Here is a 57,237-nt window from a genome sequence, read left to right as displayed (position 1 = left end):
CCTGGTCAGCCGCCCCCATCGGCAGCCCCTCGCCGCCATGTTCCCGGCATCCGGCGGCAGCGTGCCCGCCGATGTCGAGGAGACCGACGACGCCTTCATCATCGACCTCGACCTGCCGGGCGCGAACGCCGACGACCTGAACATCGAGCTGCGGGACAACGAGATCCGGGTGACCGGCGTGTTCCGTGAGCGGCGGCGCACCGGCCTGCTGCGGCACCAGTCCCGCAAGCAGGGCGAGTTCGAGTACCTCGTCGCCCTCCCGGGCGAGATCGACGCGGACGGCGTCGAGGCCGACCTCGACAGCGGCGTGCTGGCGATCCGGGCGCCGAAGGCGCGCGGCGCCCGGGCCCGGCGGATCGAGGTGCAGACCCGCAAGGCGATCGCGCGCGAACCCAGGCAGGAGCCGCCGGCCGGGGAGACCCCGGCGGCGCAGGCGAAGCAGATGAAGGAGGGGCAGTCCCGCCCCGGCCCGGCCAGCCAGCGGGCCGCCGGCACCACCGGCACCGGTAGCACGGGCCAGGTGGGCCGCAGCTCGATGACCTGACCACACACCTGAACACGCACGGACGAGAGGACGGCACATGCCAAGGGCTGTCGGCATCGATCTCGGCACGACGAACTCGGTGATCGCCGCGTTCGAGGGCGGCCACCCGACGGTCGTGCCCAACGCGGAGGGGTCGCGGACCACCCCGTCGGTGGTCGCGTACACGGAGACCGGCGAGCGCCTCGTCGGCCAGCTCGCCCGTCGCCAGGCGGTGCTCAACCCGAAGGGCACCATCTACTCGGCGAAGCGGTTCATGGGCCGCCGGTTCGGCGAGGTCGAGGAGGAGAACCGCACCGTCACCTACAACGTCGTCGAGGGCCCCGACGGGATGGTGCGCTTCGAGGTACGCGGGAAGCACCTGTCGCCCGAGGAGGTGTCGGCGCAGGTGCTGCGGAAGTTGGCGGACGACGCGTCGAAGTACCTCGGCGAGAAGGTCACCGAGGCGGTCATCACCGTCCCGGCGTACTTCAACGACGCCCAGCGGCAGGCGACCAAGGACGCCGGCCGGATCGCCGGCCTGGAGGTCCTGCGGATCATCAACGAGCCGACCGCGGCGGCGCTGGCCTACGGGCTGGACAAGAAGGGGCACGAGACGGTGCTCGTCTTCGACCTCGGCGGCGGCACGTTCGACGTGAGCATCCTCGACGTCGGCGACGGCGTCGTGGAGGTGCGCGCCACGGCCGGCGACACCCACCTCGGCGGCGACAACTTCGACCACCGGCTCGTCGACTTCCTGGCCGACGAGTTCAAGCGGGAGCAGGGTATTGACCTGCGCAGCGACCCGCAGGCCCTGCAGCGGCTCACCGAGGCCGCCGAGCGGGCCAAGATCGAGCTGTCGTCGGTCAGCCAGACCCAGGTGAACCTGCCGTTCATCACCGCCGACGCGAACGGGCCGAAGCACCTCACGGCGACCGTGACCCGGGCCCAGTTCGAGGAGCTGACGCACGACCTGCTGGAGCGGACCAACGGCCCGGTCCGGCAGGCGATGTCCGACGCCGGGGTCAAGGACGCCGACCTCGACGAGGTCATCCTGGTCGGCGGGGCGACCCGCATGCCGGCGGTGCAGGCGCTCGTGCGGCGGCTCACCGGCGGCAAGGAGCCGAACATGACCGTCAACCCCGACGAGGTGGTCGCGCTCGGCGCGGCGATCCAGGCCGGAGTGCTCAAGGGCGACGTGCAGGACGTGGTCCTGCTCGACGTCACGCCGCTGTCGCTCGGCGTGGAGACGCTCGGCGGCCTCATGACGAAGGTGATCGAGCGCAACACGACGATCCCGACCCGGCGCAGCGAGGTGTTCTCCACCGCCGAGGACAACCAGCCCGCCGTCGACGTGGTGGTGCTCCAGGGCGAGCGGGAGAAGGCCGCGGACAACCGGGTGCTCGGCCGGATGCGGCTGGAGAACATCCGCCCGGCGCCGCGGGGGACGCCGCAGATCGAGGTCACGTACGACATCGACGCCAACGGCATCCTCAACGTCTCGGCGAAGGACAAGGACACCAACGCCGAGCAGAAGATCACCATCACGGAGAGCGGCACGCTCGACACGAGCGAGGTCGACCGGCTGGTCCGGGAGGCCGAGCAGTACCGCACGCAGGACGCCGAGGCGCGCCGCGCCATCGACGCCCGCAACGAGCTGGACAGCGCCGCCTACCAGGTCGAGCGGCGCCTCGGCGAGCTCGGCGAGCAGGTCCAGGAGCACCAGCGGGCCCGCGCCCAGATGCTCGTCGAGGAGGCCCGGCAGGCGCTGAAGGAGCAGGCGCCGCTGGAACGGGTGCGGCAGCTCACCGAGGACCTGCGGCAGCAGCTCTACGCCCTGAGTCCCGCTGCCGCCTCCACCGAGTCCACCTCTGCCGCTGAGGACGTCATCGACGCCGACTTCAGCACCGGTTGACACCCGCCCGGGGCGCTGCGGCGCCCCGGGCGTCAGCCTCAGGAGGTCCGTCCATGCCGGTTGACATCCGTGACCACTACGCGGTGCTCGGCGTGCCGCGCACCGCCGGCCCGGCCGAGATCCAGCACGCCTACCGCACCCTCGCCCGCCGCCACCACCCGGACGTGAACCGGGAACCCGGGGCGGAGGACCGGTTCAAGGAGATCACCGAGGCGTACCACGTGCTGTCGGACCCGGCGCACCGCCGCCGGTACGACCGGGAGACCCGGCCCGTGCCCCCGGCCACCGTGGACCTCGACCTGGACAACCTCGTCGGCAGCCTCTTCGGCGGCGGGTTCACCGGCTTCGGCGGCAGCCCCGGCGTCGACACCGAGGCGGAGCTCACGATCAGCGTCGAGCAGGCCTACCTCGGCGGGCGCCGCCGGATCACGCTGCCGGGGCCGGCCGGGCGGCCGCGCCAGTACGGCGTGAACATCCCGCCCGGCGTCGTCGACGGCCAGCGCATCCGGCTGGCCGGCCAGGGCGCCGCCGGGTCGCGGGGCGGGCCGCCCGGCGACCTGTACCTCGTGGCGCGGCTCGCGCCTCACCCGCGCTACAAGGTGGAGGGCCGCGACGTGATGGTCGATCTGCCGGTGAGCCCGTGGGAGGCCGCGCTCGGTGCGGCCGTCCCGGTCGGCACGCCCGCCGGCGACGTCCAGGTGGACGTGCCGCCCGGGTCGTCGTCGGGGCGGCGGCTGCGGCTGCGCGGGAAGGGCCTGCCGCATCCGCGGGGGGTCGCCGGCGACCTGTTCGCCGAGGTACGCATCGTGGCACCGGCGCGGCTGTCGAAGCGCGAACGGCGCCTGTTCGAGGAGCTGGCCGCGGCGTCGACGTTCGACCCCCGCGGCACGAGGGACACGCCATGACGACCTACGCGCTGGTACGCCCGACGTACCTCACCCTCGACAGCTTCGCGACCGCGGCCGGCCTGCACCCCGAGCTCGTCGACCGGCTGGTCACGCTCGGCCTCATCGAACCCGTCGTCGACGCCCGCGGCAACCGCTGGTTCCCGGCCCGGGAGCTGCACACGGTCGCCCGCATCCGGCGGCTGCACGACGGGCTGCCCCTGAACTACGCCGCCGTCGGCGTGGTCCTCGACCTGCTCGACCGCATCGACGAGCTGGAGGACCGCCTGCGGCGAGCGTGAAGCCGATGCACTTTCCAGAGGAGGACTTCGATGCTCAAGAGAGAAGCGTGGCTGCTGGGCATCCGCGGGGTGCTCGCCATCGTGTTCGGCATCCTCGCGGTGATCTGGCCCGGCGTCACGGTGATCGCCCTGGCCCTGCTGTTCGGCATCTTCGCGATCGTCACCGGTATCGAGCAGCTCGTGCACGCGATCCGGCCGGCGCCCGGCCCGTCCAACCCGGTGACCGGCTTCGCCGACGGCGGCGGGCCGCGGGCCGCCCGCGCGGTGGCCGGCGTGGTCGGCCTGGTGGTCGGCATCATGGCCATCGTGTGGCCGGGCATCACCGCGGTCGTGCTGGCGATCATGGTCGGCGTCTGGGCGGTGCTCACCGGCCTGGCCGACCTGTGGCTGGCGACCCGCCAGCACGGGGGCTGGTCCCTGGCCCTCATCGGCGCGCTCGCCATCGTCGCCGGGCTGTTCGTGATGGTGCGCCCGGAGGCGGGTGCGCTGGTCATCGCGTGGGCGATCGGCCTGTACGCGATCGTGAGCGGCATCCTGCTCCTGGTCGCCGCCTACCAACTGGGGCACCAGGGCTCGGGCCGCGGCCGCATGGCGGCGGCACACTGAGCGAACCCGGCGGGCCCGCTCACTGCGAGGGCTCGGCTCGCGGGCACGGCCGGCTCGCGGGTTGCGGCCGGCTCGCGGGTTGCGGCCGGCTCGCGGGCGACTGACCCGCGTGTGCACGCCCGCCGGCACGGGCGTCCCACCACGTTTGATGCATCAAGGTTGATACATCAAGACTGATGCATCAGGCGACGGGGCACCCAGGCCGGCGGAGAGCGCTGGCCGCGAGGCCGCCTTGGGCTCGCACGGACGCCCCCCCGGGCGCGACGCCCCGTTGGGCGAAAGCACGACGCACCTGATGCATCACGCACGATACATCAAGATTGATGCATCAGATCCGATGCATCAAGAACGATGCATCAGGAGCGATGCAGCGCGCCGGCGAGGGCGCCCGCGCCGGGAGGACACGCTCGCCGTGGGGCCAACTCAGGTCTCGCGCAGACGCCACTTCCCCGGGCCGGGGCGCAACGCGCCGGCCCGGGGAAGCGCATCGCGCCTGATGCATCACGCACGATACATCAAGACTGATGTATCAAATCTGATGCATCAAGGATGATGCATCAGGAGCGATGCAGCGCGCGGCGGCGAGGGCGCCCCTGCCGGTGGGCGCCCTCGCCGGCGGGCTGGAAGCGGTCAGGATTCGTGCGAGACGTGGGCGTGCACGATGCGCCAGCCCGAGGGCAGCCGGACCCACGTCTGCGACTGCCGGCCCGGCCGCGCCGAGGAGCCCGGGTAGTCGAACAGCGTGGTCACCGTGGCCAGGTCAGCGCCGAACGTGGTCACCACCGTCTCGAAGAGCCGGCGGCCCGGGGGCAGCGGCGGCTGGGCCGCCCGCCAGGCGGCCAGCGCCGCCGCCCCCGCCTGCCGGTCCGCGATGCCGAAGCGGCTCACCTCGGGCGACGACCAGAACGCCTCAGTGAGGGCCGGTACGTCGTTGACCGTCAGCGCCTTCTCGTAGTCGAGGAAGCACTGGATGACCTCGGCGACGACCTCCGGCCGGTTGATCTCCACGGACGGTCACGCCGCCGGGGCCGGCGTGGGGGCCGGGGACGTGGGCGCTTCCGCCATGCCCTCCATGCGGTCCAGTTCGAGCTCGTCGGCCTCCTTCGGGCGGGGCTCGGGGCGGGTCAGCGCGAACAGGCCGCAGACCACCGCGATGAACAGGTAGCCCAGGGCGACCGGGCCGTTGGCGTTCCAGTCGACCTTCTCGCCGTGGATGAGGCCCACGAAGGCCAGCAGCGCGCCCGAGGCCGCGAAGATCGCCGCGTGGATGAAGCGTTTGTCGATGATGAACGCCACGATCGAGCCGAACACCAGGCCGGCCAGGATGGCGCCCTGGCCCAGGACCAGCAGGCCGTTGTAGACGACGCCGTTGCCCTCCAGGGCCGCGTTGCCCACCGTCGCCGCTGTCGTGCCCGCCGCGGCCAGTGAGTTGTCGATCTGGCTTGTCGCCCACTGGGCGATGTTTGGTACGAGGGCCGCGATGACCGCGGCGGCGTGGGCCTTCGGGCTGAACTGGAACGCCTGGGCGCCGATGAGCAGTCCGATGTACAGCAGGATCGGCACGATCGCCGGTAGCGGGAAGATGGCCCCGAGCAGCCCGAACATTCCGAGGAAGCAGAGCACCGCGATGACCACGCCGGTCGCCATCGAGTAGCCGCTGCCGCCGCCGGCCTTCTTCCAGCCGGGATGCCCGACGTAGACGGCCGGCGGGAACGGCGAGCCGAGGGCGGCGCCGATGATCGCGCCGGCGCCGTCGGCCAGCAGCACCGAGCGCAGGTTGTAGTTGTCGCCGGCCGCGGCCGCGCTCTCCACGTTGGACATGCCCTCGGTGAAGTTGTAGACGCCGAGCGGGATCGCGGTCGCGAGCAGCGGCGCCACGTCGGACAGGCCGGAGAACAGCAGGTCCAGGTGGAGGCCGGGCAGGGCGAACCCGATCTCGCCGGCGGCGGCGCTCACCGCGTTGCCGTCCATGGCGCCGCCGATCCAGCCGATCGCGGTGCCGAGCAGCAGCGCGGCCAGGCCGATCGGGAAGTTGCCGGGCAGCTTGGTGTCGGTGAGCAGGCCGATGAGCAGCAGCGCGAACACGGGCAGGGCGACCCAGGCCAGGTTCCACATGCGGGCCGCGGGCAGCATCGAGATGAACGTGATCGAGATGCCGGCGAGCGTGCCCAGCAGGGCGGCGCGCGGCGCGTACCGGCGGATCCAGGGGCCGACGAAGGCGCCGATGAGCACGATGACGCCGATGATGAAGGCCCACGCCAGGCCGGCCTTCCAGGCGAGCGTGGCGTCGTTCGTCTTGAGGTACACCGGCAGCATGATCACGAAGATCACGATGAACATGTGCGGGACGCTCGGCCCGTAGGGAAGGGCAGTGACGTCGGTCCGGTTCTCGCGGCGGGCCAGGCGGCGGGCGAGGAAGGTGTAGTAGACGTTGCCGGCGACGAGGGCGATGCCGAGTGCCGGCAGGATCGCGTGGAACACGTCCCGCTCGCTGAGCTTCACCACGAACAGGCACAGGGAGGTCAGCGTCAGCACGTTGACGAGGACGTTGACGCCGAAGCCGAAGAACGCGTTGGTGTCGCCGCGGACCCACCACGGGACCTTCAGGGCGGTGGTCGAAGAAGCCATGTCGTCACGTCCTCTGTAACGAAGCCTGGAGAGCGGTGATGAACGCGGTGGACGATGCGACCCAGCCGAAGATGCCGCCCTGCGCGGCGATCATCTTCAGGCCGGTCTCCTGGAACTCCGGGAAGTACGAGCCGACGCAGTCCGACAGCACGAGGCACTCGTAGCCGCGGTCGTTGGCCTCCCGGACGGTGGTGTGGACGCAGACCTCGGTCGTGACGCCGGTGACGACGAGGCTCACGATGCCCCGAGCGGTCAGCAGCTCGCCGAGCTCGGTGGCGTAGAACGCGCCCTTGCCGGGCTTGTCGATGACCGGCTCGCCGGGGGCGGGCGCCAGCTCGTCGATGATGTCGTGCCCGTGCTCCCCGCGGATCAGGATCCGCCCCATCGGCCCGGGCGCGCCGATGCGCATGCTGGGGTCGCCGCGGTTGAGCTTCGCGGGCGGGCAGTCGGACAGGTCGGGCAGGTGCCCCTCGCGGGTGTGGATGACCGGCAGGCCGGCCGCGCGGCACGCCACGAGCAGGGCCGCGGTCGGCTCGATCGTCCGGCGCAGCTGCCCGACGTCGTTGCCGAGGGTCTCGCCGAAGCCGCCGGGTTCGAGGAAGTCGCGCTGCATGTCGATGACGAGCAGCGCCGTGGTCGCGGGGTCGAAGGTGTAGGGGCCGGGTAGCGCGTCGAGAGTGGCCACAGTGGACGCTCCTAGGAAGCCGTGGCGGCGATCACGTCCGCGGACGTGGCGACGCAGCCGAAGACCCCGCCCTGCATGGTGACCATGTGCAGGGCGGCGGCGTGGTTGGCGGGGTCGGTGGCACCGGTGCAGTCCGAGAGGATCAGGCACTCGTAACCCCGGTCGTTCGCCTCGCGCATCGTGGTGTGCACGCAGACGTCGGTGGTGATGCCGGTGAGGATCAGGTGCGTGATGCCGTGCGTGCGCAGCACCAGGTCGAGGTTGGTGGCGTAGAAGGCGCCCTTGCCGGGCTTGTCGACGATCGGCTCGCCGTCGGCGGGCGCGACCTCGGGGACGATCTCCCAGCCGGGCTCGCCCCGGATGAGGATCCGCCCGCACGGGCCGGCTGAGCCGATCTCGGCGCCGATCTGTGCCGAGCGCCAGCGCTTGTTCGGCGGCAGGTCGGACAGGCCGGGGTCGTGGCCCTCGCGGGTGTGGACGACCAGCATGCCGAGGCCCCGGACGTGGTCGAGCAGCTTCGCGGTGGCCGGCAGGCCGGCCCGGGTCAGTTCGATGTCGTAACCCATGCTGTCGACGTAGCCGCCCGGCCCGCAGAAGTCGGTCTGCCAGTCGATGCACAGCAGCGCCGTACGGTCCACCGGCACGGAGCCGTCGTAGGGCCAGGCGTACGGTCGTGCGCCGACAACCGGGCCGATCGTTGCAGTCATCGCGCCTCCAAAGCACGAAATGCCCGCCAGCCCCCGCTGGCGCTGATGTCCAGGCCGTCCGCGGTCGCGTAGGCCTCGCACAGGAACCCGGTCACCCGCTCGCCGCCCGCGAGCGACACGTGCCCGAGCGACAGCGGCGGCGGGACGCTGCCGAGCAGCGCACCGACGGCGGCCGGCGGCACGCTCCACACCTCGACCTCGATGGCGACCCCGCCGTCGGCCACGCGGACCAGTCCGGGCACGCCGGTCGCGAGGTAGAAGAGCCGGAAGCAGGGCGCGGTCCGGGTGGCGCGCACGAACCGGCCGCCCAGGGCGACCAGCTCGCCGTTGCGGGCCTCGCCGCGCAGGTGGTGGCCGACGACGGCGATCTCCGTGCCGGTCGCGGCGACCGGAGCGCCGGCCAGGCCCAGCAGCGTCGGCTCCGTGAACGCCGGGCCGATCAGCGACAGGCTGGCCGGGCGGCCGTCCGGGGTGTGGCCGTTCGGGACCGTCACGACGGCCAGGTCGAGCAGGTTGGCGAACTGCGTGAACCGCCCGAGGACCGCGTTGCGCCGCAGCGGCTCGGCGGCGATCTCGTCGAGCGTGAACGTGGTCGGGATCGTCGGCAGCGCCAGCACGTCGATCCGCTCGAACAGCCGCGCGGCCGCCGCCCGCAGCTCCTGGAGCCGGTGCTGGGCCCGGAACGCGTCGGCCGCGCTGAACCGGCGGCCGCCCTCGATGATCCCGCGGGTCAGCGGCAGCACGTCGGCGCCGTGGTCGCGCAGGAAGTCCTCCAGGTCGGCGAGGCGCTCGGCGACCCAGGGCCCGTCGTACAGCAGCCCGCCCGCCTCCAGCAGCGGCCCGACGTCGACGGGGTCGGCGCTCGCCGTGCGCCGGGCCAGGGCCAGGCAGCCCTCGACGTAGCGCTCGGCCTGCCCGCGGTCGCCGTCGAAGTCCAGGGTCTCCGGGCGGGCCACACCGAGGCGCACGGCTTCCGGCGGTACCGCTGCCGCCTCATGCACCCGGCTCCACGGATCGTCGGCCGCGGGCCCGCTCGCCACGGACAGCACCGCGGCGGCGTCGGCCGCGTCCAGCGCGAAGATCGAGACGCAGTCGAGCGAGCGGCAGGCCGGCACCACGCCGGCGGTGCTGAGCAGGCCGCGGGTGGGCTTGAGCCCGACGATGCCGTTGAGCGCGGCGGGCACCCGGCCCGAGCCGGCGGTGTCGGTGCCGAGGGCGAACGCGACCAGGCCGGCCGCCACCGCGACGGCCGAGCCGGAGCTCGACCCACCGGCGATCAGGCCGCCGCCGAAGACGCTCTCGACCGCGCCGTACGGCGAGCGGGAGCCCGTCAGGCCCGTGGCGAACTGGTCGAGGTTGGTCTTGCCGACGAGCAGGGCGCCGGCCGCGAGCAGCCGGTCGACCACCGGCGCGGAGCGGGACGGGGTGTAGGCGAACGCCGGGCAGGCGGCCGTGGTGGGCAGGCCGGCGACGTCGATGTTGTCCTTCACCGCGAAGGGGATGCCGTACAGCGGGAGCTCCCGCGGATCCCGCCGGCCCAGCTCGGCCGCGCGGTCCCGCAGCGCCCCCTCCGGCACCCGGCTGATCCACACGGCCGGCGGCGCGGGCGCCGCGAGGACCCGGTCGGCGACCTCGGCGGGCGTCAGGTCACCGCGCAGGTACGCCGCGCGGAGGGCGGCGATGCCGGTGGAGGTGGCCGTCGAAGTCATGCTGTCGATTGTCGACAGTTCAGTTACGCGAACAGACTCGTCTTGTAACGCATTGATGTCGTAGCCCTCTCCTCTGGCAGACTCGGGGCGTGCTGACGCTCCCCGACCCGTGCGTGGTGGTGCTGGTCGGCCCGGGCGCGTCCGGGAAGTCGACCTGGGCCGCCGCCCACTTCACCGCCGACCGGGTGGTGAGCAGCGACCGGCTGCGCGCGCTGGTCGGCGCCGGAGAGGACGACGTCACCGCCGGTGCCGACGCGTTCGCGCTGCTCGACACGGTCGTCGAGCAGCGGGTCGGGCGCCGGCTGACCACCGTGATCGACACGCTGGGGCTCGACGCCGACCGCCGGGCGCGCTGGCGCCGGCTGGCCGCGGCGCACGGGCTGCCGTGCGTGGCCGTCGCCTTCGACACCCCGCCGGAGGAGTGCCGGGCCCGCAACCGGGCCCGCGCGACGAAGCGGATCCCGGCCGCCGCCCTGACCGCCCAGCTGCGCTCCTGGGCCCGGACCCGTCCGGTCCTCGATGCCGAGGGATTCACGGCGGTACACCTGGAAACCCCGGTCCGGGTCGTCCCCGAGGCCTTCGTGGAGGCCCCCGCGGCGGCGCGGCGGCAGGCCGACGACCCCACCAGGCTGCGCTTCGGGCTGCACCTCGGCGAGTTCAACGGCGTCGACGTGCGGGCGACCGCCGCGCAGGCCGAGGAGGCCGGGTTCGACGCGATCTACGTGATGGACCACTTCCGGCAGATCCCGCAGCTCGGCCGGGCCTGGGACGACTTCCTGGAGAGCTGGACGACGCTCGCCTACATCGCCGCCTGCACCTCGCGGGTCCGGCTGGGCACGCTGGTCACCGGCGTCACGTACCGCAACGTCGCCCACCTCGGCAAGATCGTGGCGACGCTCGACGTGCTCAGCGGCGGGCGGGCCGTCTGCGGGCTCGGCCTGGGCTGGTTCAAGGAGGAGCACGTCGCGTACGGCTGGCCGTTCCCGAGCGTCGCCGAGCGGTACGCGCTGCTGGAGGACGCCCTGCGGGTGCTGCCGCTGCTGTGGGGCAAGTTCAGCCCGCGCTTCGAGGGCAGGGCGATCACCGTGCCGGAGGCGATGTGCTACCCGCGGCCGGTGCAGGAGCACGTGCCGATCATCGTCGGCGGCAACGGCGAGCGGCGCACGCTGCGGCTGGCCGCCTCGTACGCCGACGCGGCCAACGTGCTGGGCGACCTGGCCACGGTCCGGCGCAAGGCCGAGGTGCTGCGCGGCTACAACCCGCGGACCGGGCTCACCCACCTGACGTCGGCGCTCGTGGGGTTCGACGATCGCCACCTCGACGAACTGGTCGAGCTGGGCCGCGGCCGGCGCAGCCGGTCGGCCTACCTGACCACGGTGAACGCCGGCACGGTCGCCGACCACGTCGGGCGGTTCCGGCAGCTCACCGAGGCCGGGGTGAGCGAGGTGATGGTCCGGCTGGCCGGCCCGGCGTCTGTCGAGCCGATGACGAAGGTGCTGGCCGCGTTCCGGTGACGGATACCATGGGCGCCGTGATTGATGCCGACGCGCTGCGCTTCCCCGGCCGGGAGTTCGACCCCACGACCGGTGTCGCGCGCTTCCACTACGCGCTCGGTGACCTGGTGCTCACGGAGACGGTCGACTTCGGCCCGCCGGGCGTGCTCCACCCGGCGCTCGACCGCGTGCTCGACCTGCTCTACGTGGCCGCCTCGACGTCGTACTACAAGCTCGCCGCGCCCAAGCGCGTGGAGCTGGGCACCCCGCTGGCCGAGGGCGCGCTGCCCTGGGTGAACGCGCTGTTCCACGAGGGGCTCGGCGAGTTCGCGTACCGCAACGACCTCCCCTATGTGCTCGACCTGGCGATCGAGCCTTCGCTGCCGCACGCCGCTCCGCTCTCCGCGGTGCATGTCCCGGCCGGGCCGCCGCTCACCGCGGTCGGCGGCGGCAAGGACTCCATCGTCAGCATGGAGGCGCTGCAGTACGGCGGCCTCGACCCCGTCCTCTTCGCGGTCAACCCCAACGCGATCATCCGGTCGGTGATGGCCGTCTCCCCGCAGCCGGTGCGGGCCGTCAAGCGGTCCCTCGACCCGCGGATGCGCGAGCTCAACGCCGCCGGGGCGTACAACGGGCACATCCCCGTCACCGCGATCAACTCGCTGATCGCGGTCGCCACCTCGCTCATGCACGGCCTGGGCCCGGTCGTGATGTCGAACGAGAGCTCGGCCTCGGTGCCCAACCTGAGCTGGCTCGGCCGCGACATCAACCACCAGTGGTCCAAGGGCCTGCCGGCCGAGGCCCACCTGCGCGACGCGCTGCTCGCCCACGCCGGGCTCCAGGACGCGTACTTCTCGCTCCTGCGCGGGCTGTCCGAGCTGCACATCGCCGCGCTGTTCGCGAAGTTCACCACCTACGACGCGGTGGTCACCAGCTGCAACCAGGCGTTCAAGCAGCGCGACGCCAGCGACCGGTGGTGCGGCCACTGCCCCAAGTGCCGGTTCGTGTTCCTGGCGCTGGCCCCGTTCACCGGCCGCGAGCGCCTGGTCGGGATCTTCGGCACCGACATCTTCACCGACCTCTCCCAGCTCGAGGGGTACCGCGAGCTGATGGGCCTGACCGCGCACAAGCCCTTCGAGTGCGTCGGGGAGATCGAGGAGTCGCTGGTCGCGCTGCGCCTGCTGGCCGAGCACCCGGACTGGCGCGGCGCGCCGATCGTCCAGGCGCTCGTCGCCGAGGTGACGGCGTCGGCCGGCGGGCTGGCCGGCGATGCCGAGATCGACGCGGCATTCCGGGGCGACGCGCCGACGCTGGCGCCGCCGCGCTACCTGGAGGCGCTGCGCGCCCTGGGCTAGTTCTTCCCCGAGATCAGCTCCTTGACCACGGCGACGATCTTCGGGATCTCGGCGCGCTCCAACTGGGTCCAGCTGTCGCCGTAGGCGGCGTCGCGCACCAGCTTGGCGACGCCCTCCGAGACGCGGCAGCGGGCCACCGCCCGGGCGACCATCGAGACCGGGTAGCCGCCGGTCGGGTGGGCGAGCAGGCCGGTGGTCCAGTCCCGGGTCTCCGGGATCTCCTGCATCTCGGTCCAGGCGAACTTCCCGAGCACCCAGAGCGCGCCGACCTCGACCTCGTGGATCTCCTCGCGGCGGCGCCCCAGGCGCGACGGCACGAAGCGGGAGCGATGCTCGACGATCGGCACGGGCGCGACGCCCGCCGCGTACAGGTCGAGTGCCGCCTGCCCCGAGGACAGCCACCGGCGGTCGCGGTCGGCCTGCGACTCGGTGGTGGCGCGGGGGCGCTGGCGGCGGCCCAGGCAGGGCAGGCACAGCGCCGCGTACCCCTCGCCGGTGACCTCGTTGTGGGCCTGGTGCGACATGCAGAAGGCACGGCCACACTCGCGGCACCGCCCGATCGCCAGCACGCCACAGTCGTCGATCGCACACTCGGCCGGCATGGCCCGACCCTAACATCGACGGTCGTGCGGGCATGCCGCCCTGGCCACGGTTGCGGTACCCCGGGCAATTGCGTCGGATGTTTGACATTCCGGTAGGGTCATGGCGCATGACGGGCCCGTATCCGCCGCCGCAGTACCAGGCTCCGCATCAAGAGCCCAATCAGGGGCCTTATCAGGGGCCGCCGGTCGGGCCGCCACCGGCGCCGGCGGGCGGCGGTGACCGGCGCGTCGTGATCGCGGTCGCCACCGTGGCCGGCGTGCTGGCGCTCATGTGCGTGGCCGGGATCGCCGGCGTGTTCTGGTTCCTCCGCGACGACGGCCCGATCCTGCCCGGGTCGGGCGACGACGCCATCCCCGGCGTCATCGACTACCGCACCGAGCACCCGGAGTGGCTCTCCCAGGACCACCGGCCGCAGGAAGAGCAGATCGACTACCCGATGACCCCGCCCGCCGGCGGCCCGCACCACCAGGTGTGGCAGCAGTGCAAGGGCGACGTGTACTCCGAGCCCATCGACAGCGGCAACGCCGTGCACAGCCTGGAGCACGGCGCGGTCTGGATCACCTACCAGCCGAGCCTGAGCCCGGCGGAGGTCGAGCAGCTCGCCGACCGGGTGCGGGGCAACGACTACCTGCTGATGAGCCCGTTCCCGGGGCAGTCGTCGCCGGTGTCGCTGCAGGCCTGGGGCTACCAGCTGCGCGTGTCCTCGGCCGGCGACGACCGCATCGACGACTTCATCCGCAAGTACCGGCAGACGGCCAGCATGGAGCCCGGCGCGGCGTGCAGCACGGGCTCGACGGCGACCAGGGACGGCTGAGCGCCGTGCGCGCCCTCATTCTGGTGACGGTGCTCGCGCTCGCCGGCTGCGCCAAGCCGGCCGGCACCGACGGCGACCTGGTGAACGGCTGGGCCGCCCAGCCCTCGGCGTCCTATGCGATCCCGGCCGTCGGCACCTGCGTGACCGGCGGCGGGATCAGCGCGTTCGAGCCGTCGGCGGCGCCGGTCACGACCGTCGACTGCGCGCAGGAGCACACCGTCGAGGTCGTCCTGGTCGGCACGTTCACCGGGCCGACCGCGGCGGCCGCCGCCCCGCCGGCCTGGGACAGCGACCCGAGCCGGGCCGCCTACGCCGAGTGCAGCCAGGCCGCGACCGCCTACGTGGGCGCCGACTGGCACACCGGGCGGCTGTTCCCCTGGTTCTCGCTGCCGAAGGAGGCGGCGTGGAAGGGCGGGGCCCGGCAGTACGTGTGCGGGCTGGCCGAGGCCGAGGACGATCTGTTCGCACCCAAGGCGCGCACCGGCAGCCTCAAGGACGGCCTGAAGGATCCGAAGCCGCTCGCGCTCACCTGCGTGCGGCTGGACGGCGGCGACGTCTCGCCGGAGGGCTTCTACCGCACGGTCGAGGCCGTCACACCGGTCGGCTGCACCGAGCCGCACGACACCGAGTTCGTCGGCACGTGGACCGCGGCGGCGGGCGCCTACCCGGACGCGAAGCGCCTGAACGAGCTGGCGAGCGACGGCTGCTACGGCAAGATCGCGACGTTCCTGGGCATCTCGCAGCTCCAGCTGTACGAGCGCGGCGACATCTACACGTTCTGGACCGGGCTGACCGCGAACCAGTGGAAGCTCGGCGACCGGGTCGCGCACTGCTTCCTCAACGTCTCGTCGAAGAGCAAGCTGAAGGCGTCGCTGAAAGGCCTGGGCACGAAGCCGCTCCCGGTCTGACGCCCGCACCGCCCCCGGTTCGCACCGCCCAGCACCCCGCACCCACCGCCCGCGCCCACGCTCACCACCGTGGCTGCGGCGCGGAGGGTGCGCGGGTCTTAGCGGTACCAGTCGCGGAGCACGCGCCGCAGGTCGGCGCCGCCCAGAGCCGGAGGCGGGGTGGGGAGCTGGCGCAGCAGGAGGTCACGGTCGGTGGCCAGGGCCGGCTCGGGCTCGGTGACCGGGACCGGGGGCAGCCAGAAGCGCTCCGGCTCCACGTCCGGCTCGGTGAGGCCGTCGAGCGCCCGCGCCGTGCCGGTGGGCTCCGGCGCCGCCGCGGCTGACGGGGCGCCCTCCGGCGCGCGTTGCTTCCCCGGCCGGGCCTCGACACCGGCCTCGACACCGGCGCCGGCCTCGACGTCGCCCTCGGCACCGGCCTCGACGTCGGCCTCGACACCGGCCGAGCGGAGGGCGCGCAGGTTCGCCAGGAGGGCGTCGCGGGAGCGGCCGCGCCAGCGCAGGATCAGGAACGGGTCGGTGTCGAAGCGCTCGGCCAGCAGGTAGAACGTGGCCGCGAGGTGCTTGCACGGCACCGCGGCGTCGGGGCACGAGCAGCGCATCGCGAGGTCGGTGAAGCGGGCCGGGAACAGTGGGGCGTCGGCCGCGGCGAACACCTCCTCGACGTCCGGCGGCAGCTCCCCCGCCAGCAGCTTCGCGGCGCCCAGCGCCTCGCCGGCCAGCGCCGTCTCGACCCGGTCCCATTCGGCGGGGGTCAGCTCGGCGAGGCCGACGCGCACCGCGTACGGCTGGGGGCGGGACCCCTGCACGGTCGCGGTGACCGTGCCGGGCTCGACGTCGAGGCTGAGCACCTGGCCGGCGCGGGCGTAGTTGCGCCCGCGGGTCAGCCGGGTGCCCAGCGCGAAGGACTCCAGGACGGCCAGGAACCGCTTGGACCACCAGGTCGAGCCGATCTCCCCGCGGGTGCTGCGGGCGCGGATGCCGCCCTCGACCCGGATCGTTCGGCTGCCCCAATGGTCCGGCCTGGTCACGCGCCCTCCGCTTCGCTCCGGCCGCGCTCCCAGCGGACTGAGCCCATGGTGACCGGCCTCCTCCGCTTCGCTCCGGAACCGGTCACGCCTGCAGCCGCTCCAGGCCGGGCGCGACGCGGCGGGCGGCGAACTCCGCGATCGAGTACTCCGCGAGACCCTTCTGCTGGAACGGGTCGAGCGCCAGGCGGGCCTCCAGCTCGGGCCGCTCCAGGCCGGCGGCCAGGATCACCCCGCCGGTGCGCGGCACCATCGCGCCCGAGGCGACGAACACGCCGTCCTCGAACTGCCCGTCGACCCACTTGCGGTGGTCGTCCATGGCCTCGTCGATGCGGTCGAGGTCGGCGACATAGCTCAGCGTGATCACGAACACCGACGCAGTCTATCCGTCACTCCACCACGGCGCCCGGTTCGAGGGCCAGCAGCGAGCGCAGCTCCGTGGTGGACAGCTCGGTGAGCCACTGCTCGCCGGCGCCCACGATGCGGGCGGCCAGGCCGCGCTTGTCGTGGATCATGGCCGCGATCTTCTCCTCGACCGTGCCCGCCGTGACGAACTTGCGCACCTGGACCGCCCGGCGCTGGCCGATCCGGAAGGCGCGGTCGGTGGCCTGGTCCTCGACGGCCGGGTTCCACCAGCGGTCGACGTGCACGACGTGGTTGGCGGCGGTCAGCGTCAGGCCGGTGCCGCCCGCCTTCAGCGACAGCACGAACAGCGGCGGCGCGGCCGGGTCGGCCGACTGGAACCGGGCGACGAGCGCGTCGCGGGACGCCTTCGGCAGGCCGCCGTGCAGGAACGCGACCTCGCGGCCGAACCGGGCCGACAGGTGGGCCCGCAGCATGCCGCCGAACTCCGCGTACTGCGTGAAGATCAGCGCCCGCTCACCGGCCGCGAGCACCTCGTCGAGGATCTCCTCCAGCCGGGCCAGCTTGCCGCTGCGGCCGGCGAGGCGGCTGCCGTCGCGCAGCGCCTGCGCCGGGTGGTTGCACACCTGCTTGAGCCGGGTCATGGTGGCCAGCACCAGGCCGCGGCGCTCGATGCCCTCGCTGCGCTCGATCCGGGCCAGCATGTCGTCGACGACGGCCTGGTACAGCGACGCCTGCTCCCGCGTCAGGTTGCACAGGACGTCCATCTCCAGCTTCTCCGGCAGGTCGGCGATGATGCCCTTGTCGGTCTTGACCCGCCGGAGCACGAACGGCTGGGTGATCCGGCGCAGGCGGGCCGCCGCCTCCTCGTCGCCGAACCGCTCGACCGGCTCGGCGAAGCGCTCCCGGAACTTCGTCGCGGTGCCGAGCAGGCCCGGGTTGGCGAAGTCCATGATCGACCACAGGTCGGCCAGCCGGTTCTCGACGGGCGTGCCGGTGACCGCGACGCGGTGGCGCGCCGGCAGCTGCCGGACCGCGACCGACTGCTTCGTCGCCGCGTTCTTCACCGCCTGCGCCTCGTCGAGGACGAGCCGGTGCCAGCGCAGCGCCTTGAGCGCGGCCGCGTCGCGGGCGGCGATCGAGTAGGTGGTGATGACCAGGTCGGACTCGGCGACCGCGGCCCGGAACGCCGCGCCGCGGGCCCGCTCGGCGCCGTGGTGGACGTGCACGCGCAGCCCGGGCGCGAACTTGGCGGCCTCCCGCTGCCAGTTGCCGACCAGCGACATCGGGCAGACGAGCAGGGTCGGGCCGGGCGACTTGCCGGCGATGAGGGCGAGCAGCTGGACGGTCTTGCCCAGGCCCATGTCGTCGGCCAGGATGCCGCCGAGGCCGGCGTGTTCGAGGAAGCCGAGCCAGTTGAGCCCGCGTTGCTGGTACGGACGGAGCTCGCCGGCGAACCCGTCGGGCACGTCGAGGTGGCCGATGCGCAGCTCCGTCTCCCCCGACAGCAGGTCGCCGAGCCAGCCGTCGGCGGTGATGCCGGTGACCGGCAGGCCGCCCGGGCCCTCGTCGGCCCCGCCGGCGAGGTGCAGCAGGTCGGCGACGGTGAGCTCGGTCTGTTCGGCCCGCTGTCGCAGGATCTCCAGGCCGGCCGCGAGGCGCCGCGGGTCCAGCTCGACCCACTGGCCGCGCAGGTTGACCAGCGGTGCCTTGAGATCGGTGAGGCGGCGCAGCTCGTCCTGGGTGAGCGGCTCGTCGCCGATCGCCAGGTCCCAGCGGTAGTCGACGACGGCGGCGAGGCCGAGCGCGCTGCCGGTGTCGACCGTGCCCGGTGCGGTGGCCGTCGAGGACCGTGCGGTGAGCTTCAGCCCGAGCCGGGCCGACGCCTTGCGCCACCAGCCGGGCAGCAGCAGGCCGAAGCCGGCGGCGGCCAGCAGCGGCGCGTACTCGCTGAGCATCCGGTGGGCGCCGGCCGCGTCGAGCTCCAGCTCGGCCGGGCGGGCGGTGCGCAGGGCGTCCTCGATCGCCGGGTACAGGCGGCTGGCCCGGCCCAGCTCGGCCAGCAGCGTCTCCTGGGGTGCGGGGATGTGCCCCTGGAGGTCGGTCAGCGCGCCGCGCGAGCGCCAGACCCGGTCGGCGCCGACGACGAGGCTGGGCTCGTCGGCGGCCTGGAGCGCGAACTCCAGCCGCCACGGCGCGGTGTCCGGATTTTCGAACAGGTCCTCGGCCGGTTCGACGAGCCGGAAACAGGCCCGGACCGCGCCGCCGACCGCGTCGCGCTGCCAGGCGGCGAGCTCGGCGCGCAGGACGGCGAGGTCGCCGCGGACCTTCCGGTTCCGGCCGGTGAGCCGGGCGACCCAGGCACCGGCGGTGCCGGGCACCTGATGACGCGGGGCGGGCAGCGCGTCGCGGGCAGCCGCGTCGACGAACAGGTCGAGCACCTCGGTCAGCACCCGGGCCCGCGGGCGGTCGCCGTCGAGGGCGGCCTGCGGGAGGGCGAGCGCGAGCTGACGGGTGTAGGCCGCGTCGCGGCCGGTCAGCACCGGCAGCCAGCGGGCCTCGTCGCCGACCAGGCCGGGCAGCAGGCGTCCGCGGGCGACCAGGCCGGCGGCGAAGGTTGCGACGGTGGCGAACCAGCGGGTGGTCTCGCCCAGCACCAGGTCGTCGCCGGCCAGCCCGCCGAGCGAGCGCAGCAGCCCGACCGCGTCGTCCGGCGCGTAGGCGACCGTCTCCACGTCCCAGTCGCGCAGCTCCAGCCGGCCGGCCGGCGGCGACGCGGCCACGGACGGCGACGGCTCGGGCACGCCACCGCGGGTCGGCAGCCGGAGGGTGCGTACCGCGGGCGCGCCGGCGTCGCCGTCGAGGTTCAGCCCCCGGACGGCGAACGGGTGGACCCGCGAGCGGGTCGGCGCCGCCGGGATCGTCCCGTCCTCGGCCCAGAGGCAGAGCCGGGCGTCTGCCCAGAGCGCATGGACCACGAGCACGTCGGAAGCCTAGTCCAGGCGCCACATCAGGCACTCCTGAACCTCTATTCAGCGATACGTGTCGTTGTTACCATCCGGTAATCCGAGTCACTTTCACGTTGGCTCGCCACCCCCGGAAGGGATCCGCCATGTCCCGATCCGTAGTCAAACGCGCCCTGACGGCGCTCCTGCTCACCGCCGGCGTCCTCGTGGCGCTGCCCGCCCCGGTACAGGCAGCCGTCCTGGCGCCGACCGACTACTGCCTCGACGAGTGCGACGACATCCTGCCGCCCGGCCAGAACGGCAACGCCACGCTCGTCGACATCCTGGCCCACCAGGCCCTCGGGTTCCGGCCGGCGCACTCCGCCGACCAGCTCGGCAAGTACGCGAACCTCGTCTCCGCGTACACCGGCCTCACCACCGAGCAGATCGACCGCTTCTACAACGACGCCTCGTTCGGGGTCCCCGCCGGCCAGGTCGAGCGCAGCTACAGCCCGCGCGCCGACGTGACGATCGTGCGGGACAAGACCCTGGGCGTACCGCACGTGACCGGCACGACGCGGGCCGGCACCATGTTCGGCGCCGGCTACGCCGGGGCCGAGGACCGGCTGTTCGTCATGGACCTGCTGCGGCGGGTCGGCCGCGGGCAGCTCACGCCGTTCGCCGGCGGCGCGCCCGGCAACCGCGAGCTGGAGCAGTCGATCTGGCGCAACGCCCCGTACACCGAGGCCGACCTCCAGGCGCAGGTCGCCGCGCTGCAGTCGAAGGGCCCGCGGGGCGCGCAGCTCTATGCGGACGTGCAGCAGTACATCGCCGGCATCAACGCCTACATCGCGGCCTGCATGTCCGGCCGCAACTGCCCCGGCGAGTACGTGCTGACCGGTCACCTCGACGCGATCACCAACGCGGGCGGGCCGGAGCCGTTCCAGCTGACCGACCTCATCGCGATCGCCGGGGTCGTCGGCGGCCTGTTCGGCGGCGGCGGGGGCGGCGAGGTCGAGTCGGCGCTGGTGCGGGTCACCGCGCGGGCCCGCTACGGCGCCGTCGAGGGCGACCGCCTGTGGACCGCCTTCCGGTCGCAGAACGACGAGGAGGCGACGCTCACCCTGCACGCCGGGCAGACCTTCCCGTACGGCGCCGCCGACCCGGACGCGGCCGGCGTCGCCCTGCCCGACCAGGGCAGCGTCACCGCGCAGCCGGTGGTGTTCAGCCCGTCCGGCTCCGCGACGACCACCGCCGGCCTGGCACCGGGCGCGGCCACCCGGCGCGGCATGTCCAACGCGGTCGTGGTCGACGCCGCCCACTCGGCGACGGGCAACCCGATCGCCGTCTTCGGGCCGCAGACCGGCTACTTCTCCCCGCAGCTGCTCATGCTCCAGGAGCTGCAGGGCCCGGGCATCAGCGCGCACGGCGTGGCGTTCGCCGGCCTGAACCTCTACGTGCTGCTCGGCCGCGGCCAGGACTACGCGTGGAGCGCCACCTCGGCCGAGCAGGACATCACCGACACCTACGCGGTGCCGCTGTGCAACGTCGACGGTTCCCCGGCGACCCGCGCGTCGGAGGCCTACCTGTTCCGCGGCGCGTGCACGCCGATGGAGAAGCTCACCCGGACCAACGCGTGGACCCCGACGGTCGCGGACTCCACGCCCGCCGGGTCGTACCAGCTGACCACGTTCCGGACGAAGTACGGCCTGGTCGCCTGGCGCGGCACCGTCGGCGGGCAGCCGGTGGCGTTCACCCAGCTGCGCTCCACCTACCGGCACGAGGCCGACTCGGCGATCGGGTTCCAGGCGTTCAACGACCCGGCCGCGATGGGCTCGGCGTCCGCGTTCGTCACCGCGGCCTCCGACGTGGGCTACGCGTTCAACTGGTTCTACGTGAACGCGGCCGAGACCGGGTACTTCAACTCCGGCAGCAACCCGGTGCGCAAGGCCGGGGCGAACCCGAACCTGCCGACGAAGGCGGAGGCCGCCTACGAGTGGTCGGGCTGGAACCCCGACACGAACACCGCCGACTACGCGCCGGTCGCCCAGCACCCGCAGTCGACCGGGCAGGACTACTTCGTCAGCTGGAACAACAAGCAGGCGGCCGGGTTCAGCGCGGCCGACGGCAACTTCAGCTTCGGCGCCGTGCACCGCGCCGACCTGCTGGACCGGCGGGTGCGCGCGGCCCTGGCGAACAACGCCAAGCTCGACCGGGCCGGCGTGGTGCGGCTCGTGGAGGACGCCGCCGTCACCGACCTGCGGGCCGAGGCCCTGCTGCCGGAGCTGCTGCGGATCCTCGGCAGCACCGGCAGTCCCGACGTCGCGAAGCTGGCGGCGTGGCAGGCCGCCGGAGCCAGGCGGGTCGAGACGGCGCCGGGTTCCCATGTGTACCTCCACGCGGACGCGATCCGGATCTTCGACGCCTGGTGGCCGCGGCTGGTCGACGCCACCTTCCGGCCGGGGCTGGGCGACGACGTCTACGCCGCGCTGACGGGGGCGCTGCAGATCGACGAGTCGCCCTCGGGGTACACCGGCCCGACCAGCGCCGGCTCGCTGAACCAGAGCCAGCGCCACAAGGGCTCGGCCTTCCAGTACGGCTGGTGGGGCTACCTCGACAAGGATCTGCGCGCGGTCCTCGGCGACCCGGTGCGCAGCGGCCTCGGCCGCACGTACTGCGGCGGCGGCGACCTCGCCGCCTGCCGGCAGGTGCTCACCACCAGCCTCGCGGCGGCCGCGGCGCAGCCCGCGACCACGACCTACCCCGGCGACGAGGACTGCGCCGCCGGCGACCAGTGGTGCGCGGACACGATCATCCAGTCGCCGCTCGGCGGGATCACGCACGACAAGATCTCGTGGCAGAACCGGCCGACGTACCAGCAGGCCGTCTCCTTCCCGGCCCGGCGCGGCGACAGCATCGCGAACCTGGCCCAGGGCCGCAGCGTCTCGGCCAACGGCACGTTCATCGGCTACTCCGCCGGAGCGGCCGTCGACGGCGACCCGACCACGCGGTGGAGCAGCTGGTGGACCGACAACCAGTCGATCACCGTCGACCTCGGGTCGGCCCGCACGGTGCGCCGGGTCATCCTGCGCTGGGAGGCGGCGTACGGGTCGCGGTACCGCATCGAGGTCTCCTCGAACGGGAGCTCCTGGACCGCCGTGTCCACCGTCGACGCCGGCAACGGCGGCACCGACAGCGTGGTGTTCGCCCCGGTGACCGCCCGCTACGTGCGGATGGCCGGGGTCGACCGGGCCACCGACTGGGGCTACTCCCTGTGGGAGCTGGAGGTGTATGCGCGGTGACGTCCGGGCGCGCCGACCTCACGGGCCGGCGCGTCCCAGGCGGCCCAGGTGAGCTGCTCCCCCGCCCGGCTGAGCACGCACGTGTCGACGAGCATCTCGGCGAGCACGTGCTGGGCGAAGCCGGGCGGCGGGCTACCGTGCCCGCCCGGTCAATTCGGGGTTTCGCTCCATTCGGCAATCAGCGCACCGACGTGATCGGCGACCTCCGCGGGCTCGAGGTCGTCGGTCTCGACGACCGCGCCGGCGCCGCGCAGGTCGTGCCGGGCGACCAGGTAGGTGCCGACGTGGTCCAGGTCCCAGCCGTGCGGGCCGGGCTCCTCGTCGGCCTCGATCCGCTCGACGAGCACCGGGGCCGAGGCGTCGAGCAGGACGTGGTGGACCCGGTGGCCGCGGGCGCGCAGGCCGCCGAGCAGCTCGTCGAGGTACCGCCGCCGCAGCACCGTCATCGGCACGAGCAACGGGTCGGCGCCGCGGGCCTGCCAGGCGGCCGCGGCCACGGTGGCCGTCCGCCACGCGGGCAGATCCTGGTGGTCGCCGTGGCTGAGCAGCCCGGCGGCGCGCTTGAGCACCCACCCGACGCGCTCGGCGTCGAACGCCCGGGCCTTCGGCAGCCGGCGGCACAGCTCGGCGGTGACCGTCGCCTTGCCGACACCGAACGGCCCGTTGATCCAGACGATCACCGCGGCTCCCTCCGTCGCTTCCAGGATTTTCGCAGGCGCCACGGAGGGCGGTACCAGTCCCGGGCGGCATAACTGAAGACATGAACATCGCGACCCTCCCCCAGCGCACCGCCCTGATGCTCGACCGCGTGACCGTCCTGGTCGTGACCGGCACCAGCCGGCTGTCCGACCTGCCCAGGCACCTGCCCGGCGACTGGCTGGTCGTCCAACGGGCAGAGCTGGACGACGGTGGCGTCCGCGAACCGGACATCGTGGTGCTGGACGACCCCGGGCCGCGCGCGGTGACCGCCGCCTGCCTGCGCCACCCGGCTGCCGCGGTGGTGGCCGTCCTCAACCCGTACAGCGACCACCAGGAGGTCGTCAACGTGCTCGAGGCGGGGGCGGATGCCTGCGTGCGCTCGTCGTCCACGGCGATCGTCGCGGCCCATGTGGAGGCGTGTCAGCGGCGCCTGGCCGCATAGCGATTCGGTGTTTCCGACAACATATTCCGGAGAGCGCTCTCAGACGATTCTGCGATTGACATTGAGCTTGTCGAACGCCAGGATGAATCGAGTCTTGAGAGCGCTCTCCGGCCGAAACACCCCAGGGTGAACCAGGCTTGGGACCGGCGGATCGTGACCGGCGAAATCGTGACCAGGGTGTCACCGGTGTGAGGGTGCGACGGGTGGTGGAGCGGGCTGCTCCACCACCCGTCTCTTTTTGTGCGCACCACATCGGCGGGCGTACGTCATGATGGTCCGGCAGATGGATATGGGGGATGTCGGAATGGTGATGTCGGGTCGGGACCGGCCCACGCTCGAGAACGTGGCGCAGCGCGCCGGGGTCTCTCGTGCCACCGCGTCCCGCGTGGTCAACGGGTCGACCTCGGTCGCGCCGCACATCCGCGACAAGGTGCTCAGCGCGGTGGAGGCCCTCGGCTACGTGCCCAACCAGGCCGCACGCAGCCTGGTGACCCAGCGCACCGACTCGATCGCGCTCGTCGCCTCCGAGACGGCCAGCCGGGTCTTCTCGGACGACCCCTTCTTCTCCAGCATCATCCGCGGCGTGAGCCTGGAGCTGGAGGCGGTCGACAAGCAGCTGGTGCTGATGATGGTCGGCCCGTCCGGGCCCAGCCACGACCGGGTCGAGCGCTACGCGACCGGCGGCCACGTCGACGGCGCGATCATCTTCTCCATGCACGGCGCCGACCCGCTGCCCGAGCGGCTCAGCCGGGCCGGCGTGCCGGTGGTGTGCAACGGCCGGCTGCTCATCCAGTCGTCGGTGCCCTACGTCGACGTCGACAACGAGGCCGCCGCCCGGGCCGCGGTCAACCTGCTGCTCGACACCGGCCGGCGGCGGATCGCCACGATCTCCGGGCCGCAGGACATGAGCGCCGGCATCGACCGCCTCAAGGGGTACCGCTCGGCCATGCACGACGCCAGCCGGCGCTCGCTGGTCGCGGTCGGCGACTTCACCCGGCAGTCCGGCGCGCTGGCGATGACCCAGCTGCTGGAGGACGACCCGACCCTCGACGCGGTCTTCGCCGCCTCCGACGCGATGGCCGACGGTGCGCTGCGCTCGCTGCGCCAGGCGGGCCGCCGGGTGCCCGACGACGTGGCCGTGGTCGGCTTCGACGACATGGACTTCGCCCGCGACACCGAGCCGCCGCTCACCACGGTCCGCCAGCCGATCACCGACCTGGGCCGCATGGCCGCCCGCCAGGTGCTGCGGATGGCGGCCGGCGAGCAGATCGAGCCCGTCCTGCTGCTCCCCACCGAGCTGGTGAAGCGCGACTCCGCATAAAGGGCCCTGTGGCATTGTGGCAGTCGTGAGACTTGCCACCTGGAACGTGAACTCCGTGAAGGCCCGGCTGCCCCGCCTGCTGGAGTGGCTTCCACAGGCCCGCCCCGACGTCCTCTGCGTGCAGGAGACCAAGGTCGCCGCCGACGCGTTCCCGGCCGCCGAGGTGGGCGAGCTGGGGTACACGGTGGCTCACCACGGCGAGGGCCGGTGGAACGGCGTCGCCCTGCTGTCCCGGGTCGGCCTCGACGACGTCCGGCGCGGCTTCGACGGCGACCCCGGCTGGGCCGGCGAGCCGGGTGGTTCCGATGAAGCCGCTGAGGCGCTGTTCGACGAGCCGCGCCGGGAGGCCCGGGCCGTGTCGGCGGTCTGCGGCGGCGTGCGGGTCTGGTCGGTCTACGTGCCGAACGGCCGCACCCCGGAGTCGGCGCACTACGGGTACAAGCTCACCTGGCTCGAGGCGCTGCGCGTCGCGCTGGCGGCCGACCTCGCCGCCGGGCCGCCGGTCGCCGTCTGCGGCGACTTCAACGTCGCGCCGGCCGACTCCGACGTCTTCGACCCGGCCGCATTCGTGGGCGCCACCCACGTCACCAAGCCGGAGCGCGACGCGCTCGCCGCCCTGCGGGACACCGGGCTGGCCGACATCGTGCCGAAACCGATGAAAGGCCCCAACCCATTCACGTACTGGGATTACCGGGCAGGCATGTTCCATCAGGACAAGGGCATGCGGATCGATCTGGTCTACGCGAGCCCGTCGATAGCGGACGCGGTCACGAGCGCGTACATCGACCGCGAGGCGCGGAAGGGCAAAGGCCCCTCGGATCACGCGCCAGTTGTGATCGACTTCAATGTTTGAGTACGCTGTGTCACCATGACGCTGTCCGGGCCGTACTGTTAAGTGTGAAACGATCAATGATCGTCCTGGATAGCCCGTTCTCGCCAGTCTTCGACGGGCATTTCCGCCACGGAGCGTGATCACATCGTTACGATCTTGCGATATTTCATCCCCTTCGGTGGCTTTTGATCCAAAAGTCGCTGAGCTTGGATCACGCCCTCATCACGGCGCGGCGTGGACTTGGTTACAGGACGGGGGGTGACCCTTGACGATCGGCCGAACGGGAGACAGGGTTCCTCCAACGAAGGCGACACCACCAAGTCGGCTTCGTGCACGCTCTGCCCGTGGACCGAACCTGCGGATGGGGCACCAGGAGTCCACGAAGACACAGCCGATCGGCTGCTGACTGCCACGGGCCCCGGTCTGGCCGACGCGCCGTTCCATGCTGCGCCGGCCATCGCTGGCGGGCTTTGTAGACGGGCAGGCGGCCGGGGAGAGGGGCACCACGCCCATGACTATGGGACCCGTCACGTCCAAGAGCGACGAGCAGGTGCCGAGTGTCGAAGAGGCGACCGCCACACCGTCCGGTGTTCCCGCGAAGGCGATCGAGGGTCGTTCGCTCGGCCAGATCGCCTGGACCCGCCTCAAGCGCGACAAGGTCGCGCTGTTCGGTGCCGGATTCATCGTCTTCCTGGTGCTGATCGCCGTATTCGCCCCGCTGCTGAACAAGGCGTTCGGTCACCCGGTCAACGACTTCCACCAGGACAAGATCGACCCCTCGCTGGGCGGCATTCCGACCCCCGGCACCTGGGGCGGCATCAGCAGGGAGTTCCTGCTCGGCGTCCAGCCGGTCACCGGCCGCGACCTGTTCTCCCAGATCATCTACGGCGCGCGGGTGTCGCTGCTGGTGGCGCTCTCGGCCACCATCGTCGCGGTGCTCCTCGGCGTGGTGCTGGGCGTCGTCGCCGGCTACTTCGGCGGGATCGTCGACAGCGGCATCAGCCGCCTGATGGACCTGATCCTGGCCTTCCCGTACCTGCTGTTCTCGATCGCCCTGATCTCGGTCGTGCCGCCGAGCACCGGCTGGCGCATCGGCGTCGTCATCGGCGTCATCGCGTTCTTCAGCTGGCCCTACATCGGACGCATCGTCCGCGGCCAGACCCTCTCCCTCCGAGAACGCGAGTTCGTCGAGGCCGCCCGCAGCATCGGCGCCGGCTCGACGCGGATCCTCTTCCGCGAGCTGCTGCCGAACCTCGTGGCGCCGATCCTGGTCTACGCGACCCTGATCATCCCGAGCAACATTCTCTTCGAGGCCGCGTTGTCGTTCCTCGGTGTCGGCGTGCTCCCGCCCACTCCCTCGTGGGGCCGCCTGCTCTCCGACGCCGTGAACTTCTACGAGTACGACCCGATGTACATGTTCGTCCCGGGCATCGCCATCTTCCTCATGGTCCTCGCCTTCAACCTCTTCGGCGACGGCCTGCGCGACGCGCTCGACCCGAAGGCCAACCGCTAGCCGGTAGGCCTTCGGGCCTTACCTCGTCCACCCCCGCACGTCGTCCGGCCCCGCCCCCGCAGCCTGGTCGAACCCTGTGCGCCATTCCCGAACTTCACTCGCACAGCAGCACCACAAGCACAGCTCGGACGGCCCGTCCCTCGGCGGGTCGCGCCAAACAAGGAGGGAAACCCAGTGAGAATGAGGACAGGGGCGCTGGTGGCGGGTTCGACCGCTATCGCCCTGGTGTTGTCCGCCTGTGGGTCAGGCGGCGAGGACAAGCCCACGACCACCGAGACCAAGGGTGAGACCGGCTTCAACGCCGCCACCAAGGGCGTCGTGAACCCTTCCGACAAGAAGGGTGGCACCCTCAAGCTCCAGTCCCACGACGACCCGGACTCGTGGGACGGCGCTCGCGCCTACTACGCCTGGGTGTGGAACTTCAGCAAGGGCTACTACGCCCGCACGCTGCTCACCAACGAGGCCAAGCCCGGTGACGACGGCCTGAAGCTCGTCGGCGACCTCGCCACCGACCTCCCGAAGATCGAGGACGGCGGCAAGAAGTACACCTTCACGCTGAAGGACGGCCTGAAGTTCGAGGACGGCTCGCCGATCACCTCGAAGGACATCAAGTACGGCATCGAGCGCAACTTCGCCACGGACATCCTCTCCGGTGGCCCGCCGTACCTGAAGGACGTCCTCGACCAGGGCCAGAACTACCCCGGCCCGTACAAGGACACCGACCCGGACAAGCTGGGCCTGAAGTCGGTGCAGACGCCCGACGACAAGACCATCGTGTTCACGCTGAAGGACCCGCTGTCGGACTTCAACTACCTGCTGGCGATGCCGGGCTCGGCCCCGGTGCCGAAGGACAAGGACACCGGCGTCAAGTACGGTGACAAGCCGGTCTCGTCGGGCCCGTACAAGTTCCAGTCGTACGACGCCGGCAAGAAGGCCGTCCTGGTCCGCAACGAGAACTGGGACGCCAAGACCGACACCGTGCGCAAGGCGCTGCCGGACTCGATCGAGCTGACCATCGGCACCGCGCCGGAGGAGATCGACAACCAGCTGATCTCCGGCACCGCTGACATCGACGTCGCGCAGACCGGTGTCCAGCAGGGTGCGCAGGCCAAGGTCCTGCTCGACGCCGACAAGAAGAAGAACGCGGACACCCCGAACACGGGCTTCATCCGCTACTTCTCGATCAACACCAAGGTCGCGCCGTTCGACAACATCCACTGCCGCAAGGCCGTGCAGTACGCGACCGACAAGACCACGATGCAGACCGCGCGTGGTGGCGAGGACGCTGGTGGCGACATCGCCACCAACATGCTGCCGCCGACGATCGGTGGCCACGACCCGAACCTGGACCCGTACAACACCAAGTCGGGCAAGCCGCAGATCGACAAGGCCAAGGAAGAGCTGAAGCTCTGCGGCAAGCCGGACGGCTTCGACACGGTCATCGCGACCCGTAACTCGGGCAAGGAGCCGAAGACGGCCGAGGCGCTGCAGGCCGCGCTGAAGAACGTGGGCATCAACGCCCGCCTCGACCCGACCGACGCCTCGCTGTACTTCCGCTCGACCATCGGCGCGCCGTCCAACACGCACGCCAAGGGCTACGGCCTCATGATGGCCGGCTGGGGCGCCGACTTCCCGACCGGTTACGGCTTCCTCCAGGTGCTGGTCGACGGCCGTGGCATCACCCCGTCGGGTAACAACAACTACGCCGAGCTGGACAACGCCGAGGTCAACAGCCTGATCGACAAGGCCAAGGCCGAGACGGACGCCGCGAAGGCCGCCGAGATCTGGGGCCAGATCAACAAGATCGTCATGGACGAGGCCGTTATGGTGCCGTTCGTGTACGACAAGGCCCTCAACTACCGCAACCCGCGGGTCACGAACGTGTTCGTGACGAAGTACTACGGCATGTACGACTTCGGCAGCCTGGGCGTCTCCTGACCCCCTGGCTTCACCGGAGCTGCTTCAAGCCTGAAAGCCGGTAACCCGCCCTTCACGAGTTCAGAAGGCAGGTGATGGCCACGGCGCCGGCCGGTGCGACGGGAACCCCGTCAATCCGGCCGGCGTCAGGCCGCACACGTGATCAACTACATTCTGCGCCGCCTGGTCACCGCGGCACTGCTTCTTGTGGCCGTCTCGATCGTCACGTTCGCGATCTTCTTCCTGATCCCGAAGGCGACCGGGGCCGATCCTGCCGAAATGTACGTCGGGAAGACGGCGACCCCGGCCGACGTCGAAGCGACCCGTGTCAAGCTCGGCCTCGACAAGCCGATCTACGTCCAGTACGCGCGCTTCGCGAAGGGCATCGTCGCCGGCCGCGACTTCAACAGCGGCCCGACGATCACCCACTGCTCGGCCCCCTGCTTCGGCTACTCCTTCCGCACCGACCGCGAGGTGTGGCCGCTGCTCATCGACCGGCTCCCGGTCACCATCTCGCTCGCCCTCGGCGCCGCCGTCATCTGGCTCGTCGGCGGCGTGCTCGGCGGCGTCATCTCCGCCCTGAAACGCGGCACCATCTGGGACCGAGCGGCGATGATCATCGCTCTCGCCGGCGTCTCGCTCCCCATCTACTTCACCGGCCTGGTGTTCCAGGCACTGTTCGTGCACCAGTGGCCCATCTTCCAGGGCGGCGAGTACATCAACTTCGTCGACGACCCGCTCGGCTGGGCCAACAAGCTCTTCCTCGCCTGGGTCAGCCTGGCGCTGCTCTACGCCGCCACCTACACGCGGCTCACGCGCGCCACGATGCTGGAGACGATCAGCGAGGACTACATCCGCACCGCCCGCGCCAAGGGTCTGAAGGAGCGGGTCGTGATCGCGAAGCACGCCATGCGGTCCGTGCTGACGCCCATCGTCACGATCTTCGGTCTCGACCTCGGCGGCCTGCTGGGCGGCGCCATCCTCACCGAGAGCGTCTTCAGCCTCCCGGGCATCGGACGGCTGTCCATCGACGCCGTGACCGAGAAGGACCTGCCGATCATCCTGGGCGTGACCCTGTTCGGCGCCTTCTTCATCGTCATGGCGAACATGATCGTCGACCTGCTCTACGCCGTGATCGACCCTCGGGTGCGGCTCGGATGACCGATCCCCGTCCCCGTTCCCGATCAGTCCACGGCTTTCCTGGAAAGGAGTGAGCATGTCCAGCGGTCTGCTCACCAGCGGCGGCCCCGTTCCGGCCGGCGCGGACCCCTCGGCGGCACAGTCCTTCCTCGACGTGCGCGACCTGCGGATCCACTTCAAGACCGACGACGGCGTGGTCAAGGCCGTCGACGGCCTCACGTTCCAGCTGGAGCGCGGCCAGACCCTCGGCATCGTCGGCGAGTCCGGCTCCGGCAAGAGCGTCACCAGCCTGGGCATCCTGGGCCTGCACCGGCGCGGCTCGGCCAAGATCTCCGGTGAGGTCTGGCTCGACGGCGAGGAGCTCATCGGCGCCGCCCCCGAGCGGGTCCGGCTGCTCCGCGGCCGGAAGATGTCGATGATCTTCCAGGACCCGCTGACCGCGATGCACCCGTATTACACGGTCGGCGCGCAGATCATCGAGGCCTACCGGGTGCACCACAAGGTCAGCAAGGGCGAGGCCCGCAAGCGCGCGATCGAGATGCTCGACCGGGTCGGCATCCCGCAGCCCCAGAAGCGCGTCGACGACTACCCGCACCAGTTCTCGGGCGGCATGCGCCAGCGCGCGATGATCGCCATGTCGCTGGTGAACAACCCGCAGCTGCTCATCGCCGACGAGCCCACCACGGCGCTCGACGTGACGGTCCAGGCCCAGATCCTCGACCTGATCCGCGACCTGCAGGCGGAGTTCAACTCGGCGGTCATCATCATCACGCACGACCTCGGCGTCGTCGCCGAGGTCGCCGACGACATCCTGGTGATGTACGGCGGGAAGTGCGTCGAGCACGCGAACGCACAGTCGATCTTCCGGCGCCCGGAGCACCCCTACGCGTGGGGCCTGCTGTCCTCGATGCCGCGCGTCGACCGGGAGGTGCGCGACCGGCTGGTGCCGATCAAGGGCAACCCGCCGTCGCTCATCAACCTGCCGAGCGGGTGCTCGTTCCACCCGCGCTGCCCCTACGTCGAGCGCAACGGCATCCCTTGCAAGACGGTCGAGCCGACCCTGGTGGAGGGCACCGACGGCCACGGCGTCGCGTGCCACATCCCGCCGGCCGAGCGGCAGGCCATCTTCAAGTCGGACATCGCCCCATCCCTCTGAGGAGCACGACAGTGTCGACGAGCACCCAATCCCAGCCCGCGGCGGCACCACAGCGGGGTGGCGACAACCTCCTCGAGGTCAAGGGCCTGGAGAAGCACTTCCCGATCATGCGTGGGGCCTTCTTCAAGCGGAAGGTCGGCGCGGTCCGCGCGGTCGACGGCATCGACCTCGCGGTGAAGTCCGGCGAGACGCTCGGCCTGGTCGGCGAGTCGGGCTGCGGCAAGTCCACCACCGGCCGGCTGATGACCCGGCTCCTGGAGCCCACCGGCGGCAAGGTGCTGCTGGAGGGGCGCGACATCTCGCACCTCGGCGTGGGGCAGATGCGCCCGCTGCGCCGCGAGGTCCAGATGATCTTCCAGGACCCATACTCGTCGCTGAACCCGCGCCACACGGTCGGCTCGATCGTCGGGGCGCCGCTGCAGGTCCAGAACATCAAGACCGCGCACGGGCAGAAGCGTGAGGTCCAGCGGCTGCTGGAGCTCGTGGGCCTCAACCCCGAGCACTACAACCGCTACCCGCACGAGTTCTCCGGCGGCCAGCGCCAGCGCATCGGCATCGCCCGGGCGCTCGCGCTCCAGCCGAAGCTCATCATCGCCGACGAGCCGGTCTCCGCGCTCGACGTGTCGATCCAGGCGCAGGTCGTCAACCTCCTCGACGACCTGCAGCGCGAGTTCAACCTGACCTACGTCTTCATCGCGCACGACCTGTCGGTGGTGCGGCACATCTCGGACCGGGTCGCGGTCATGTACCTCGGCAAGGTCGTCGAGGTCGGCGACCGGGACGGGCTCTACAAGACACCGCTGCACCCGTACACGTTCGCGCTGCTGTCCGCGGTGCCGGTGCCGGACCCGGACCGGCGGGACAAGGCGCAGCGGGAGCGGGTCCTGCTGACCGGCGACGTGCCGAGCCCGATCGACCCGCCGTCCGGCTGCCGCTTCCGCACCCGGTGCTGGAAGGCGCAGGATCTCTGCGCCACGGAGGAGCCGCAGCTGCGCGAGCTGCTGCCCGGGCAGACGGTCGCCTGCCACTTCCCCATCACCGACGAGGACCGCAGCTCGAAGGGCGCCCAGGCGGCCCGCGCCGCCGCGGCGGAGATCCCGATCGACACGGCCGAGGACCCGTTCGCGGAGCCGATCGCCTGACGGTGTGTTCATGGTCGGGGAGTCGCCACTGGCGGCTCCCCGACTTTGTTTTTCCCCGGTTGAACCTAGGTTTCCGTCCATGGACGCCGTCGACATCGCCCGGATCGCTCGCCTCGAGCGCCAGATCGCCTTCCTGTACCGCCACCTCGGCATCGACCCGCAGCTCGCCGAGCAGATCGACGTCCCGCGCGACCTGCCGCCCGAGTTCAGCGACGCGCTGCGCAAGCACAACCTGATCCTGGCCATCAAGATCTATCGGCAGGTCACCGGCGTGAGCCTGGCGGAGGCAAAGGCCGCGGTGGAGCGAATGGTCTGACGACTGTCGTCCTCAGGTGCGACGAACCGACCCTCGACTTGGTTGCGGAACCCTTGCATGACTTCCGCCATAGGGCCGTCGTCAGGTCTGATATCCCCATCCCCTCGACCAGGGAGGACATGTGGGATTGAACAAGAGGCTCACCGGTGTGGTCGCATTCGCGGCCGCATTGACGGTGACCGGCGCGGGCTTGTCGTCTCCGGCGAGCGCCGCGCCCGTTGCGACGACCGAGTACACGGTCGTCGCCGCGGACAACGTCTCGGCGGCTGACGCCGTTGCCGCCATCAAGAAGGCCGGCGGCACGATCACCGCGACCAACGAGACGGTGGGGATGTACACCGTCACGGCTGCGCAGAGCGGCTTCGTCGAGAAGGCGGCCGCCTCCGGGCAGCTCGTCGGCGCGACGCACCGCACGGCGATCGGCAAGGCGCCCAAGAAGCAGCAGCCGGTGGACGTGGAGAAGGCGGTCGCCGCGGCGAAGAAGGGCGGGAAGAAGCCGACCACGGCCGGCATGGACCCGCTCGACGACAAGCTGTGGGGCCTCACGACGGTCAAGTCCGACAAGGCGCGGAAGGTCAACGCGGGCGACAAGCGCGTGACCGTCGGCATCCTGGACACCGGCGTCGACGCGTCGCAGCCCGACATCGCCCCGAACTTCAACTGGGCGCTGTCGAAGAACTTCGCCAAGGACATGGTCGACATCGACGGCCCGTGTGAGGTCGCGAGCTGCCTCGACCCGGTCGGCACCGACGACGGCGGCCACGGCACGCACGTCGCCGGCACGATCGGCGCGGCGGCCAACGGCTTCGGCATCTCGGGTGTCGCGCCGAACGTTTCGCTCGTCGAGCTCAAGGGCGGCCAGGACTCCGGGTACTTCTTCCTGGAGCCGACCGTCAACGCGCTCATCCACGCCGCGAACAACGGCATCGACGTGGTCAACATGTCGTTCTACGTCGACCCGTGGCTGTACAACTGCACCGCCAACCCGGCCGACTCCCCGGCCGCGCAGGCGGAGCAGCGCACCATCATCCGGGCGATGTTCCGGGCGCTGACCTACGCGCACTTCAAGGGCGTCACGCTCGTGAGCGCGCTGGGCAACAACCACGAGGACATCGGCAAGCCGCGCACGGACTTCTCCAGCCCGGACTACCCGGCCGACGCCGCCTACGAGCGGCCGATCGACAACAGCACCTGCTGGGACCTTCCCACCGAGGGCCCCTTCGTCATCGGTGTCTCGTCGCTCGGCCCGTCGCTGAAGAAGTCGGACTTCTCCAACTACGGTCTGGAGCAGATCGGCGTCTCGGCACCGGGCGGCTGGTTCCGTGACGGGTTCGGCACGGATACGTACCGCACCAACGAGAACATGATCCTCTCGACGTACCCGAAGAAGGTGCTGCAGGAGGAGGGCACGGTCGACGCCGACGGCAACATCACGCCGGCCGGCGAGGGCCTGGTCTACAAGGAGTGCAACGCGAAGGGCCAGTGCGGCTACTACACCTACCTGCAGGGCACGTCGATGGCGTCCCCGCACGCGGCTGGTGTGGCTGCGCTGATCGTCAGCGCCCACGGTGAGAAGAAGGGCCGCGACTTCGGCCTGGAGCCCTGGAAGGTGGAGTACCTGCTGTACAGCACGGCGGCCGAGAAGGCCTGCCCGGAGCCGCGCCTGCAGAGCTACACCAACGAGGGCCGCCCGGCCGAGTTCGACGCCCTGTGCGAGGGTGGCAAGGAGTTCAACGGCTTCTACGGCTTCGGCGTCGTCGACGCCTACGCGGCCGTGACCGCCCGCGCCTGGTGGGAGCACCGCTAGACGAGTAGTACCCGCCTGGTGGTGCGATGCATGCTCCCCGCACCACCAGGCGGCCTTCCCGCTCCCGGCCCGCGGGCCGCGGCTTAGGATCACGTCCGTGGTGTACGAGGCGGCTTCGGGCCGATACCAGGACATGCTCTACCGGCGCAGCGGGCGGAGTGGGCTCAAGCTGCCGGCGATCTCGCTCGGCCTGTGGCACAACTTCGGCGACGGCCGGTCGTACGAGACGCAGCGGGCGATCGTGCGCCGGGCCTTCGACCTCGGCGTGACGCACTTCGACCTGGCGAACAACTACGGGCCCCCGCCCGGGTCCGCGGAGTCGAACTTCGGCCGGATCCTGGCCGACGACCTGCGTCCCTACCGGGACGAGCTGGTGATCTCGACCAAGGCCGGTTACGACATGTGGCCCGGGCCCTACGGCGAGTGGGGTTCTCGGAAGTACCTCACGGCGTCGCTCGACCAGTCGCTGCGGCGGATGGGCCTGGAGTACGTCGACATCTTCTACTCCCACCGGCCGGACCCGGACACGCCGCTGGAGGAGACGATGGGCGCCCTGGACCGGGCGGTGCGCTCCGGCAAGGCGCTCTACGTGGGCATCTCGAACTACAGCCCGGCGCAGACCCGGGAGGCGGCGCACATCCTGAAGTCGCTGGGCACGCCGCTGCTGATCCACCAGCCGCGGTACTCCATGTTCGACCGCTGGATCGAGGCGTCGCTGCTCGACGTGCTGGAGTCGGAGGGGGTCGGCTGCATCCCGTTCTCGCCGCTCGCGCAGGGGCTGCTCACCGACCGGTACCTGCACGGGATTCCGGAGGACTCGCGGGTCCGGACCAGCCGATTCCTCAACGAATCGGATATTTCGGGTGAGCGGCTGGACACCATCCGCGCGCTGGACGACATCGCCCGCCGGCGCGGTCAGAGCCTGGCGCAGCTGGCGCTGGCGTGGGCGCTGCGCGACCAGCGGGTCACGTCGCTCATCATCGGGGCGAGCAGCGTGACCCAGCTGGAGCAGAACATCGGGGCGCTTTCGCACCTGACGATCTCCGACGGGGAGCTGTCGGAGATCGACAAGCTACTTGCTCACGACCGCGCTTAGCGCGCCGAGGATCGGCTGGAGGGCGGGCGGTACCGCACCGTCCTCCGCCACGATCTCGCGGCCGTTGTAGATCACGCTGTACGTGAAGCCGTCGGCGACCGTGCCGTCGTTGGCGTTCACGTTGGGGATCTTGGTGAAGTCGACGCTTCCCAGGGCCTGCTTGAGCGCGGCCAGCTCCTGGGCGGTGAGCTTGCCGGTCTTCGTGCCGCCGCGGGTCTGGATCGTGTAGGAGCCGTCCTGGGCCACCGTGAGGCGGTCGTTGACGCCCGCGATGCCGCCGGTCCTGGTGAAGGCCACGAGCGTCTGTGCGCTCGGGCTCTCGCCCTGTGTGGGACTCGGGCCAGCGCTCTGGCTCTGGCTCTGGCTCTGGGTCTGGCTCTGGGTCTGGCTCGGTGCGGTGCTTGCGTCCCCGGCGGTGGCGCCCGGGTCGTCCGCGCAGCCGGTGAGCGTCAGGGCCAGCAGGACGGCCGCTGCCGCGAGTCTCGGCTTCATCGTGGGTCTCTCCATCCGTGGGGGTCTCGTCGGTTGGACGGTGCCGCGTTATGTCCGGTTCCCCGGTGACGTCACGCACAATCCTGCTTCACCGGCGCCGGGAGGCCGTAAACCCGGTCGTTTCTGTCGTACCCCGAGTTCATGATGTGCCCATGCGCCTTGACCCGTACCGCCGAGTCCTCGCCCTGCCCGGGGTGCGGTCGCTCATGGTGCTCGCCCTGCTGGCCCGGATCCCGATCACCGCCATCGGGGTCACCATGACGCTGCACGTCGCGCAGGACCTGCACCGGGGCTGGGGCGCCGCGGGCCTGGTCGGCGCCGCGCTGACCGTCGGCACCGCGCTCGGCGGGCCGCTCAACGGCCGCTTCGTCGACCGGCGCGGCCTGCGGCCGATGCTGCTGGTGACCACGGCCGCCGAGGCGCTGTTCTGGGTCACGTCGCCGCTCATGTCCTATCCGGTGCTGCTCGTCGGTGCGCTGGTCGCGGGCATGTTCTCGTTGCCGGTGTTCTCCGTGGTGCGCCAGTCGATCGCCGCGCTCGTCCCGGCCGACCAGCGCCGCCAGGCCTATGCCCTCGACTCGATGTCGGTCGAGATCTCGTTCATGGCCGGCCCGCCGCTCGCCGTGCTGCTCATGAGCACGCTGTCCGGCCGGGTCGCGATGTGGTCGATCGGCGCCGCGCTGGTGCTGGCCGGTCTCGCGCTGTATGTCACCAACCCGCCGGTCCACCCGGCCCACGACGAGGCGGCCTCCACGGGCCCGGTCCGCCGCCGCGACTGGCTGACCCCGCGCTTCATCGCCGTGTGCGCCGCGGCCGCCGCCACGACGGTCGTGCTGGCCGGCACCGACCTGGCCATCGTCGCCATGATGCGTGAGGCGGGCCGCGTCGAGCTCGTCGGCGCCCTGCTGGCCGCGTGGGGCGTCTACTCGCTGGCGGGCGGCTTCGTGTACGGCGCCCTGACCCGCGCGGTGCCGCTCGTGGCGCTGCTGGGCGGCCTGAGCCTGTTCACGCTCCCGGTGGGCCTGGTGGGCGACGCCTGGCCGCTGCTGTTCGCGGTCCTGATCCCGGCGGGCGCACTGTGCGCGCCGACCTTGAGCGCGAGCGCCGACCTGGTGAGCCGCCTGGTCCCGGCCTCGGCCCGCGGCGAGGCCATGGGCTGGCACGGTTCGTCGCTGACGGTGGGCCTGGCGATCGGCTCCCCGCTGGCGGGCTGGGCCATCGACCGCGGCTCGCCGGCGTGGGGCTTCGCGTCGGTGGCCGCCGCCAGCCTCTTGGCCACGGTGGCCCTGCTCCTGTTCCAGTCCTTCGGCCGCCGCACCCCACCCCCGCCCTCGACCCCCGCAGCCACCGAGTCCGAGCAGACACCCACGCCAACGGCAGCACCACTGAAGGCGCCGATCCCGGAGGCACCGCCCGCAGAGCCGACACCCACGCCAACGGCAGCGCCACTGAAGGCAATCCCGGAGGCAGCAACCGCGGAGCCGGCACCCACGGCAACGGCAGCACCACTGAAGGCGCCGATCCCGGAGGCAACGACCGCGGAGCCGGCACCCACGGCAACCGCAGTGCCGATGAAGGCGATTCCGGAGGCAGCGACCGCGGAGCCGGCGACGGTCTCGGCCGGCGCCCGGGAAGCTCGCTGAGGCGCGGCAGCCACGACATCAGCGACCACTGAGCCGGAAGCCGCGGAGACGGCGCCCGCGGGCGCGGCGGTCGACTCGGCGGGACCGCTGATGGCGAGCGAGGTGGCCGCCGCCAAGGCAGCAACCATCTCGGGAACTACCTCGGGCGAGCCCCCGGGATTTCACCGAAATGTGGCGCCGCCGCGAAGCCACACCACCTCAGGCGAGCCCCGGAGCTCGCTGAGATGCGGTCGCGGCGAAGTCAGCGGCGGGGCTCCTGACTCGCGAGCCTTCTTTCTTGCATTCCTTCCTCGACCGCTCTTGCTGCACGCGTCTCGCTGGCGCCCACGTCGGCGCCATCCCGTGGAGATTTGCCCGAATTGAGCAGTTGAGAGGGCGGCGGTCCCATGATCAAGGGAAACTTCTGGTCGTCATGGCAGCCAGATTCTTCCCTTGATCATGGACCGGGTCCTCGGCGCTGGTGCGGTGTCCACCAGCGTTCGCCGGGTCGGCGCCGCGCCGCGCCGCAAGGCTCGTCGATCTTGGAGTTTTGGTCCCGGAAATATCCGTCAAAGGGGACAAATCCAGGGCCAAAATCCAAGATCGCGCGTGGCATCCCGGGAGCCGGCAGATCCGCCCTGCGTTCATGGACAGCGCACCTCGGTCGACGTGAGGCTGCCCGTCGGCGTGAGCCTCGCCAAGATCCAGGTGCGGAAACGGTGTGGAACGTCGGTGTGACCGGGCTTTTGGCGCGACCCCCCGGGAATGCCGGAGTTTTTGCAGGTCAGCACCCCTGTGGGCGGTCGCGTGGGGGGTGCTGGCAAGTTAACGTTGAAAAATTCGTCGTGAGAAATTTCTTCAGTTGGTGCCATCCGCGTCGGGGCGAGCGGCGAACAGCCCTCGATCAGGGTTGGCAGGTGCTTCAGAGCCGGGAACCGGTGGTGGAAGAACGCCGCCACCTCGTCGCGGACCACCAGCTGGCGCCTCGCCGATCCCAGCAGGTCGGCGGGCAGGCGGCGCCGTGTTCGTTAAACCTTTGTGTCGGCACGTTTCCCAGTGTTTCGGGAATCGCCGGTGTCCCGTATGCGTCCTTTACAACATATGGGAAGTTCCGGCTCACCGAGCGTGTGCTCTTCGCCGTACCCGACAAAATCCCCGTGTAGTGCAACACCTGCTCGAAACGGGCGCGAATACCCGGGGCTGGCGATATCGCTCGGTAGTTCGTTGCGTTCGCAGTGTAGTGGGGGAGCTGCCAGATGTCTCGCGGCTCCGAGCCGGCCGCCCTCCGTTCAGTGCGAGCCGACTCCAGGCCGGACAGCGGCCACACCGCCGAGTCGCTGGGGGCTGGGCCGTCTAGCACCACCGCACCCGCTGGGTCCACTTGGGCGCAGTAGAACTCGTAGTCCTCGGATTCGGGGCGCCCGTGAAGCCGTGGGTATATCCGTGCATGATCAGGGTGTCGCCGCGGGGCGTCATGTGGCGCAGGGCGGCGACCACTTCCCGGGCCGTCCACAGGGTTCTCTCGACCGGTACGCCGCCGGAATAGATGCCGCAAGCGTCGTCGTAAACAGGAAATACCGCTACGGCGAACGGCACCTTACGGGACGACAGATAGTCGGCGATGGCGCACGGTGCTGGGGCGGGCAGGTCGTACAACAGGTCCGCCAAGGCGAGGTGCCGATCGTCGAGACTCAGGTACGTGAACGGGGACCTCGGCGATGTACGTCGGGCGGGCCACCCGCAGCACCCACGGGGCCACGCCGCCGGGCGCCACCGCATCGGCCGGCGTCGTTGCCTGGACGCTCGGGGAGACGGCCGGGCACATCATCGCGCCGGTGGACGGGTTGCGGGTCAGGGAGGTGCCGCGATAGCGGATCTCAGCGACCCGGTCGGCGGAGATCGTCGCATTCTGAAAACCGATTCCCCGGTACCGCGAGATCAATTGCCGGATGTCGGCGCCCGCCCACAGGACGGACGCGCCGGCGGCGAGGGACGCGGGAGGCAGGGGTTCGTCGTACGTCGATCAGATATAGATCGTCAACTGGTACTTCCCGACGGTTCCGGACGTGTACTTCGTCACGGGCAGCGCCCACCATGATCCGAAGCGGGAGGCCGGATTCCCAGCTTGGACCGCATAGAGCTCGCCCAGGTCCCCGTATTGCCCGGTTGTGTCATACAGGACGAGCGGCCCGCTCGCCGGGTATGCAGGAGAACGGCCCGCCGACGGGCTGGCCGGAGTCGTACCGATTGGAGAGGTTTTGCAGGCGTTCACCGAGACGACCGCGAGCACCAGCACGGCGATCACGGCAGGGAGCCCGTTCGGGCGGCGGGTCGTCACAGCGAGTATTCGTCGGACTGCGGCTCGATGCATGCACAACTCTCCGGAGAACCCGTCACCAAAGCCATCAAAACGGACGGAATTGGTGGCCCGGTCGGGCATATTCGGCGGGTCGTCCGACAAACGGGATGGTTGCGTCCGTCACTCAGCGCGGTACGATCCGGCAGAGCCGCCCTGCGGTGATCGGTGCGGAACCCCCTCCGTATCGCTCCGCTCGTGGCACACCCGACGGAGGGCGATCTTGACTACGTGCTGCCCGTTCGCAGCTAGCACGCCGGACCGGCTGGTCCCTTCGTGGCCGCCAGCAGTCTCGGTCACGCGACCGGCAGCCGCGCCCCCTCCACACGGCTCGGATTTCCAGAGTTCTGAGAGGTCCGCATGAGCACCGCGATGCAGGTCCGGCTGCGCCACTGGCCGGGCATGAAGGTCTCCTGGCTCGGTGCCGGGGCGGTCGTCCACTCGGGGGACGAGCCGAGCCCGGGCGCCGCCCAGCTGGTGGTCTCCCCCCACGGCGGTTCCACCGAGTGCGCTGTCGTCATCAGCTCGCACACGGTCAAGCTGCAGCCCGCGATGGTCGAGGAACTGGCCGAGGTCCTGGCCAACGGTCTCCCCCGCGGCTTCAGCGCGATGCGCTTCGTCGCCTGGGACGGCGCCTGCGCCACCAACGAGCGGCCCGCCGCCGCTCACATGATCTCCATGCGGCTCGGCATCGACGTCATCGCCGCCGCCGGCCCGCTCCTCGGTGTGCCCGGCGGGTCGCTGTTCGCGCCGATCGGCCGCGGCGAGCACCGCCCAGGGGGCTTCTGGCGGTTCCGCACCGGCACCAACCCGGTGCGCGTGGGCTGGCGCTTCCCGGCCCCGGCGTGGGAGGCCGACCTCAGCGCCGAGCTGCCCGAGATGCCCGGCGACCTGGTGCTCGACCAGATCCCGGCCGGCCTGTGGCTGCACCGCCGGCGCGTGGGCAGCGTGACCGACCTGGCCTACTCCGTGCCGACCGACCACGAGCACCCGTCGCTCATCCTGTCGCACCCCGGCGAGAAGCCGCTCCACCGCGAGGAGTTCGCGCACGCCGTCTCCGCGATCCCGGCGCTCGCCGCCGACCGTTGCGTCATCACGCCGTACGGGCAGCAGCCGCTGGCCGACGGTCCGGTGGGGCCGGTCGTGGCGGACGTGCTCGGCCGCGCGGTGCATGTGCGCACCGGCTTACCCCTGTGCGCGCCCGCCGGCCAGCGGGCCGTCGTCACCATCGACCAGAAGGGCCTGCCCCGCTGGCGCACGTTCGCCCGCGAGCTCTGGCACGCCCCGCGCAACGGCGCCCCGCGCACGGTCGACTGGGTCAACCCCTGCCCCGACCTGCTCGACAGCCCGGCCGGTGCGGCGACGTTCACGCTCGGCAGCGGCTGGGTGCTCGAGGTCGTGCAGGCCGGCGTGTGGATCCGCCCGGAGCACCTGACCGACCCGGCGGACTGGATCCGCGGGCTGCCGGTCGACGTGAACCGCTGCGCGGTCGTGGTGGGCGCGCCCAACGCCGCCGAGGTGCCGCCGCCCGGTCACATGATCGCGGATGTACTGGAGAAGCTGCCGATCGACGCGCGGAAGCGCGCGTACATCGCCGTCCCGCGCGGCGCCGCACCCACCGTTTTCGTGCTCGCCACCGCGCTGCGCGACTCGCTGCCCGAGCCGGGCGAGGTCGAGCTGGTCGGGCCGACGCCGCACACGCCCTCCTCGGCGCTGCCCGCGTACCCGGCCTCGACGACGGCCACGGGCTCGTTCCCGGCGGTCGACAGCGGCAGCACCTACGGGCGCGGCAGCCGCCGCGGCGACGCCGACGGGCCCTACCTCGTCGACGGCCGCCCGGCCAACGGGCACCCGTCCGGCGCGCACCCGACGGTGTCCCGCCCGGCCTACGACGAGCGTGGCGCGACGTACGGGCAGCGCCCGCAGGAGGACCGGCCGTACGACGAGCCCCGCACCAACGGCTTCGCGGCGCAGCACGGGCCGCGGGAGCCGCGCACGGGCGCGCTGCCCCCCATGGACCGCACCGGCGCCATGCCCGCCGTGCCCCCGATGGACCGCACGGGCGCCATGCCGACCGTGCCCGCCATGGACCGCGACCGCACGGACCGCACAGACCGCACAGACCGCACAGACCGCACCGGGGCAATGCCGCCGGTGGACCGCGACCGCATGGGCGGCATGCCGCCCCTGGAGCGCGACCGCACCGGGGCCATGCCGCCCATGGACCGCACGGGCGCCATGCCGACCGTGCCCCCCATGGACCGCACAGACCGCATGGACCGCATGGACCGCATGGACCGCACCGGGGCGATGCCGCCGGTGGACCGCGACCGCACGGGCGGCATGCCGCCCGTCGACCGTCCGGAGCCGCGCACCGGAGGCTTCCAGGAGCCGCGCACCGGCGCGTTCCCGCCGGCCGAGGCGACCGGTTCGTTCACGCCGGTCAGCCCGAACGGCGCGCACCGGCCGAGCAACGGCCGCCACCCGGCGGCCCCGCACGGCGGGCACCCGGCGGACGGCACGTCGGCGTTCCCGCCCGCGAACGGCTACGCCGGCGCGCCCCGCAACGGGCACAACGGCAACGGCCACAACGGGTACACCAACGGCCACGGCCCGAACGGCAACCCGCCGATGCACCCCGAGCTGCACGTCGCCCCGCCGCGCACGTTCCACCGCGAGGACCAGCCGATCGCGCCCGGGCCGAACGGGCCGCAGGGGTACAGCTTCGACGCCCCGAACTACGACGAGCACCACTTCGACCTGCCCGTCCCGCCGAGCCGCACGCCGGCCCAGCGGGCGCCGATCCACGACGACGGTGACGACGACCGCGAGGAGACGTCGTCGCCGAACACGGGCCGGGAGATCCGCTCGCACAGCAAGAAGGGCAAGACGACCCGCGCCGACGACAAGACGAGCACGCAGGAGCTCGACCGGCTGCTCGGGTTCTTCGACGAGATCCGCCGCGCGAAGGCGTGGGACGAGGACCCGAAGTCGCCGGACCAGCAGGCCGAACGGCGCGCCGCCGCCGGCCAGCCGCCCGCCGGCCCGCGCCGCGCCCGCCACTGACCATCGACCGCGAACGGCCCGTTCCCCGGAAGGGGGGCGGGCCGTCGGCGTATTCAGGGGGATTGTTTAGGATCGCACGGTGCTCGACATCATGCTGCCGCACTACGGTGACCTGCGTCTGTTGAAGCTCGCCGTCGACAGCGTGCTCGCTCAGAGCGACGACCGCTGGCGGCTGACCGTCTTCGACGACAACCCCGCGGGCCGGCACGAGGAGGTGCCGGCGTTCTTCGCGGCGCTGGACGACCCGCGCGTGCGGTACCACCGGAATCCGGAGAACCTCGGCATCACCCGGAACTTCCAGCAGTGCATCGACCGGGCGACCGAGCCGTTCATGGTCATCATGGGCTGTGACGACGTGATGCTGCCCGGCTATGTGGCGCGGGTCCACCAGCTGGTCGAGGCGCACCCGGACGCGGTGCTCGTGCAGCCGGGCGTGGAGGTCGTCGACGCCGACGGTGTCGTGGTCAAGACGCTCGTCGACTCGACGAAACGGCGCGTGTACGCCCCGAAGTTCACCGGCACGCTGGTGATGACCGGCGAGGAGCTCGCGGTGAGCCTGCTGCGGGGCAACTGGCTGTACTTCCCGTCGCTGGCCTGGCGCACGTCGGAGATGCAGGCGGTCGGCTTCGACGCGTCCCTGTCGGTCATCCAGGACCTCGCGCTCATCATCAACCTGGTGGTGCGGGGCGGCTCGCTGGTCGCCGACGACACGCTCTGCTTCCAGTACCGCCGCCACGGCGACAGCCTGTCCGCCTCGTCCGCCGTCACCGGCAACCGGTTCAGCGAGGCCCGCAGCTTCTTCCTGGGCGCCGCGGCGCGCATGGAGGCGCACGGCTGGCCGCGGGCGGCCAAGGCGGCCCGCTGGCACCTGTCGTCGCGCATCCACGCGCTCACGATGCTGCCGGCGGCCGCCAAGCAGCGCAGCGGCAGCAGCGTGCGGGTGCTCACGCGGTACGCCTTCGGCCCGCCCCGTCAGACGTCCAGGTAGGGCCGGATCTCCACCGACCACCACGACGCGGCCGGGTGACCGGCCGCGCACTCGATCGCCTCGTCGAGGTCGGCGCACTCGACGAGCTCGAACCCGCCGATCTGCTCCTTCGTCTCGGCGAACGGCCCGTCGGTCACGATGACCTTCCCGTCGCGCACCCGGACCGTGCGGGCGTAGCGGGCCGGCCGCAGCCGCTCACCCTCGTGGGCGATGCCGCGCCGCGCCATGTCGGCCTGCCAGACGACGAAGTCGGGCGAGGCGACGATGTCGTCGGGGCTCGGCTCGTCGGGGTTGTCGTCGCAGATGAGCATCAGGTACCTCATGCACGTCCGACGAACGGCGACTGTCGAAATCGACGGCGCGGGTTCGTCGTCTCCAGGAACCCGATCTTCTTGGAGATGACGATGTACCTCTCGATGCACGCGGCGACCGAACCGTCCGAAGGGCAGCGGCGCGAGGCGGACCGCCGGATGGGTGAGCTCGCGCGCGGCCTGCGACGCTGGTGGAACTGGTTGCGGGGAGGGTGGGAGTCGAACCCACACGGGCGTGAACCCAACGCCGTTTTCGAGACGGGTGCCGGCACCTATCGGCTGGCCTCCCCCGGTCCTGCGCGCCCTTGGAAGGATTCGAACCTCCGGCCTCCTCGTTCGTAGCGAGGCGCTCTACTCCGCTGAGCTACAAGGGCATGGTGTGACGCGGAAAGTGAGGGGATCGAACCCCCGCGGGGTCTCCCCCGTCGACGGCTTAGCAAGCCGCAGCCTTACCTCTCGGCCAACTCTCCAGTGGTGCCGTGGGACGTACCCGGAAGAGGATTCGAACCTCCACTGTCCTGACCCTGAATCAGGTGCCTCCTGCCGTTGGGCTATCCGGGCGTGCGGGGCTCGGCGGGCGGTAGCAGGTCCCGCCGAGCCCCGATTCAGCGCTGGGCGAGCGAGGCCCACGTCGGAGTCGACGGCTGGACCCGCAGCACCATGCCCGCTTCAGCGGGGGTGCGGTCGCCCTTGCGCTGGTTGCAGGCCGTGCAGGCCGCAACCGTGTTCTTCCAGGTGTTCCGCCCGCCCCGCGAGCGGGGCAGGATGTGGTCGATGGTCGTGGCCTCGCGGCCGCAGTAGCCGCAGCGGTGGCCGTCGCGGGCGTGCACGCCCGCACGCGACCAGGCCGGGCCGGCGCCGAAGCGCCAGCGGGTCACCACGTAGCTGACGAGCCGTACCACCCGCGGGAGCGGGTAGACCCCGATCAACCGGTCCGGCTCCGCCTCGTGCACGACGGCCACCTCACGCAGCAGCATGCGGATGGCGTGGCGGAGTGAGACCCGGTGCAGGGGTCCGAGGTCGGCGTTGAGAACGAGAACCGCGGTCACCGGGCCTCCTCCCTTCCTGTCGTACCGAGTTCCAGGTGTTGCACCAAACGATCTTGCGTACCGTGGGCGGGACTCGAACCCGCACTGGTCCCGCTTTGAACGGGGCGCCTCTGCCAATTGGGCTACCGCGGCGTGTACCGAATGGAATTGTCAAGGAACAATGAAATGCACGGGCGGCAGGAATCGAACCCACAACCGTCGGATTTGGAGGCCGGTGCTCTACCAGTTGAGCTACACCCGTATGTGTCCATGTCGCACGAAAAAGCCGCCCGATGCTCACCGGGCGGCTTCGAGGCAGGCTGGACCTAGCCTCGCCACCGTCCGGGGCGCAGCGACAACTCGCCGGTCAGACCGCTGACCAGCGCGAAGCCGGGACGTGACCGCCAACTGCGGGACAGGGCGGCCCGACCGAGCGGCGCGCTCGCCGTCAGTCGTAGCTCCTTGTGCCCGTTCATCGGTGGCCCCTTCCTCTGCGTGCCGTTGACGTATTCAAAGATACGACCCGGCCGGACGCGCGGCAAGAGAATAATCAAGCGGCCGTGTAATGCGCGAGGTACAGGTCCATCTCGTCGGTGGACTCGTCGCCCTCGTTGACGCTGAACCAGAGCGAGTTCTCCAGCCAGAAGCGGTGGATGAACTGCTCGAAGCCGTCGGCCGCGCGGACCATGTTGGCGATCAGGGTCGCGCGGTCGACCTCCTCCAGGCCGACGATCTCCAGCAGCCACGGGGAGGCGATCACGAACGGCTGCTCGCCCGGGCGCAGGTAGAGGTACCAGATGACCGCGTCCTGCTGATCGCGCATGAAGCGCACCAGCTGTGCGGTGGGCTCGACCGGGCTGGGGACCGGGCGGGGCGCGAGGTCGAAGTCGCAGCCGGTGCACGACGGGATCGCGTCCATGAGCACCTGGCTGCTCATGAACCGCTTGACGGCGGCCGGGAGCTCGACGTGCTGGGTGAGGGCGCCGACCTCCATGGCCCGCAGCGGGTCGTGCGGCGCGTCGGGGACGAGCCACGAGAACGTCCCGTCGTGGCGGGACTCGTCGACGACCGGCAGGCTCTCCGTGGGGTAGAGCTCGTACGTGCCCATACTCTCCCGGGCGCTGCCCAGGTCGGTGCCCCACCAGCCGTGCGGGAAGTCGATCGTCATGTGTCGCACGGTACGGCCCGGGATGGGGTTCTTCCGTCGCCTATCGGACCGACACGGGCGCGCGTTTCCGCAATCCGCTACGCGGAGGCCGCGGCCGCCCTATCCGTCGCAGCGGTTACGGGGCGCTGCTGGTGCGCTTCATCTGGATCGTCATAATCGAGTTGGTCAGGCTCATCGCCACCGAGCCGCAGTTGATCCTCATCGGCTCCGGCACCCGGGAGCCGAGCTTGCCGCTGTAGTCACTCACGCCGTTGCGGTAGAACGTCTCGGTGCCGGTCGGGCGGGGGTCGCCGAAGACCAGCATGCCGTTCTCGACCTTGAACGTGTAGCTGATGAACCCGGTGAACACGTAGTCGAACTTGCTGGTGCCGGCGCTGCTGCTGCCGGTGAGGTGGACGCCGTTGCCGTAGTCGAACACCGCGCGCCCGGTGTCGCTGTACCGCTGGTAGGTCCCGCTGCTGGTGAACGGGAACACGCCGGTGTTGCGCACGGTGACCTGCTCGTCGTGCTTCTCCTCGAGCCACACGCCGTAGACGCAGGCGGCGTCGGCCGCCGCCGAGGGGCTCGCCGAGGGGCTCGCCGAGGCGCTGGCCGACGGCTCCGCCGACGCGGAGGGGGTGGCCGTGGCGGTCGGACCGGCCGTGGCCGACGGGGTGGCCGACCCGGTGGCCGTGGGCGGGGCCGCGGCGGGCAGGCCGTCCTCCTCGCCGCCCGACGTCGCCGCGTAGACGATGACGGCGCCGACGAGCAGCAGCGCGACGACGCCGAAGATCAGGCCCGGGATGAGCAGCGGGTTGCGCGGCTTCGGCGCCGGATAGGGCGCCGGGTAGCCATGGCCCGGTGTGGGCGGGACCGGTGGGAAGGCGCTCGTCGGCGACTGCCCGTAGGTGGCCGGGAACGCGCCGGTCGGCGACCCGCTCGCCGGTGCCGCGTACGCCCCGGCGGGCTGGCCACCCGGGGCCGCCGCCGCGGGGAACGCACCGGTCGCGCCGGGCGCGGGCGGACGGGGCCCGGAGACGGGCGAACCGGGTTGGGGCTGGGCGCCGGGTTGGGGCTGGGCGCTGGGCTGGGGCGTGCCGGCCGACGGGTAGCCATTGGTGGGCTGGGGGCCGCCGTTGCCCGTCTGCGGCCGGCCGGGGGCCGGGGGCTGGGCTGTGGTGGGAGCGCCCCGGAAGAGGCGGCAGTTGACGCAGAATCCCTGGGCGTCGATTCCGTTGGCACCGCAGCGCGGGCACTGCACAGCGACCCCTCCCTCTGTAGGAGGCCAACCTATCGTGCGGTGCCAAATCCTCGCGACGCCCGGAACGGGGGTTGTCCACTGTGGAGGGCCCGGAAAATGGGCGAGACCGGCATCCACGGGGGAAGACGCCGGTCTCGTTGAAAACTGTAAGGCTCGCCGGGCGTTTCCGCCAGCCGTGCGGCGCTCTGAAACTCCCGGAAACGATTTCGGGTTTCGCGACCGCCCGCCGGGGCCGCGGCGGCGGTGCCGGTATGGTGTCCAGCCAGGTGGGCACGACGCGATGAGGAGGCGGATGTCGACCCTGTTGGTGGTCGTGCTCGGCATCGCCGGACTGGCCCTGCTCACCGTCGGCGCCGATCAGCTGGTCGTCGGGGCCGGTCGGCTGGCCACCGTGCTGCGGGTCGCGCCCGTGATCGTCGGGGTCATCGTCATCGGCCTGGGCACCAGCGCGCCGGAGTTCATCGTCTCGGGCACCGCGGCCGTGCAGGACAACTCCGGGCTCGCGCTCGGCAACCTCGTCGGGTCGAACATCCTCAATGTCACGCTGATCCTCGGCGTCGTCGCGATCGTCTCGCCGGTGCTGGTGCGCTCGTCGGTGCCGGTGCGCGAGGCCCCGCTGATGGTCGCCGCGGTGGCGGTCTTCGGCGCGTTCGCGCTGGTCGGCATGAAATTCGTGGCAGGTGTACTGCTGGCCGTGCTCAGCCTCGGCGCGCTCCTCGTGCTGGGGCGCCTGTCCCGGGTACCGCCGGATGATCCGCTCCCGGACGACGTGGCGGCCTTCGTCGAGCCCTCCCCGCCGCCCGGTCGCGCCTGGGTCGAGGTCATCCGCACGCTGCTCGGCCTGGCCGCGACCCTGGGCGGGGCGCAGTTGCTGGTGGCCAACGCCAGCACGCTCGCGTCGCGGTGGGGCGTCAGCGACACCGTCATCGGCTTCACGCTCGTCGCGGGCAGCACGGCGCTGCCCGAGCTGATGACGTCCGTGCAGGCCCAGCGGCGCGGCGAGGGCGACCTCATGGTCGGCAACCTGCTCGGCAGCAACCTGTTCAACAGCCTGATCGGCGGGGCGATCGTGGGCCTGGCGGCGGGCGGCGACACGATCGCGCCGTTCGGCTTCGCGGCCGTCACCGCGATGGTGCTGGCCTCGGCGCTGGCGTGGCTGCTGCTCAAGCGGGGCAACCGGATCACCCGGCCCGAGGCGGCGGTCCTGCTGTGTGCGTACGCGGCGATCCTGCCGCTGTTGATCTCCGCGAATCCGTGACGTTTCCTCCTCGATCGGTTGGGTACGCGGGTCGAATGGGCGACGCAATGGTCCGGACTCACCGCTCCGGCGAGAGTCCGGACAGCACGATCGTGGTGGAAGTGCTCGGGCCGCTGGAAGCGGCCACCGTGGGGGCGTTACGGTCGGTGGTCCTCGACACCGTCCAGACCTACCAGCCCCGGACGCTGATCGTGGACCTGCGGCGGGTCCCGTTCATGGACTCGATCGGGATCGGCACGCTGGTAGCGATCAACAACAGGACCCGCGAGCACGGCGGCGCGATGCAGGTGCGCAGCCCGTCACCCTTCGTGCACCGGCTACTGCAGGTAACCGGCCTGACCGAGCTGTTCGGCCTGCCCGACCTGCCGGAGGACGCCCCGGTCTCCGGCGCCGGCGTGATCAGCCTCCCGGAGCGCTAGATCCGGTCGACGGTGATCGTGCCGACACCCGACGTGGCGTCGACGTCGTAGCGGTCGGTGGCGCCGTCCCAGCCCGCGGAGGCGAACGTGGCGCCGGCCGCGACGCCGTTGCTGGCGGCACCGTCGATGGTCACCGCGCCCGCCCCGCCGCCCGCCCGGACCCGCACCGGCGCCGCCTTCGGGGCGTGCAGGACGACCGTGTTCGCGCCGCCGGACAGCCGGATCGGCACCGTGCCGTGCGCGGCCGGCAGGGTCAGCTCGACCGCGGCGACGCCCCCGGCGTACTCGACCGCGGCCAGGTTGCCCAGGTCGCGCAGATCGGCGGTGCTGGCGTTGGCGCCGGCGGTGAACCGGACCGTCCAGCGGACGCCGCGGTTGAGGCGGACCTCCACGGCCGCGCCACCGGGGCCGCCCTCGCCGTCGAGGGTCAGCCGCACCACGCCGTCATCGGTGACCCGGGCCTGCGGGGTCAGCCGGCCGTCGCGGGGGGTCTCGGCCTCGAACAGCCGGTCACCGAGGTCCGCGGCCTTGACGGTGACGGCGGTGGCGCCGCTGAGCACGTCGAGGACGGCGGCGTCGCGGCCGGCGGCCGGCGCGCTGACGACGTGGTCGCGGGCGTCGGCGGGGGTGCGCGGGCCGGCGCTGTCCATGAGTGTCGCGACGACGGCGATCACCACCAGGGCCAACGCGATCAGACCGCCGATGAGCCACACCGTGCGGGGCGGCGGGCCGGCGGGGGCGGCGTGGCGCGGCGGGATCTGGACGGTCGTCATGGCGAAGTGGTCTCCCGCATCGACGTGCGTGAAACACTGCTGACAACACAAGGGCCGGGGCCGCCGCCACGGGGGAAGCGGCGGCCCCGGCTGTCCTTGGGTTGCCACGCAATGTACACCGACCCGCGTCCGCTCCACAGCCCCTAAATCGTGCCGTCTTGGCGACCGTCGGGAAGTGTCCACTGTGGAGGACAAAACCGCACACGATCGAACGCGCAACGGTTCGGCGCACTACCCGTGCGACATCATCAGACCCGCAACTGGGCGGCCCGCCGGGCCACCTCGGCCGGCGTGAGGAGCTCGCCGTCGAGGACGACGGCCCAGAACGCGTCGAGCGGGATCCGCTCGAACAGCGGCGAGCCGAGGGTATCGAAGACCGACTCGGGCACGAGCTTCAGCGAGGTGGTCACGACGACGGTCGGGACGCTGCGCGCCAGTGCGAGCGTGCCCTTGATGTTGAGGACCCGGGTCGGGCTGATCGCGTCGGCGCCGGCGAGTCCGGTGACCGGCTGGAGGCCCTCGGTGCCGGGGACGTCGACGGTCCCGGCGGGCAGGCCGGCGACGACCGCCTTCACGAGGGCGCTGCTCGGCGCGGTGCGGGCCCAGCCGCCGCGCTGGAGCATCAGCCGGGTCGCGGTCGCGACGCTGCCCTCGACGTCACGGTCGAGCTGCTCGCGGATCTCGCGCAGGGCCGGGCCCGGGTCGGCGCTGTTGGCGGCGCGGGCGATGTGCCACATCGAGGCGTAGCCGGGCAGCAGGCCCGGCAGGGGCTCGACCACGGCCCGCAGGGCCGGCGGATCGTGCACGAACTCGGCGAGACCGTCGAGGACCTGCCGGGCCACGCCGGTCGCACCGGACGTCCGGTCCTGCACGGCCGCGGTCAGCAGCGGCGACAACGTTGGCGCGCTCATACGGCTCCGTTTGCTCCTGTCGATAAAACGGACAACGACCCCAGACAGACTCATGTATGAGACAGCCGGGGTCGATCTCCGTCAAGTAGACAAACGAGCAAGAACCGGTTGACGCCGCGGGTCTTTACCGACCAGCAATCGGGGCGTAATCGCGGGCGCTGTACCCGGTGTAGACCTGCCGCGGACGGCCGATCTTGGTCTCCGGGTCGTTGATCATCTCGCGCCACTGGGCGATCCAGCCGGGGAGCCGGCCGAGCGCGAAGAGCACGGTGAACATCGTGGTCGGGAAGCCCATGGCCTTGTAGATGAGGCCCGTGTAGAAGTCGACGTTGGGGTACAGCTTCCGGGAGACGAAGAAGTCGTCCGCGAGGGCGATCTCCTCCAGCTGCATGGCCAGGTCGAGCAGCGGGTCGGGCTTGGCCATCCGGCCGAGCACCTCCTGCGCTGCCTTCTTGACGAGCGCGGCGCGCGGGTCGTAGTTCTTGTACACCCGGTGGCCGAAGCCCATGAGGCGGACGCCGGCCTCCTTGTTCTTGACCTTGCGGACGAACGCGTCGACGTCGCCGCCGTCGGAGTGGATATCCTGGAGCATCTCCAGCACGGCCTGGTTGGCGCCGCCGTGCAGCGGGCCGAACAGCGCGTTGACGCCGGCGGACACCGACGCGAAGAGGTTGGCCTGGCTGGAGCCGACGAGGCGGACCGTCGAGGTCGAGCAGTTCTGCTCGTGGTCGGCGTGCAGCAGCAGGAGCATGTCGAGGACCTTGACGAGCACCGGGTCGAGCTCGTACGGCGTGGCGGGCACGCCGAAGGTCATCCGCAGGAAGTTCTCGACGTAGCCGAGCGAGTTGTCGGGGTAGAGCATCGGCTGGCCGATGGCCTTCTTGTAGGCGTACGACGCGATGGTCGGAACCTTGGCCAGAAGGCGGATGGTGGAGATCTCGACCTGTTCCTTGTCGAACGGGTTGAGGCTGTCCTGGTAGAAGGTGGACAGCGCGCTCACGGCCGACGAGAGCACCGCCATCGGGTGCGCGTCGCGCGGGAAGCCGTCGAAGAAGCGGCGCATCTCCTCGTGCAGCAGCGTGTGGTGCTGGATGCGGTCGGTGAACTCCTCGAGCTGGGCGGTCGTCGGCAGCTCACCGTGAATCAGCAGGTACGAGGTCTCGAGGAAGGTGGACCTCTCGGCCAGCTGCTCGATCGGATACCCGCGGTAGCGCAGGATGCCCTCGTCGCCGTCGATGTAGGTGATCGACGAGACGCACGAGGCCGTATTGACGAAGCCGGTGTCCAGCGTGACCTGGCCAGTGTTGCTCAGCAGCTTGCCGATCTCGAGACCGCCGGGGCCATCGGTCGCTTTGCGTACCGGCAGATCGAGTTCGCCGTCCGGGTAGGTGATCTTGTACTCACTCATGCGCGTCGTTCCCGTCTCGTCCCGCAGTCCGGCTCCTGGTCGCGGCCGCCGTTGCCCGCGACCGGCGCTTATGGCGCTGTCGGCAGGATTACAGATGGACCCGCCCCACCGGTAGGCGGGGCGCTGCAGTGCGATATTTCCTACTCGTAACCACGGCATACCTCAGGACTTCATCGTCCCATCACGTGTAGAACCGGGCCATCTTTTCGTCTGCGGCCCAGGGCCGAGGTTCGTCCCCGGGGGGTGTCGAGCGCTCACCCGGGGTTCCTGGCCAATGAACCCATGCGACGAATCCTCAGCGGCGCTGCTCTGGGCTGCGTGACCGGGGTCCTCGTGTTGCCCGGCGCCGCAGCGGCGGATCCGAGCGGGTCACCGTCGGCCTCGGCCTCCCCCACCGCGACCGCGACGGTCTCGCCGACGGAGACCGCGACGGTCTCGCCGCCCAGCCCGGTCGGGTCGGTCAGCCCGGAGACGGTGCAGCCCGGCGGGCACGTCACGTTCAGCCTCGTCTGCGCCGTGGGCGTGCGCTCGGCCGACGTCGCGGGCACCGTACTCGGCCTCGACGCCCGGATCCCGATGACACCGGGCACGACCAGCGGGGTGTTCTCGCTGGCGGTGGACCTCCCGTCGACCATCAGCGAGGGTTCGTTCCTCGTGAGCCTGGACTGTGCGGACGGCACGTCGTCGGTGGTCCAGCTGATCGTCTCGCCGTCCGGAGGGGTGCCGACGGGTGGCGGGTCGACCTCCCGGGGCGTGAACCGGGCGCTCATGGCCGCCGGGAGCGGCATGCTGGTCATCGGCGCGGCGGGGGCCCTGATCCTGCGCCGCCGGCCCGACGGTATGCCGTGACCGCGTACCGCAGCCGCCACGCCCGCGCCGCCGGCCCGGCCCGCCAGCCGCTGGGACCGCCGGCGGGCAGCTGGCCCTCGGAGCCGGTCGTCGGTGTCGTCACGCGGCCGTCGGCGCGCGTTCCGGGCGGATATTCCGGAAATAACGGTCAAGTCGCGTGGCCTCCCCGTCCGCCGACGATGAACGGGCGGGGGCGGCACGCCGCCGATCCGTACGGCGGCGCCCGTCCGGCGCACCGGGGGACCGCGCCGCTCGCCGACCTGCGGGCGCCCGCGCCCGCGGCCCGGCCGCCCGCCCGCCATGCGGCCCATCACGCTCGTCACGAGGCTCCAGCAGTACACCGGCGGCATGCTCGGCGGCATGAACGGCTCCTCGTGCGGGCGGACGGGACCTGGCGGGGGACCACCGCCCTGGCGCTCATCGCGACCGTGGTCTGCGGGGTCTCGCTGGTCGGGACGTCGTTCGCCGGGACGTCGGAACCGCCGCCGTTCGTGCCGGCCGCCGTCGGGGCGTCGACCGGGAGCGCCACCCAGGCCCCGGCGCCCGCCTCGGCGCCCGTTCGGCTGGCGATCGGGGCCATCGGGGTCGACGCGCCCGTGCGGAGCGTCGACGTGGACCGCAACGGGATGCTGGAGGCGCCGCCGCTGGCCACGCCGCGGGAGGTGGGGTGGTACAAGCGGGGGCCGACACCCGGGGAGGCCGGGAACTCCGTCCTGGTCGGGCACGTGGACACCGCGGCCAGCGGGCCGGCGGTGTTCTACGAGCTGGGGCGGCTCAAGGTGGGCGACGAGGTCAATGTGACGCGGGTGGACGGGTCCGCCGTCAGCTTCCGGGTGGACTCGGTGCGGATGTTCTCGAAGGCCGACTTCCCGGCCGACCTGGTGTACGGGCCGGCGCGGCAGGCGCAGCTGCGGCTGGTGACCTGCGGGGGGACGTTCGACGCGCGCAAGGGGAGCTACCTCGCGAACACCGTCGTCACCGCGACGATGACCGGATGGCGGCGAGCGGCTCCGAAGTGACCGGGTGTCCGACGTACGAGCTCGTGCGCGTTACCCGGCCGGAATTTGTCGTACCGGTTTCGTAGAGTGCCGGGCATGTCGTTGGATCTGCTGGAGCTGCTGCCCGCCGGTTGGCGGGACCTGATGAAGCCGCATCTCGACCTCGAGGTGGTCCACAAGCTGGAGACGTTCGTGGAGGCCGAGTATGCGGCCGGCCCGGTCTACCCGCCGCTTCCCGACCTGTTCACGGCGTTCCGGCTGTGCTCGCCCGAGCAGGCCCGGGTGCTCATCCTGGGCCAGGACCCGTATTTCAAGGAGGGTCAGGCCCACGGGCTGAGCTTCTCCGTGCGCCCGGGCGTGCCGGTGCCGCCGTCGCTGCGCAACGTCTACAAGGAGCTGCGCGAGGACCTCGGGGTGACCCCGCCGTCCAACGGCGACCTGACCCCGTGGGCCGCCGACGGCGTCCTGCTGCTCAACGCGGTGCTGACCGTCCGCGCGGGCAAGGCCGCCTCGCACGCCGGCAAGGGCTGGGAGCAGTTCACCGACGCCGCGATCAAGGCGCTCGACTCGCTCGACCGGCGGGTCGTGTTCGTGCTGTGGGGCTCCTATGCGCGCAAGAAGGCGGTGCTGGTCACCAACCCGGAGCACCGCATCATCGAGGCCGGGCACCCCAGCCCGATGAACCCGGCGGGCTTCCTCGGCTCGCGGCCGTTCAGCCAGGTCAACGCCGCGCTCGAAGAGGCCGGCCTGCCGCCCGTCCACTGGGCCTGACGATGATCCGCGGGGGGCCGGTGTCCGGCCTGGAGGGTCCGCTCTGGCGGGCACTGCTCGTCTTCCGCATCGCCGCGCTCGGTTACGCGGCGGTGCTGATGGTGAACAACTTCCGGGAGTATGCCTGGCCCCCGGGCGGCTGGCTGATCATCGCCGCGATGACCGGCTGGACGGTGGTCGCCAGCCTCGCCTACGCACGGCCCGAGCGCCGGGGCTGGCCGCTGCTCGCCGCCGACCTGGTGGTGGCCGCCGCCTGCCTGCTCGCGTCCCGCTGGATCGTCAACCCCGACGGCCTCGGCGTCGGCTCCCCAACCCTGCCGATGGCGTGGGTCGCCGGCCCGGTGGTCGCCTGGGCCATCTCCGGCGGCCGCCGCCGCGGCGCGATCGCCGCCCTCCTGCTCAGCGTCGCCGACGTGGTGGTCCGCGACGGCTTCAGCCAGGCCACGGCCAACGGCCCGGTGCTCATGCTGCTGGTCGGCGTCGGCGTCGGGCACATCGCCCGGCTGGCGATCGACGCCGAGGCCCGCCTGCAGCGGGCGGTCGAGCTGGAGGCCGCGACCCGCGAGCGCGAGCGACTCGCCCGCGGCATCCACGACTCGGTCCTCCAGGTGCTGGCCCTGGTCCAGCGCCGCGGCGCCGAGCTCGGCGGTGAGGCGGCCGAGCTGGGGCGGCTGGCCGGCGAGCAGGAGGCGACGCTGCGCGCCCTGTTCTCGTCGAGCGGCCCCGCCGCCTCCTCCGCCGCCTCGGACCCGGCCGGCCGCGCGCGGCAGTCGGCACACATCCGCCCGGCCCACATCCGCCCGACGGTGCGCTCACGCACATCCCGCGCCCGGCCGCACGCTCCCGGCGACCTCGCCCCCACGACCACCGCCGAGCGCGTCGACCTGCGCGCCCTGCTGGAGCCGCACGCTGCCACGGGCGTCACGGTGGCCGCCCCCGCCACGCCGGTGCTGCTCCCGGCCCCGGTGGCCGCCGAGGTGGCCGCGGCCGTGGCCGCCGCGATCGACAACGCCCACCGCCACGCCGGCTCGTCCGCCCAGACCTGGCTCCTGCTGGAGGAACTCGAGGACGGCGTGACGATCACGGTCCGCGACAACGGCACGGGCATCCCGGACGGCCGCCTGACCGAGGCGGAGCGGGCGGGCCGCCTGGGCGTGGCCCAGTCGATCCGCGGCCGCATCCGCGACCTGGGCGGCACGGTGACCCTGACATCTGGCCCGGGCTCAGGAACGGAGGTCGAACTCCACATCCCCCGCTAACCACCGCCCCCGCCGCTGCCTGCCGACCGCCGCCTGCCCACCACTGCCTGCCCACCACTGCCTGCCACCACTACCGACCATCGCTGCCCGACCGCTGCCCGACCGCCGCCCGACCGCCGCCAGCCGCCGCCCGACCGCCGCCCGACCGCCGCCCGACCGCTGCCCGACCGCCGCC

The 57,237-nt window shown here is 71.7% G+C and carries 51 protein-coding genes and 5 tRNA genes (1 of these 56 only partly in view); 31 read left to right on the top strand and 25 right to left on the bottom strand.

The genetic code is table 11. The annotated features are described in order from the left end of the window. The 5 genes in view from ABZS66_RS02240 to ABZS66_RS02220 are tightly spaced (at most 53 nt apart) and all read left to right on the top strand, a layout consistent with a single transcriptional unit that may run on beyond the window. A protein-coding gene (locus ABZS66_RS02240) for an Hsp20/alpha crystallin family protein (protein WP_354754282.1) crosses the window boundary here: on the top strand, positions 1-544 show its 3' portion. 8 nt of this gene lie to the left of the window's left edge; only the last 544 of its 552 coding nucleotides appear in the window; its start codon lies off the left edge, out of view; it ends in the stop codon at positions 542-544. A 37-nt stretch (positions 545-581) separates the two neighbouring features. Next, complete coding sequence (gene dnaK, locus ABZS66_RS02235) at positions 582-2,435, top strand: molecular chaperone DnaK (protein WP_354754280.1); 1,854 nt, start codon at positions 582-584, stop codon at positions 2,433-2,435. Between the two features lie 53 nt (positions 2,436-2,488). Beyond that, positions 2,489-3,340, top strand: a complete 852-nt coding sequence (locus ABZS66_RS02230; protein WP_354754279.1) for a DnaJ C-terminal domain-containing protein — start codon at positions 2,489-2,491, stop codon at positions 3,338-3,340. Further along, positions 3,337-3,621 carry a chaperone modulator CbpM gene (locus tag ABZS66_RS02225; RefSeq protein ID WP_354754277.1) on the top strand — a complete coding sequence of 95 codons (285 nt, stop codon included), beginning with the start codon at positions 3,337-3,339 and terminating at the stop codon, positions 3,619-3,621. Before ABZS66_RS02230 ends, ABZS66_RS02225 begins: the two co-directional genes overlap by 4 nt. A 30-nt stretch (positions 3,622-3,651) precedes the next feature. Beyond that, positions 3,652-4,227 carry a DUF308 domain-containing protein gene (locus tag ABZS66_RS02220; RefSeq protein ID WP_354754275.1) on the top strand — a complete coding sequence of 192 codons (576 nt, stop codon included), beginning with the start codon at positions 3,652-3,654 and terminating at the stop codon, positions 4,225-4,227. Between the two features lie 630 nt (positions 4,228-4,857). On the opposite strand, the gene ABZS66_RS02215 is transcribed toward ABZS66_RS02220, so the two are convergent. Genes ABZS66_RS02215 through atzF form a run of 5 tightly spaced genes read right to left on the bottom strand, consistent with a single transcriptional unit; the run spans position 4,858 to position 9,956 of the window. Beyond that, positions 4,858-5,235: an AtzH-like domain-containing protein gene (locus ABZS66_RS02215; protein WP_354754273.1), complete on the bottom strand. Its 378-nt coding sequence runs from the start codon at positions 5,233-5,235 to the stop codon at positions 4,858-4,860. Between the two features lie 6 nt (positions 5,236-5,241). Then, positions 5,242-6,855 carry a regulator gene (locus ABZS66_RS02210; protein ID WP_354754272.1) on the bottom strand — a complete coding sequence of 538 codons (1,614 nt, stop codon included), beginning with the start codon at positions 6,853-6,855 and terminating at the stop codon, positions 5,242-5,244. 4 nt (positions 6,856-6,859) lie between these two features. Further along, the gene (locus ABZS66_RS02205) at positions 6,860-7,540 is read right to left on the bottom strand and encodes a cysteine hydrolase (protein WP_354754270.1); all 681 of its coding nucleotides are present in this window, start codon (positions 7,538-7,540) and stop codon (positions 6,860-6,862) included. A gap of 11 nt (positions 7,541-7,551) precedes the next feature. Next, the gene (locus ABZS66_RS02200) at positions 7,552-8,247 is read right to left on the bottom strand and encodes an isochorismatase family cysteine hydrolase (RefSeq protein WP_354754268.1); all 696 of its coding nucleotides are present in this window, start codon (positions 8,245-8,247) and stop codon (positions 7,552-7,554) included. Beyond that, positions 8,244-9,956, bottom strand: coding sequence for an allophanate hydrolase (gene atzF, locus ABZS66_RS02195; RefSeq protein WP_354754266.1), 1,713 nt, complete (start codon positions 9,954-9,956; stop codon positions 8,244-8,246). The genes ABZS66_RS02200 and atzF overlap by 4 nt, the downstream gene beginning before the upstream one ends. An 89-nt stretch (positions 9,957-10,045) precedes the next feature. On the opposite strand from atzF, the gene ABZS66_RS02190 reads away from it, so the two are divergent. After that, positions 10,046-11,470: an LLM class flavin-dependent oxidoreductase gene (locus ABZS66_RS02190; RefSeq protein ID WP_354754264.1), complete on the top strand. Its 1,425-nt coding sequence runs from the start codon at positions 10,046-10,048 to the stop codon at positions 11,468-11,470. 20 nt (positions 11,471-11,490) lie between these two features. Continuing rightward, a complete protein-coding gene (locus tag ABZS66_RS02185) occupies positions 11,491-12,804 on the top strand; it encodes a hypothetical protein (protein ID WP_354754329.1) in 1,314 nt (437 codons plus the stop codon). Here ABZS66_RS02185 and ABZS66_RS02180 read toward each other — a convergent pair. Then, positions 12,801-13,406, bottom strand: coding sequence for a hypothetical protein (locus ABZS66_RS02180; RefSeq protein ID WP_354754262.1), 606 nt, complete (start codon positions 13,404-13,406; stop codon positions 12,801-12,803). The two genes, ABZS66_RS02185 and ABZS66_RS02180, sit on opposite strands and share 4 nt — an antisense overlap. 107 nt (positions 13,407-13,513) lie before the next feature. On the opposite strand from ABZS66_RS02180, the gene ABZS66_RS02175 reads away from it, so the two are divergent. Beyond that, a complete protein-coding gene (locus tag ABZS66_RS02175) occupies positions 13,514-14,221 on the top strand; it encodes a DUF3105 domain-containing protein (protein WP_354754261.1) in 708 nt (235 codons plus the stop codon). Continuing rightward, positions 14,185-15,129, top strand: coding sequence for a septum formation family protein (locus ABZS66_RS02170; RefSeq protein WP_354754259.1), 945 nt, complete (start codon positions 14,185-14,187; stop codon positions 15,127-15,129). The genes ABZS66_RS02175 and ABZS66_RS02170 overlap by 37 nt, the downstream gene beginning before the upstream one ends. A 98-nt stretch (positions 15,130-15,227) precedes the next feature. On the opposite strand, the gene ABZS66_RS02165 is transcribed toward ABZS66_RS02170, so the two are convergent. The 3 genes from ABZS66_RS02165 to ABZS66_RS02155 all read right to left on the bottom strand — a co-directional run bounded on the left by ABZS66_RS02165 (position 15,228) and on the right by ABZS66_RS02155 (position 19,501). After that, positions 15,228-16,157, bottom strand: coding sequence for a hypothetical protein (locus tag ABZS66_RS02165; RefSeq protein WP_354754257.1), 930 nt, complete (start codon positions 16,155-16,157; stop codon positions 15,228-15,230). Between the two features lie 82 nt (positions 16,158-16,239). Continuing rightward, positions 16,240-16,527: a YciI family protein gene (locus tag ABZS66_RS02160; protein ID WP_354754256.1), complete on the bottom strand. Its 288-nt coding sequence runs from the start codon at positions 16,525-16,527 to the stop codon at positions 16,240-16,242. Positions 16,528-16,543: 16 nt separating this feature from the next. After that, positions 16,544-19,501, bottom strand: coding sequence for a DEAD/DEAH box helicase (locus ABZS66_RS02155; protein WP_354754255.1), 2,958 nt, complete (start codon positions 19,499-19,501; stop codon positions 16,544-16,546). Positions 19,502-19,629: 128 nt separating this feature from the next. On the opposite strand from ABZS66_RS02155, the gene ABZS66_RS02150 reads away from it, so the two are divergent. After that, positions 19,630-22,764, top strand: a complete 3,135-nt coding sequence (locus ABZS66_RS02150) for a penicillin acylase family protein (protein ID WP_354754254.1) — start codon at positions 19,630-19,632, stop codon at positions 22,762-22,764. A gap of 149 nt (positions 22,765-22,913) precedes the next feature. Here ABZS66_RS02150 and ABZS66_RS02145 read toward each other — a convergent pair whose 3' ends face one another. Beyond that, a complete protein-coding gene (locus ABZS66_RS02145; RefSeq protein WP_354754252.1) occupies positions 22,914-23,444 on the bottom strand; it encodes an AAA family ATPase in 531 nt (176 codons plus the stop codon). Positions 23,445-23,524: 80 nt separating this feature from the next. Between ABZS66_RS02145 and ABZS66_RS02140 the strand changes: the two genes are divergently transcribed. The 11 genes from ABZS66_RS02140 (at position 23,525) to mgrA (ending at position 36,145) form a co-directional block, all read left to right on the top strand. Continuing rightward, on the top strand, positions 23,525-23,905 hold the full coding sequence (locus ABZS66_RS02140) for a hypothetical protein (protein WP_354754250.1): 381 nt from the start codon (positions 23,525-23,527) through the stop codon (positions 23,903-23,905). A gap of 310 nt (positions 23,906-24,215) precedes the next feature. Beyond that, entirely contained in the window at positions 24,216-25,226 is a 1,011-nt protein-coding gene (locus ABZS66_RS02135; RefSeq protein WP_354754249.1) for a LacI family DNA-binding transcriptional regulator, read from the top strand. Between the two features lie 25 nt (positions 25,227-25,251). Beyond that, positions 25,252-26,079, top strand: coding sequence for an exodeoxyribonuclease III (locus ABZS66_RS02130; RefSeq protein WP_354754247.1), 828 nt, complete (start codon positions 25,252-25,254; stop codon positions 26,077-26,079). A gap of 490 nt (positions 26,080-26,569) precedes the next feature. Next, a complete protein-coding gene (locus tag ABZS66_RS02125) occupies positions 26,570-27,571 on the top strand; it encodes an ABC transporter permease (protein ID WP_354754245.1) in 1,002 nt (333 codons plus the stop codon). A 180-nt stretch (positions 27,572-27,751) separates the two neighbouring features. Then, positions 27,752-29,509, top strand: coding sequence for an ABC transporter substrate-binding protein (locus ABZS66_RS02120; RefSeq protein WP_354754327.1), 1,758 nt, complete (start codon positions 27,752-27,754; stop codon positions 29,507-29,509). A gap of 138 nt (positions 29,510-29,647) precedes the next feature. Further along, a complete protein-coding gene (locus ABZS66_RS02115) occupies positions 29,648-30,649 on the top strand; it encodes an ABC transporter permease (RefSeq protein ID WP_354754243.1) in 1,002 nt (333 codons plus the stop codon). Between the two features lie 55 nt (positions 30,650-30,704). Then, positions 30,705-31,784 (top strand): ABC transporter ATP-binding protein, encoded by a 1,080-nt coding sequence (locus tag ABZS66_RS02110; protein ID WP_354754241.1) that lies wholly within the window; start codon positions 30,705-30,707, stop codon positions 31,782-31,784. Between the two features lie 11 nt (positions 31,785-31,795). Continuing rightward, positions 31,796-32,926 (top strand): dipeptide ABC transporter ATP-binding protein, encoded by a 1,131-nt coding sequence (locus ABZS66_RS02105; RefSeq protein ID WP_354754240.1) that lies wholly within the window; start codon positions 31,796-31,798, stop codon positions 32,924-32,926. A gap of 79 nt (positions 32,927-33,005) precedes the next feature. After that, positions 33,006-33,242, top strand: a complete 237-nt coding sequence (locus tag ABZS66_RS02100; protein ID WP_354754238.1) for a hypothetical protein — start codon at positions 33,006-33,008, stop codon at positions 33,240-33,242. Between the two features lie 127 nt (positions 33,243-33,369). Then, complete coding sequence (locus ABZS66_RS02095) at positions 33,370-35,049, top strand: S8 family serine peptidase (RefSeq protein ID WP_354754325.1); 1,680 nt, start codon at positions 33,370-33,372, stop codon at positions 35,047-35,049. Between the two features lie 133 nt (positions 35,050-35,182). Then, entirely contained in the window at positions 35,183-36,145 is a 963-nt protein-coding gene (mgrA, locus tag ABZS66_RS02090; protein WP_354754324.1) for an L-glyceraldehyde 3-phosphate reductase, read from the top strand. Here mgrA and ABZS66_RS02085 read toward each other — a convergent pair. Then, positions 36,122-36,637 (bottom strand): hypothetical protein, encoded by a 516-nt coding sequence (locus ABZS66_RS02085; RefSeq protein WP_354754237.1) that lies wholly within the window; start codon positions 36,635-36,637, stop codon positions 36,122-36,124. The two genes, mgrA and ABZS66_RS02085, sit on opposite strands and share 24 nt — an antisense overlap. A 152-nt stretch (positions 36,638-36,789) precedes the next feature. On the opposite strand from ABZS66_RS02085, the gene ABZS66_RS02080 reads away from it, so the two are divergent. Continuing rightward, positions 36,790-38,280, top strand: a complete 1,491-nt coding sequence (locus ABZS66_RS02080) for an MFS transporter (protein WP_354754235.1) — start codon at positions 36,790-36,792, stop codon at positions 38,278-38,280. A gap of 1,332 nt (positions 38,281-39,612) precedes the next feature. On the opposite strand, the gene ABZS66_RS02075 is transcribed toward ABZS66_RS02080, so the two are convergent. Then, the gene (locus ABZS66_RS02075) at positions 39,613-40,038 is read right to left on the bottom strand and encodes a DUF2334 domain-containing protein (RefSeq protein ID WP_354754233.1); all 426 of its coding nucleotides are present in this window, start codon (positions 40,036-40,038) and stop codon (positions 39,613-39,615) included. Here ABZS66_RS02075 and ABZS66_RS02070 point away from each other — a divergent pair. Next, positions 39,978-40,130: a hypothetical protein gene (locus tag ABZS66_RS02070; protein ID WP_354754331.1), complete on the top strand. Its 153-nt coding sequence runs from the start codon at positions 39,978-39,980 to the stop codon at positions 40,128-40,130. The genes ABZS66_RS02075 and ABZS66_RS02070 overlap by 61 nt on opposite strands. Positions 40,131-40,282: 152 nt before the next feature. On the opposite strand, the gene ABZS66_RS02065 is transcribed toward ABZS66_RS02070, so the two are convergent. After that, entirely contained in the window at positions 40,283-40,564 is a 282-nt protein-coding gene (locus ABZS66_RS02065; RefSeq protein WP_354754231.1) for a hypothetical protein, read from the bottom strand. 411 nt (positions 40,565-40,975) lie between these two features. Here ABZS66_RS02065 and ABZS66_RS02060 point away from each other — a divergent pair, with 411 nt between their 5' ends. Beyond that, positions 40,976-43,681, top strand: a complete 2,706-nt coding sequence (locus tag ABZS66_RS02060) for a hypothetical protein (RefSeq protein WP_354754229.1) — start codon at positions 40,976-40,978, stop codon at positions 43,679-43,681. Between the two features lie 79 nt (positions 43,682-43,760). Beyond that, the gene (locus ABZS66_RS02055; RefSeq protein WP_354754227.1) at positions 43,761-44,669 is read left to right on the top strand and encodes a glycosyltransferase; all 909 of its coding nucleotides are present in this window, start codon (positions 43,761-43,763) and stop codon (positions 44,667-44,669) included. Here the strand turns inward: ABZS66_RS02055 and ABZS66_RS02050 are convergent. The 9 genes from ABZS66_RS02050 to ABZS66_RS02010 form a co-directional block, all read right to left on the bottom strand. Beyond that, on the bottom strand, positions 44,654-44,992 hold the full coding sequence (locus ABZS66_RS02050; protein WP_354754225.1) for a YciI family protein: 339 nt from the start codon (positions 44,990-44,992) through the stop codon (positions 44,654-44,656). The genes ABZS66_RS02055 and ABZS66_RS02050 overlap by 16 nt on opposite strands. 192 nt (positions 44,993-45,184) lie before the next feature. Next, positions 45,185-45,270, bottom strand: a tRNA-Ser gene (locus tag ABZS66_RS02045). A 10-nt stretch (positions 45,271-45,280) separates the two neighbouring features. Next, positions 45,281-45,354: transfer RNA gene (locus ABZS66_RS02040), tRNA-Arg, on the bottom strand. Between the two features lie 11 nt (positions 45,355-45,365). Beyond that, positions 45,366-45,450 (bottom strand) — tRNA-Ser (locus tag ABZS66_RS02035). A gap of 17 nt (positions 45,451-45,467) precedes the next feature. Then, positions 45,468-45,541, bottom strand: a tRNA-Leu gene (locus ABZS66_RS02030). 44 nt (positions 45,542-45,585) lie between these two features. Beyond that, positions 45,586-46,029, bottom strand: a complete 444-nt coding sequence (locus tag ABZS66_RS02025; RefSeq protein ID WP_354754224.1) for an HNH endonuclease — start codon at positions 46,027-46,029, stop codon at positions 45,586-45,588. A gap of 168 nt (positions 46,030-46,197) precedes the next feature. Further along, a tRNA-Trp gene (locus tag ABZS66_RS02020) sits at positions 46,198-46,270 on the bottom strand. A 288-nt stretch (positions 46,271-46,558) separates the two neighbouring features. Next, positions 46,559-47,176 (bottom strand): hypothetical protein, encoded by a 618-nt coding sequence (locus ABZS66_RS02015; RefSeq protein WP_354754223.1) that lies wholly within the window; start codon positions 47,174-47,176, stop codon positions 46,559-46,561. Between the two features lie 115 nt (positions 47,177-47,291). Continuing rightward, the gene (locus ABZS66_RS02010) at positions 47,292-48,416 is read right to left on the bottom strand and encodes a hypothetical protein (RefSeq protein WP_354754222.1); all 1,125 of its coding nucleotides are present in this window, start codon (positions 48,414-48,416) and stop codon (positions 47,292-47,294) included. A gap of 292 nt (positions 48,417-48,708) precedes the next feature. Between ABZS66_RS02010 and ABZS66_RS02005 the strand changes: the two genes are divergently transcribed. Together ABZS66_RS02005 and ABZS66_RS02000 are read left to right on the top strand one after the other, a co-directional pair. Then, positions 48,709-49,674: a sodium:calcium antiporter gene (locus ABZS66_RS02005; protein WP_354754220.1), complete on the top strand. Its 966-nt coding sequence runs from the start codon at positions 48,709-48,711 to the stop codon at positions 49,672-49,674. Between the two features lie 47 nt (positions 49,675-49,721). Continuing rightward, entirely contained in the window at positions 49,722-50,093 is a 372-nt protein-coding gene (locus ABZS66_RS02000; protein WP_354754218.1) for an STAS domain-containing protein, read from the top strand. On the opposite strand, the gene ABZS66_RS01995 is transcribed toward ABZS66_RS02000, so the two are convergent. The 3 genes from ABZS66_RS01995 to ABZS66_RS01985 all read right to left on the bottom strand — a co-directional run bounded on the left by ABZS66_RS01995 (position 50,090) and on the right by ABZS66_RS01985 (position 53,185). Next, a complete protein-coding gene (locus tag ABZS66_RS01995) occupies positions 50,090-50,866 on the bottom strand; it encodes a hypothetical protein (protein ID WP_354754216.1) in 777 nt (258 codons plus the stop codon). The two genes, ABZS66_RS02000 and ABZS66_RS01995, sit on opposite strands and share 4 nt — an antisense overlap. 248 nt (positions 50,867-51,114) lie before the next feature. Next, complete coding sequence (locus ABZS66_RS01990) at positions 51,115-51,777, bottom strand: hypothetical protein (RefSeq protein ID WP_354754214.1); 663 nt, start codon at positions 51,775-51,777, stop codon at positions 51,115-51,117. Between the two features lie 124 nt (positions 51,778-51,901). Further along, entirely contained in the window at positions 51,902-53,185 is a 1,284-nt protein-coding gene (locus tag ABZS66_RS01985; protein ID WP_354754212.1) for a citrate synthase, read from the bottom strand. A 282-nt stretch (positions 53,186-53,467) separates the two neighbouring features. Between ABZS66_RS01985 and ABZS66_RS01980 the strand changes: the two genes are divergently transcribed. From ABZS66_RS01980 to ABZS66_RS01965, 4 genes are all read left to right on the top strand, one after another. Further along, positions 53,468-54,034, top strand: coding sequence for a hypothetical protein (locus ABZS66_RS01980; RefSeq protein WP_354754210.1), 567 nt, complete (start codon positions 53,468-53,470; stop codon positions 54,032-54,034). A gap of 374 nt (positions 54,035-54,408) precedes the next feature. Continuing rightward, entirely contained in the window at positions 54,409-55,053 is a 645-nt protein-coding gene (locus ABZS66_RS01975) for a class F sortase (protein ID WP_354754208.1), read from the top strand. A gap of 75 nt (positions 55,054-55,128) precedes the next feature. Continuing rightward, complete coding sequence (locus ABZS66_RS01970; protein ID WP_354754206.1) at positions 55,129-55,803, top strand: uracil-DNA glycosylase; 675 nt, start codon at positions 55,129-55,131, stop codon at positions 55,801-55,803. A gap of 2 nt (positions 55,804-55,805) precedes the next feature. Next, positions 55,806-57,062: a DUF5931 domain-containing protein gene (locus ABZS66_RS01965; RefSeq protein ID WP_354754205.1), complete on the top strand. Its 1,257-nt coding sequence runs from the start codon at positions 55,806-55,808 to the stop codon at positions 57,060-57,062. The last annotated feature ends 175 nt before the right edge of the window (positions 57,063-57,237 follow it).

The organism is Dactylosporangium sp. NPDC005572, from assembly GCF_040605515.1.
In the GTDB taxonomy this organism is placed as follows: domain Bacteria; phylum Actinomycetota; class Actinomycetes; order Mycobacteriales; family Micromonosporaceae; genus Dactylosporangium.
Note: the sequence above shows the minus strand (reverse complement) of the source record. Positions and strands in the feature narration are given on the sequence as shown.

Excerpts from the sequence above, each read along its gene's own strand:
- ABZS66_RS02120 (WP_354754327.1), top strand. The coding sequence starts at position 27,752 with ATGAGGACAGGGGCGCTGGTGGCGGGTTCGACCGCTATCGCCCTGGTG.
- ABZS66_RS02200 (WP_354754268.1), bottom strand. The coding sequence starts at position 8,247 with ATGACTGCAACGATCGGCCCGGTTGTCGGCGCACGACCGTACGCCTGG.
- ABZS66_RS02125 (WP_354754245.1), top strand. The coding sequence starts at position 26,570 with ATGACTATGGGACCCGTCACGTCCAAGAGCGACGAGCAGGTGCCGAGT.
- ABZS66_RS02150 (WP_354754254.1), top strand. The coding sequence starts at position 19,630 with ATGTCCCGATCCGTAGTCAAACGCGCCCTGACGGCGCTCCTGCTCACC.
- ABZS66_RS02075 (WP_354754233.1), bottom strand. The coding sequence starts at position 40,038 with ATGCGGTGGCGCCCGGCGGCGTGGCCCCGTGGGTGCTGCGGGTGGCCC.
- ABZS66_RS01985 (WP_354754212.1), bottom strand. The coding sequence starts at position 53,185 with ATGAGTGAGTACAAGATCACCTACCCGGACGGCGAACTCGATCTGCCG.
- ABZS66_RS01990 (WP_354754214.1), bottom strand. The coding sequence starts at position 51,777 with ATGAGCGCGCCAACGTTGTCGCCGCTGCTGACCGCGGCCGTGCAGGAC.
- ABZS66_RS02135 (WP_354754249.1), top strand. The coding sequence starts at position 24,216 with ATGTCGGGTCGGGACCGGCCCACGCTCGAGAACGTGGCGCAGCGCGCC.
- ABZS66_RS01980 (WP_354754210.1), top strand. The coding sequence starts at position 53,468 with ATGCGACGAATCCTCAGCGGCGCTGCTCTGGGCTGCGTGACCGGGGTC.
- ABZS66_RS02085 (WP_354754237.1), bottom strand. The coding sequence starts at position 36,637 with ATGAAGCCGAGACTCGCGGCAGCGGCCGTCCTGCTGGCCCTGACGCTC.
- ABZS66_RS02100 (WP_354754238.1), top strand. The coding sequence starts at position 33,006 with ATGGACGCCGTCGACATCGCCCGGATCGCTCGCCTCGAGCGCCAGATC.
- ABZS66_RS02180 (WP_354754262.1), bottom strand. The coding sequence starts at position 13,406 with ATGCCGGCCGAGTGTGCGATCGACGACTGTGGCGTGCTGGCGATCGGG.
- ABZS66_RS02080 (WP_354754235.1), top strand. The coding sequence starts at position 36,790 with ATGCGCCTTGACCCGTACCGCCGAGTCCTCGCCCTGCCCGGGGTGCGG.
- ABZS66_RS02225 (WP_354754277.1), top strand. The coding sequence starts at position 3,337 with ATGACGACCTACGCGCTGGTACGCCCGACGTACCTCACCCTCGACAGC.
- ABZS66_RS02110 (WP_354754241.1), top strand. The coding sequence starts at position 30,705 with ATGTCCAGCGGTCTGCTCACCAGCGGCGGCCCCGTTCCGGCCGGCGCG.
- ABZS66_RS02070 (WP_354754331.1), top strand. The coding sequence starts at position 39,978 with ATGTACGTCGGGCGGGCCACCCGCAGCACCCACGGGGCCACGCCGCCG.
- ABZS66_RS02005 (WP_354754220.1), top strand. The coding sequence starts at position 48,709 with ATGTCGACCCTGTTGGTGGTCGTGCTCGGCATCGCCGGACTGGCCCTG.
- ABZS66_RS01970 (WP_354754206.1), top strand. The coding sequence starts at position 55,129 with ATGTCGTTGGATCTGCTGGAGCTGCTGCCCGCCGGTTGGCGGGACCTG.
- ABZS66_RS02220 (WP_354754275.1), top strand. The coding sequence starts at position 3,652 with ATGCTCAAGAGAGAAGCGTGGCTGCTGGGCATCCGCGGGGTGCTCGCC.
- ABZS66_RS01965 (WP_354754205.1), top strand. The coding sequence starts at position 55,806 with ATGATCCGCGGGGGGCCGGTGTCCGGCCTGGAGGGTCCGCTCTGGCGG.
- ABZS66_RS02060 (WP_354754229.1), top strand. The coding sequence starts at position 40,976 with ATGAGCACCGCGATGCAGGTCCGGCTGCGCCACTGGCCGGGCATGAAG.
- ABZS66_RS01995 (WP_354754216.1), bottom strand. The coding sequence starts at position 50,866 with ATGACGACCGTCCAGATCCCGCCGCGCCACGCCGCCCCCGCCGGCCCG.
- ABZS66_RS02015 (WP_354754223.1), bottom strand. The coding sequence starts at position 47,176 with ATGACGATCGACTTCCCGCACGGCTGGTGGGGCACCGACCTGGGCAGC.
- atzF (WP_354754266.1), bottom strand. The coding sequence starts at position 9,956 with ATGACTTCGACGGCCACCTCCACCGGCATCGCCGCCCTCCGCGCGGCG.
- ABZS66_RS02210 (WP_354754272.1), bottom strand. The coding sequence starts at position 6,855 with ATGGCTTCTTCGACCACCGCCCTGAAGGTCCCGTGGTGGGTCCGCGGC.
- ABZS66_RS02000 (WP_354754218.1), top strand. The coding sequence starts at position 49,722 with ATGGTCCGGACTCACCGCTCCGGCGAGAGTCCGGACAGCACGATCGTG.
- ABZS66_RS02050 (WP_354754225.1), bottom strand. The coding sequence starts at position 44,992 with ATGAGGTACCTGATGCTCATCTGCGACGACAACCCCGACGAGCCGAGC.
- dnaK (WP_354754280.1), top strand. The coding sequence starts at position 582 with ATGCCAAGGGCTGTCGGCATCGATCTCGGCACGACGAACTCGGTGATC.
- ABZS66_RS02175 (WP_354754261.1), top strand. The coding sequence starts at position 13,514 with ATGACGGGCCCGTATCCGCCGCCGCAGTACCAGGCTCCGCATCAAGAG.
- ABZS66_RS02230 (WP_354754279.1), top strand. The coding sequence starts at position 2,489 with ATGCCGGTTGACATCCGTGACCACTACGCGGTGCTCGGCGTGCCGCGC.
- mgrA (WP_354754324.1), top strand. The coding sequence starts at position 35,183 with ATGCTCTACCGGCGCAGCGGGCGGAGTGGGCTCAAGCTGCCGGCGATC.
- ABZS66_RS02140 (WP_354754250.1), top strand. The coding sequence starts at position 23,525 with ATGAACATCGCGACCCTCCCCCAGCGCACCGCCCTGATGCTCGACCGC.